The organism is Kitasatospora sp. NPDC088351 (assembly GCF_040685575.1).
Classification (GTDB): Bacteria; Actinomycetota; Actinomycetes; order Streptomycetales; family Streptomycetaceae; genus Kitasatospora.
Genome location: NZ_JBFBIL010000012.1, coordinates 1 through 55,594, shown reverse-complemented (window position 1 = coordinate 55,594; position 55,594 = coordinate 1). Strand labels below are relative to the sequence as shown.

The 55,594-nt window shown below is 71.7% G+C and carries 53 protein-coding genes, 1 tRNA gene and 2 pseudogenes (1 of these 56 cut by a window edge); 31 read left to right on the top strand and 25 right to left on the bottom strand.

What is annotated here, in order from left to right; genetic code table 11:
* On the top strand, positions 1-313 hold the 3' end of the coding sequence (locus tag AB0P06_RS12225; protein WP_363607106.1) for an HAD family hydrolase. 533 nt of this gene lie to the left of the window's left edge; 313 of the gene's 846 nt are visible here — the last part of the coding sequence; its start codon lies off the left edge, out of view; the stop codon is at positions 311-313.
* A 67-nt stretch (positions 314-380) separates the two neighbouring features.
* On the opposite strand, the gene AB0P06_RS12220 is transcribed toward AB0P06_RS12225, so the two are convergent.
* The gene (locus AB0P06_RS12220) at positions 381-602 is read right to left on the bottom strand and encodes a zinc ribbon domain-containing protein (protein WP_363607104.1); all 222 of its coding nucleotides are present in this window, start codon (positions 600-602) and stop codon (positions 381-383) included.
* 107 nt (positions 603-709) lie between these two features.
* Positions 710-2,071, bottom strand: coding sequence for a hypothetical protein (locus AB0P06_RS12215; RefSeq protein WP_363607247.1), 1,362 nt, complete (start codon positions 2,069-2,071; stop codon positions 710-712).
* Between the two features lie 166 nt (positions 2,072-2,237).
* On the opposite strand from AB0P06_RS12215, the gene AB0P06_RS12210 reads away from it, so the two are divergent.
* Positions 2,238-2,312 (top strand) — tRNA-Val (locus tag AB0P06_RS12210).
* Positions 2,313-2,435: 123 nt separating this feature from the next.
* Here AB0P06_RS12210 and AB0P06_RS12205 read toward each other — a convergent pair.
* On the bottom strand, positions 2,436-3,377 hold the full coding sequence (locus AB0P06_RS12205) for a nuclease-related domain-containing protein (protein ID WP_363607103.1): 942 nt from the start codon (positions 3,375-3,377) through the stop codon (positions 2,436-2,438).
* Positions 3,378-5,019: 1,642 nt separating this feature from the next.
* On the opposite strand from AB0P06_RS12205, the gene AB0P06_RS12200 reads away from it, so the two are divergent.
* Positions 5,020-5,721, top strand: a complete 702-nt coding sequence (locus tag AB0P06_RS12200) for a VIT family protein (protein ID WP_363607102.1) — start codon at positions 5,020-5,022, stop codon at positions 5,719-5,721.
* An 80-nt stretch (positions 5,722-5,801) separates the two neighbouring features.
* Positions 5,802-8,339, top strand: a complete 2,538-nt coding sequence (locus tag AB0P06_RS12195) for an AAA family ATPase (RefSeq protein ID WP_363607101.1) — start codon at positions 5,802-5,804, stop codon at positions 8,337-8,339.
* Positions 8,340-8,411: 72 nt separating this feature from the next.
* Here AB0P06_RS12195 and AB0P06_RS12190 read toward each other — a convergent pair whose 3' ends face one another.
* Positions 8,412-9,323 carry a metallophosphoesterase gene (locus AB0P06_RS12190; RefSeq protein WP_363607100.1) on the bottom strand — a complete coding sequence of 304 codons (912 nt, stop codon included), beginning with the start codon at positions 9,321-9,323 and terminating at the stop codon, positions 8,412-8,414.
* Between the two features lie 393 nt (positions 9,324-9,716).
* Here AB0P06_RS12190 and AB0P06_RS12185 point away from each other — a divergent pair, with 393 nt between their 5' ends.
* From AB0P06_RS12185 to AB0P06_RS12160, 6 genes are all read left to right on the top strand, one after another.
* On the top strand, positions 9,717-10,634 hold the full coding sequence (locus tag AB0P06_RS12185) for a serine protease (protein ID WP_363607099.1): 918 nt from the start codon (positions 9,717-9,719) through the stop codon (positions 10,632-10,634).
* Positions 10,635-10,758: 124 nt separating this feature from the next.
* Positions 10,759-12,258, top strand: coding sequence for a S28 family serine protease (locus AB0P06_RS12180; RefSeq protein ID WP_363607097.1), 1,500 nt, complete (start codon positions 10,759-10,761; stop codon positions 12,256-12,258).
* A gap of 141 nt (positions 12,259-12,399) precedes the next feature.
* Positions 12,400-13,068 (top strand): TetR/AcrR family transcriptional regulator, encoded by a 669-nt coding sequence (locus AB0P06_RS12175; protein ID WP_363607096.1) that lies wholly within the window; start codon positions 12,400-12,402, stop codon positions 13,066-13,068.
* On the top strand, positions 13,052-14,686 hold the full coding sequence (locus tag AB0P06_RS12170; RefSeq protein WP_363607094.1) for an acyl-CoA dehydrogenase family protein: 1,635 nt from the start codon (positions 13,052-13,054) through the stop codon (positions 14,684-14,686). Before AB0P06_RS12175 ends, AB0P06_RS12170 begins: the two co-directional genes overlap by 17 nt.
* A complete protein-coding gene (locus tag AB0P06_RS12165; protein WP_363607092.1) occupies positions 14,683-15,693 on the top strand; it encodes an amidohydrolase family protein in 1,011 nt (336 codons plus the stop codon). Before AB0P06_RS12170 ends, AB0P06_RS12165 begins: the two co-directional genes overlap by 4 nt.
* 146 nt (positions 15,694-15,839) lie before the next feature.
* Positions 15,840-16,277 (top strand): hypothetical protein, encoded by a 438-nt coding sequence (locus tag AB0P06_RS12160; protein ID WP_363607090.1) that lies wholly within the window; start codon positions 15,840-15,842, stop codon positions 16,275-16,277.
* A gap of 10 nt (positions 16,278-16,287) precedes the next feature.
* Here the strand turns inward: AB0P06_RS12160 and AB0P06_RS12155 are convergent, their stop codons facing one another.
* From AB0P06_RS12155 to AB0P06_RS12145, 3 genes are all read right to left on the bottom strand, one after another.
* Positions 16,288-17,124, bottom strand: a complete 837-nt coding sequence (locus AB0P06_RS12155) for a helix-turn-helix transcriptional regulator (protein ID WP_363607089.1) — start codon at positions 17,122-17,124, stop codon at positions 16,288-16,290.
* 53 nt (positions 17,125-17,177) lie between these two features.
* Positions 17,178-17,660, bottom strand: coding sequence for a DUF2269 family protein (locus AB0P06_RS12150; RefSeq protein WP_363607088.1), 483 nt, complete (start codon positions 17,658-17,660; stop codon positions 17,178-17,180).
* Between the two features lie 150 nt (positions 17,661-17,810).
* Positions 17,811-18,527 (bottom strand): 4'-phosphopantetheinyl transferase superfamily protein, encoded by a 717-nt coding sequence (locus tag AB0P06_RS12145; RefSeq protein ID WP_363607087.1) that lies wholly within the window; start codon positions 18,525-18,527, stop codon positions 17,811-17,813.
* A gap of 295 nt (positions 18,528-18,822) precedes the next feature.
* Here AB0P06_RS12145 and AB0P06_RS12140 point away from each other — a divergent pair, with 295 nt between their 5' ends.
* Positions 18,823-20,220, top strand: a complete 1,398-nt coding sequence (locus AB0P06_RS12140) for a choice-of-anchor A family protein (RefSeq protein ID WP_363607085.1) — start codon at positions 18,823-18,825, stop codon at positions 20,218-20,220.
* Positions 20,221-20,318: 98 nt separating this feature from the next.
* On the opposite strand, the gene AB0P06_RS12135 is transcribed toward AB0P06_RS12140, so the two are convergent.
* Positions 20,319-21,182 (bottom strand): helix-turn-helix transcriptional regulator, encoded by an 864-nt coding sequence (locus tag AB0P06_RS12135; protein WP_363607084.1) that lies wholly within the window; start codon positions 21,180-21,182, stop codon positions 20,319-20,321.
* 218 nt (positions 21,183-21,400) lie between these two features.
* Here AB0P06_RS12135 and AB0P06_RS12130 point away from each other — a divergent pair, with 218 nt between their 5' ends.
* Positions 21,401-21,574, top strand: a complete 174-nt coding sequence (locus tag AB0P06_RS12130; protein WP_363607083.1) for a hypothetical protein — start codon at positions 21,401-21,403, stop codon at positions 21,572-21,574.
* Between the two features lie 125 nt (positions 21,575-21,699).
* Here AB0P06_RS12130 and AB0P06_RS12125 read toward each other — a convergent pair whose 3' ends face one another.
* The 3 genes from AB0P06_RS12125 to AB0P06_RS12115 form a co-directional block, all read right to left on the bottom strand.
* Positions 21,700-22,197 (bottom strand): hypothetical protein, encoded by a 498-nt coding sequence (locus AB0P06_RS12125; protein ID WP_363607082.1) that lies wholly within the window; start codon positions 22,195-22,197, stop codon positions 21,700-21,702.
* Between the two features lie 155 nt (positions 22,198-22,352).
* Entirely contained in the window at positions 22,353-23,576 is a 1,224-nt protein-coding gene (gene kynU / locus AB0P06_RS12120; RefSeq protein ID WP_363607081.1) for a kynureninase, read from the bottom strand.
* Positions 23,577-23,632: 56 nt separating this feature from the next.
* A complete protein-coding gene (locus AB0P06_RS12115; RefSeq protein WP_363607080.1) occupies positions 23,633-24,472 on the bottom strand; it encodes a tryptophan 2,3-dioxygenase family protein in 840 nt (279 codons plus the stop codon).
* 189 nt (positions 24,473-24,661) lie between these two features.
* Here AB0P06_RS12115 and AB0P06_RS12110 point away from each other — a divergent pair, with 189 nt between their 5' ends.
* On the top strand, positions 24,662-25,096 hold the full coding sequence (locus AB0P06_RS12110) for an Lrp/AsnC family transcriptional regulator (protein ID WP_363607079.1): 435 nt from the start codon (positions 24,662-24,664) through the stop codon (positions 25,094-25,096).
* Between the two features lie 69 nt (positions 25,097-25,165).
* Complete coding sequence (locus AB0P06_RS12105; RefSeq protein WP_363607078.1) at positions 25,166-25,699, top strand: NADPH-dependent FMN reductase; 534 nt, start codon at positions 25,166-25,168, stop codon at positions 25,697-25,699.
* 31 nt (positions 25,700-25,730) lie between these two features.
* Here the strand turns inward: AB0P06_RS12105 and AB0P06_RS12100 are convergent, their stop codons facing one another.
* Both AB0P06_RS12100 and AB0P06_RS12095 read right to left on the bottom strand, forming a co-directional pair.
* Complete coding sequence (locus AB0P06_RS12100; protein ID WP_363607076.1) at positions 25,731-26,363, bottom strand: MarC family protein; 633 nt, start codon at positions 26,361-26,363, stop codon at positions 25,731-25,733.
* A gap of 23 nt (positions 26,364-26,386) precedes the next feature.
* The gene (locus tag AB0P06_RS12095) at positions 26,387-26,695 is read right to left on the bottom strand and encodes a barstar family protein (protein WP_363607074.1); all 309 of its coding nucleotides are present in this window, start codon (positions 26,693-26,695) and stop codon (positions 26,387-26,389) included.
* A gap of 118 nt (positions 26,696-26,813) precedes the next feature.
* On the opposite strand from AB0P06_RS12095, the gene AB0P06_RS12090 reads away from it, so the two are divergent.
* Positions 26,814-27,383 (top strand): DoxX family protein, encoded by a 570-nt coding sequence (locus AB0P06_RS12090; RefSeq protein WP_363607072.1) that lies wholly within the window; start codon positions 26,814-26,816, stop codon positions 27,381-27,383.
* An 82-nt stretch (positions 27,384-27,465) separates the two neighbouring features.
* On the opposite strand, the gene AB0P06_RS12085 is transcribed toward AB0P06_RS12090, so the two are convergent.
* On the bottom strand, positions 27,466-28,575 hold the full coding sequence (locus AB0P06_RS12085; protein WP_363607071.1) for an NlpC/P60 family protein: 1,110 nt from the start codon (positions 28,573-28,575) through the stop codon (positions 27,466-27,468).
* Positions 28,576-28,771: 196 nt separating this feature from the next.
* Here AB0P06_RS12085 and AB0P06_RS12080 point away from each other — a divergent pair, with 196 nt between their 5' ends.
* Complete coding sequence (locus AB0P06_RS12080; RefSeq protein ID WP_363607070.1) at positions 28,772-29,446, top strand: hypothetical protein; 675 nt, start codon at positions 28,772-28,774, stop codon at positions 29,444-29,446.
* Positions 29,447-29,773: 327 nt separating this feature from the next.
* On the top strand, positions 29,774-31,573 hold the full coding sequence (locus AB0P06_RS12075) for a glycosyl hydrolase family 18 protein (protein ID WP_363607068.1): 1,800 nt from the start codon (positions 29,774-29,776) through the stop codon (positions 31,571-31,573).
* 136 nt (positions 31,574-31,709) lie between these two features.
* Here AB0P06_RS12075 and AB0P06_RS12070 read toward each other — a convergent pair whose 3' ends face one another.
* The gene (locus AB0P06_RS12070; RefSeq protein WP_363607067.1) at positions 31,710-32,270 is read right to left on the bottom strand and encodes a MarR family transcriptional regulator; all 561 of its coding nucleotides are present in this window, start codon (positions 32,268-32,270) and stop codon (positions 31,710-31,712) included.
* Positions 32,271-32,402: 132 nt separating this feature from the next.
* Between AB0P06_RS12070 and AB0P06_RS12065 the strand changes: the two genes are divergently transcribed.
* The 4 genes from AB0P06_RS12065 (at position 32,403) to AB0P06_RS12050 (ending at position 37,038) form a co-directional block, all read left to right on the top strand.
* Positions 32,403-33,710: an MFS transporter gene (locus AB0P06_RS12065; protein ID WP_363607065.1), complete on the top strand. Its 1,308-nt coding sequence runs from the start codon at positions 32,403-32,405 to the stop codon at positions 33,708-33,710.
* Positions 33,711-33,854: 144 nt separating this feature from the next.
* Positions 33,855-35,459: a phospholipid carrier-dependent glycosyltransferase gene (locus tag AB0P06_RS12060; RefSeq protein ID WP_363607064.1), complete on the top strand. Its 1,605-nt coding sequence runs from the start codon at positions 33,855-33,857 to the stop codon at positions 35,457-35,459.
* A gap of 3 nt (positions 35,460-35,462) precedes the next feature.
* Entirely contained in the window at positions 35,463-36,242 is a 780-nt protein-coding gene (locus AB0P06_RS12055; protein ID WP_363607062.1) for an ABC transporter permease, read from the top strand.
* Between the two features lie 211 nt (positions 36,243-36,453).
* On the top strand, positions 36,454-37,038 hold the full coding sequence (locus AB0P06_RS12050; RefSeq protein WP_363607060.1) for a TMEM165/GDT1 family protein: 585 nt from the start codon (positions 36,454-36,456) through the stop codon (positions 37,036-37,038).
* An 8-nt stretch (positions 37,039-37,046) separates the two neighbouring features.
* Here the strand turns inward: AB0P06_RS12050 and AB0P06_RS12045 are convergent, their stop codons facing one another.
* Complete coding sequence (locus AB0P06_RS12045) at positions 37,047-38,168, bottom strand: peptidoglycan-binding protein (protein WP_363607058.1); 1,122 nt, start codon at positions 38,166-38,168, stop codon at positions 37,047-37,049.
* Positions 38,169-38,503: 335 nt separating this feature from the next.
* On the opposite strand from AB0P06_RS12045, the gene AB0P06_RS12040 reads away from it, so the two are divergent.
* Complete coding sequence (locus tag AB0P06_RS12040) at positions 38,504-40,576, top strand: MFS transporter (RefSeq protein ID WP_363607056.1); 2,073 nt, start codon at positions 38,504-38,506, stop codon at positions 40,574-40,576.
* An 86-nt stretch (positions 40,577-40,662) separates the two neighbouring features.
* Complete coding sequence (locus AB0P06_RS12035; protein ID WP_363607055.1) at positions 40,663-41,907, top strand: MFS transporter; 1,245 nt, start codon at positions 40,663-40,665, stop codon at positions 41,905-41,907.
* 57 nt (positions 41,908-41,964) lie between these two features.
* Here AB0P06_RS12035 and AB0P06_RS12030 read toward each other — a convergent pair whose 3' ends face one another.
* Entirely contained in the window at positions 41,965-42,870 is a 906-nt protein-coding gene (locus AB0P06_RS12030; RefSeq protein ID WP_363607054.1) for a LysR family transcriptional regulator, read from the bottom strand.
* 118 nt (positions 42,871-42,988) lie between these two features.
* Positions 42,989-43,488, bottom strand: a pseudogene (locus tag AB0P06_RS12025) (MarR family winged helix-turn-helix transcriptional regulator).
* Between the two features lie 37 nt (positions 43,489-43,525).
* On the opposite strand from AB0P06_RS12025, the gene AB0P06_RS12020 reads away from it, so the two are divergent.
* Positions 43,526-43,936 (top strand): cupin domain-containing protein, encoded by a 411-nt coding sequence (locus AB0P06_RS12020; RefSeq protein ID WP_363607052.1) that lies wholly within the window; start codon positions 43,526-43,528, stop codon positions 43,934-43,936.
* Positions 43,937-44,064: 128 nt separating this feature from the next.
* Here AB0P06_RS12020 and AB0P06_RS12015 read toward each other — a convergent pair whose 3' ends face one another.
* Entirely contained in the window at positions 44,065-45,000 is a 936-nt protein-coding gene (locus AB0P06_RS12015; protein WP_363607050.1) for a LysR family transcriptional regulator, read from the bottom strand.
* A 135-nt stretch (positions 45,001-45,135) separates the two neighbouring features.
* Between AB0P06_RS12015 and AB0P06_RS12010 the strand changes: the two genes are divergently transcribed.
* Positions 45,136-46,422 carry an MFS transporter gene (locus AB0P06_RS12010; RefSeq protein WP_363607049.1) on the top strand — a complete coding sequence of 429 codons (1,287 nt, stop codon included), beginning with the start codon at positions 45,136-45,138 and terminating at the stop codon, positions 46,420-46,422.
* Between the two features lie 62 nt (positions 46,423-46,484).
* Here AB0P06_RS12010 and AB0P06_RS12005 read toward each other — a convergent pair whose 3' ends face one another.
* The gene (locus AB0P06_RS12005; protein WP_363607048.1) at positions 46,485-47,420 is read right to left on the bottom strand and encodes a phosphotransferase; all 936 of its coding nucleotides are present in this window, start codon (positions 47,418-47,420) and stop codon (positions 46,485-46,487) included.
* Positions 47,421-47,948: 528 nt separating this feature from the next.
* Entirely contained in the window at positions 47,949-48,791 is an 843-nt protein-coding gene (locus AB0P06_RS12000; RefSeq protein ID WP_363607047.1) for a helix-turn-helix transcriptional regulator, read from the bottom strand.
* Positions 48,792-49,121: 330 nt separating this feature from the next.
* Here AB0P06_RS12000 and AB0P06_RS11995 point away from each other — a divergent pair, with 330 nt between their 5' ends.
* A complete protein-coding gene (locus AB0P06_RS11995) occupies positions 49,122-49,448 on the top strand; it encodes an antibiotic biosynthesis monooxygenase (RefSeq protein WP_363607045.1) in 327 nt (108 codons plus the stop codon).
* Between the two features lie 5 nt (positions 49,449-49,453).
* Here AB0P06_RS11995 and AB0P06_RS11990 read toward each other — a convergent pair whose 3' ends face one another.
* Positions 49,454-49,645: a hypothetical protein gene (locus tag AB0P06_RS11990; RefSeq protein ID WP_363607043.1), complete on the bottom strand. Its 192-nt coding sequence runs from the start codon at positions 49,643-49,645 to the stop codon at positions 49,454-49,456.
* Positions 49,642-50,661, bottom strand: coding sequence for a CocE/NonD family hydrolase (locus AB0P06_RS11985; RefSeq protein ID WP_363607041.1), 1,020 nt, complete (start codon positions 50,659-50,661; stop codon positions 49,642-49,644). Before AB0P06_RS11985 ends, AB0P06_RS11990 begins: the two co-directional genes overlap by 4 nt.
* Positions 50,662-50,729: 68 nt before the next feature.
* Here AB0P06_RS11985 and AB0P06_RS11980 point away from each other — a divergent pair, with 68 nt between their 5' ends.
* Both AB0P06_RS11980 and AB0P06_RS11975 read left to right on the top strand, forming a co-directional pair.
* Positions 50,730-51,575: a PaaX family transcriptional regulator C-terminal domain-containing protein gene (locus AB0P06_RS11980; RefSeq protein WP_363607039.1), complete on the top strand. Its 846-nt coding sequence runs from the start codon at positions 50,730-50,732 to the stop codon at positions 51,573-51,575.
* Positions 51,576-51,983: 408 nt separating this feature from the next.
* Positions 51,984-52,475 (top strand): annotated as a pseudogene (locus AB0P06_RS11975) (YrhB domain-containing protein); the annotation flags it as partial.
* Between the two features lie 285 nt (positions 52,476-52,760).
* On the opposite strand, the gene AB0P06_RS11970 reads toward AB0P06_RS11975, so the two are convergent.
* The gene (locus AB0P06_RS11970) at positions 52,761-53,114 is read right to left on the bottom strand and encodes a hypothetical protein (protein WP_363607038.1); all 354 of its coding nucleotides are present in this window, start codon (positions 53,112-53,114) and stop codon (positions 52,761-52,763) included.
* 187 nt (positions 53,115-53,301) lie between these two features.
* Here AB0P06_RS11970 and AB0P06_RS11965 point away from each other — a divergent pair, with 187 nt between their 5' ends.
* Both AB0P06_RS11965 and AB0P06_RS11960 read left to right on the top strand, forming a co-directional pair.
* Entirely contained in the window at positions 53,302-54,153 is an 852-nt protein-coding gene (locus AB0P06_RS11965; protein WP_363607036.1) for a helix-turn-helix transcriptional regulator, read from the top strand.
* 13 nt (positions 54,154-54,166) lie between these two features.
* A complete protein-coding gene (locus AB0P06_RS11960; RefSeq protein ID WP_363607034.1) occupies positions 54,167-54,364 on the top strand; it encodes a DUF397 domain-containing protein in 198 nt (65 codons plus the stop codon).
* 196 nt (positions 54,365-54,560) lie between these two features.
* Here the strand turns inward: AB0P06_RS11960 and AB0P06_RS11955 are convergent, their stop codons facing one another.
* Positions 54,561-54,869: a hypothetical protein gene (locus tag AB0P06_RS11955; RefSeq protein ID WP_363607032.1), complete on the bottom strand. Its 309-nt coding sequence runs from the start codon at positions 54,867-54,869 to the stop codon at positions 54,561-54,563.
* A gap of 438 nt (positions 54,870-55,307) precedes the next feature.
* Between AB0P06_RS11955 and AB0P06_RS11950 the strand changes: the two genes are divergently transcribed.
* Positions 55,308-55,594, top strand: a 287-nt coding sequence (locus AB0P06_RS11950) for a helix-turn-helix domain-containing protein (protein WP_363607030.1), incomplete at its 3' end; no start/stop codon positions are given.

The following is a 55,594-nucleotide window of genomic DNA, read 5'->3' as shown; positions in this document are numbered from 1 at the left end:
GACGGTCTCGCTCCAGGGCCGCAAGGTGTACGCCGTCCCGGCGCCGCTGAGCAAGAGCGCGGCGCTCGCGGAGGTCGAGCGGCGGCTCGGTGGGGCGGTCGTGCTGGCGGCCGGCGACTCGCTGCTCGACGCGGACCTGCTGCTCGCCGCCGACGCCGCCTGGCGCCCCGGGCACGGCGAGCTCGCCGACAGCGGCTGGACGGCCCCCGGCGTCACCGCGCTCGACCAGGTCGGGGTGGCCGCCGGGGAGGAGATCGTCCGTCAGTTCCTGGGCCGGGTGCGGGGCGAGGTCGAGGCGGTGGCGGTCGGGTAGGCGGGGCCGGCTGTTCGGTGCCGGCTGTTCGGTGCCGGATGCTCGTGGCTGGGGGTGCCCGGCGTGGCTAGCCGCAGCAGCCGCCGCCGCAGCAGCCGCCCCCGCCACCGGACGGCGCCTGCTGTGGGGCGCCGCCGGAGGCCGCGCCGGTGACGGCGACGGTCGACAGCAGTTTCACGGTGTCCTCGTGTCCCTGCGGGCAGACCGCCGGGTCGTTGGCCTGCGCCATCGCGCGGCGGAGTTCGAAGGTGGCGCCGCAGGAGCGGCAGCGGAAGTCGTAGCGTGGCATACCGGCAGCGTACCCAGCCCGCCGTCGGATGAGCCGTCCGAGGGGCGCGGATCCCGGCACGGCTCTCCGGCAGCCCCTCCGACGTCTTCTACGGTTCTCCGGTCGGGCTACCGCTGGCTGCCCAGGTCGCCCCGGATCAGCTCCACCACCCGCGCCGCCGACTCCCGCACCGCCGCGAGCTCGGTCAGGAAGTGCCAGTAGTCGGGGTGCCGCCCGGCCGCCTCCAGCGTGGCCACCGCCCGGTCCAGCCGCCCCACCGCGGCGTCCAGTGGACCGGCGTGCCGGGGGTCCGGAGCCTGCCGGCCCGCCATCGCGAGCCGCTGGGCGTCGCGGAGGGCGAACCTGGTCCGCTCGATCTCGCGGTTCGGGTCGTGCTGCACCTCGTTCAGCTGCCGCAGCCGCTCGTTGACGGCGACCACCGAGCCGTCCGCCGTGTCCAGCAGGGCGCGCACCGTACCGATCGCGCCCGTCGCGTCCGCCCAGCGCTGCTCATCGCGCGCCCGCGCCGCCTCCGCGAGCTTCTGCTCGGCCGCGCGCCCCGTCTCCGCCACCTGGTCCGGCACCCGCTGGAGGTCCTGCCAGCACGCCGTGCTGAACCGCCGGCGCAACTCGCTCAGCGCCGGCTCGACCGTGGCCGCCTTGGTCTCCAGCGCCTGGATCCGGGTCCGCAGACTGGCCACCCGCCGGTCGATCTCCCGTGCCCGCTCCGGCAACTGCCCCGCGTCCGCCGCGATCGCGTCCGCGCGCTCCTGCACGTTCTCGGCGCGCTGCAGCGTCGCCGCCACCCCGTGCCGGGCCGCGCCCTCGTTCAGCCGCCCCAGCTCCGGCGCCAGCTCCGCCAGCCGCGTCGCCAGATCGTCCGCCCGCAGCCCGGCCCCGCGCACCGCCTCCAGCGCGCTGGTCGCGGCGAGCAGTGAACGCTTCGCCTGCTCCACCGCCGGGGTCACCCGCATCAGCTGCGACTCGGCGTGCTGCAGCACCGGCTGCAGCCGCTCCAGGAAGGCGTTCAGCTCCGCCTGCGCCGAGCCCAGCTGCCCCTTCACGTCCTCCAGCTGGTGCCGCGCCCGGGCCGCCGCACCCGCCTCCAGCTCCTCCGCGTCCAGATCGTGCGCGTCCAGCGCCGCCAGGTAGTTCACGGTCACCTGGTCGATCCGGCCGGAGATCGCCTCGAAGTCCGCCGTCGCCCGTCGCGCCGTCGCACCGTCCTCCGCCGCGCGCACCGTCTCCACCGCCAGCCGCACGTCGCGCTGCGTCGAGTCCAGCTCGTAGAAAGCCTGTTGCGCCGCGTCCCGGGCCGCCTTGGCGTCCGCCCGCATGCTCTCGCCGCCGCGCCGCCCCCACCAGCCGCCGCCGGCCCCGAACGACGCCGCCCCGGCAGCCCCCAGCGCACCCGCGACCACCAACGGCAGCACCAGCGCCTCGACCGCCGCACTCCCCAGCCGCCGCCCTCGCCCGCTCCCGTCGGCCACTCTCACTGCGCGCTCCCTGCTCCGACCGCTGATCCGCCACCCATTCTTCCCGATCACCCCGCCCCACCGGCACCCCACCCGTCCCACTCCCCGACCACCTGCACGACACCACCCCCCGGACCAGGTACTCTAGGCAGTCGTCGTGCCCCCACCAGGCCGCGACAGGGGGCGCGTAGCTCAGTGGTAGAGCGCTGCTCTTACAAAGCAGATGTCGGCGGTTCGAAACCGTCCGCGCCCACCAGTCCTTGGGGCCAGTTCAAGAGGAATGATCCTCCCGAACTGGCCCTCTGCCGTTCCCGGGCGGCCTCGCACGTTCGGACGGACGGCGACCGGTTGCTGATCAACGCACCGCAGGTGAGCTGAGCTAACGGGACTTCCTGCCGCGCTTACCCACCTGGCCCCAGACGTAGCGGTGACGGGCCACGGCGAAGATTCGCTCCACTCGGTCGGGCGTCAGCGCCGCCGGCCGGGCGGGCAGGACCGAGGCGATCCGCTCGCCGTCTATGACGGTCACTGCGGATGCGGCGCCGTTGGTGATCCTACGGGCGCCCACCACGGCGATGACCGGGTGAACCGGCACGTCGAAGCCGCACCACTCGCCGAGCAGGGCAGCGGTCCGGGCCGCTTCGAACTCGGAGTTCTCCAGGTACGGGAAGCCGTTGCGGTTGACTCTCACGACCTTGTCGCCCACCCACACGGTCGCCCCGGCATGGTGTTTCGAGTTGACCGTGAAGACGCCCGGCGGGCCGATCACCACGTGGTCGATGTCCGATCCGGACGGCAGCGGGATCCCGTGCAGGACCTTCCAGCCCGCCGCTCTCAGCGAATCCAGGCGGGCGCCGACGATCTGCTCACCCTCAAGCCCCCGCAGAGTGCTCGCGTCGCCGAGGCGCTGCCGAGTCATCCTGGCGGCCAGGCGGACCAGCACGTTGTACCTCGCCTCACCTTGACGCACCAGGCTCTCCAGGCCGGCACCGGGTACGTTGCGCGCGAGGTCGTCCTCCTCTCGCAGGGGCGGCAGGAACGGCACACTCGTGCTCGGTCGCGGTACAGGGGGCTTCGCCGCTGGACGGGCCGTGTTCCCACGACTTCGCCGTACGGTGCGAGGAGGGATGGTACGCCCGGAGGACTGGCACCACTCCTCGATCTTGGCGAGGGCAGCAGCCTCGGACTCCGGGTCGTCGATCGTCACCACCCCGGTCAGACAGTCGAGCCACGCGACCGACGCGCTGCGGACACCGGGCTTGTTCACGTACAGCCGCTCCTTGCCCGGCACCCGCCACAGCTTGACCGCCAGTTCCCCCATCCCGCCCCCTCCAGCGCGTCCAACCTGACACGAGATCAGCATGCCCAGGCGCCCGCGGACAAGAACGCGACGAGCCAAGCAGCCGAGCCGGTCCGGCCAATGAGGGCGAAGGGGCGAGAGAGGAGAGAGAAGCGATGAAGCGTGAGAACCTTCTCTGCAGGTTCAGGTCTTACTTCGCTCACGGCGCCGGCCCGGCGCTCTCCTGTCTGCGTCCCGCTCTCGGCGGCTGGCAGTGCCGGGCGGAGGGGTAGGAGGTGGCCGCTGAGCAGGGTCGGGCACCGGGTCTGAAACCATGGGGAACTGCCCAAGCCCCGGCTCTCCTTGGAGGGAACCGGGGCCGGCGCACGGGTGCACCGTCGTTGTGGTGATCGTGGTGGGTCGCGGGACGGTCCCCTCCTCGACCGGACACCAAGAGGGCACCCGGAACCCCAGGGGTCGCGAAGGCCAAGCGCAAACGTCACGGACATGCGCCTTGGTCGCGAAGGCCAAGCGCAAACGTCACGGACATGCGCCTTGGTGGCCCATGGAGAACCCAGGGGTGGCGAAGCTGCCCGATCGACGATCGAACCACCCCGCTCAGCGGGGAGTACGTCGACGGCGCGAATCGCAGTAAATCTACAACATTCGATCATGTGAGGATGTAAACGAGACTGGAAACCGGCCAAAACCACTCCACCGCGCTCACGAGAGCGGGCCTTGGGGTGGGGCGCTTGACGCAGGTTGACCGAAAGGATAGTCACTATAAGGAAAGTCCCTGCGCTCGCGGGGATGGCCCCGAGGTGACCCAGGCTCTTGTGGGCGTTCTTTTGGTCGGCCCTGCGCTCGCGGGGGACTTGGCGCATGGTGGAGAAAAGTTCTCTTGTCTCCACCATGCGCCAAGTTGAGCGACCTGCAACTGTGTTGGTTCGGGCCTGTTAATGAGGTCACCCACGCTCAGCGTGGGCGTTCCACTTATTGAAGATAAATTGTGTGAAAACTTTCCCGGTGTTGCCTGTGGCTTACGGTTCAGGTAAAACTGCGCTACGGTTGCCGACAGTGAATACGCCAAAGGACGCCCCCTCCTGCCCTGAGAAGCGTATGGGGGCGCCCTTTCGCAATTAGGAGGATTAATGGATCTCCCAACTGCTATTGCCCATCATGTCGAGGGCAATGCTCCTCCAATCCTGGCACGACTCGGAGGTCGCTACAAGTACAAGAGGCTGGCAGTCCTGTTGGCGGTGACGGTAGTAGCCGGCGCGATCACCGTTGGTGCTGGAGTCAGGGCCTCCGAGACGAGGCATGGACGGAAGTATTCTCGGCCCGCCCCTCGGCATGCGCGGGGTCGGGCCACAATTCGTTAGGGAGACCTTACGGACCTGCCGCCGGTAGTTCGCATCAAGAGGCGCGACCGTGCCACAACCGTGCAGGATCGAGCGGTGCGTGACGGTCAATCACGGTGCCCGATGGCGTCGAGCCAGGTGAGCGAGCAGTGTGGGCCATTCCGATGGGGGAGCCCTGGGCCGTTTGGTCCAGGGCTCTCTGACGTTCTTGGGGGGATGCAGGGCCGCGGGTGAACGGGGTGTCGCGGGCGGGTGGTGGAGGTGCGGGGGGTGGTGGGGTGGGTGATCATCGGGTGGGGGAGGTGGTCGAGGGAGTGGCGCCGATGGGTGAGCAGGAGGCGAGTCGGGCGGAGCTGTCCGCGCGGCTCAACTGGCTGCGGGCGGCGGTGCTCGGGGCGAACGACGGGGTGGTCTCCACGGCGGGCATCGTGACGGGTGTCGCGGGTGCGGCGGAGTCGCGGACGGCGTTGCTGGCGGCGGGTGTGGCGGGGCTGCTGGCGGGGGCGATGTCGATGGCGGCCGGGGAGTACGTCTCGGTCAGCACCCAACGGGACACCGAGCAGGCCGCGTTGGCGCAGGAGCGGCGCGAGCTGGCGGAGGACCCGCAGGGCGAGCTGGACGAGCTGACCGACTTCTTCCGCGGCGCCGGCCTGGCGGACGGCCTGGCCAGGGAGGTGGCCGTGGCGCTCACCGAGCGGGACGCGCTGGCCGCGCACGCGCACACCGAGCTGGGCATCGATCCGAAGGCGCTCACCAACCCCTGGCAGGCGGCGGTCGCCAGTGCCGCCGCGTTCACCCTCGGCGCGCTGGTGCCGCTGCTCGCGGTGCTGCTGCCGCCGGATTCCCTGCGGCTGGTGGTGACGGTGGCGGCCGTCCTGGTGGCGCTGACGCTGTCGGGCTGGGTGAGCGCCCGCCTCGGTGGGGCCGGGCCCGGGCGGGCGGTGCTGCGGAACATCGTGGGCGGCGTGCTGGCGATGGTGGTCACGTACAGCGGCGGTGTGCTGCTCGACCACTTCACCGGGTAACCGGGCGGGTTGTCCCGACAGGCGGGGGCTCGCCGCCTGTGTTTGTGTGGGGCCAAACCGCTTGGGAGAGGTGATCCACCGTGACGATGCCCCCGTTCGGATCGAACGATCCGTTCTCCGATCTGCTCAGCCGGTTCTTCGGAATGAGCCCGATGGCGTCCCCGCCCGCCGTGCAACGGGTGCCGATCGGCCGGCTGCTGAGCGAGTCCTCACAGGAACTGCTGGCGCTGGCCGCGCAGCGTGCGGTGGAGGACGGTGGTAGCGACCTCGACACCGCGCACCTGGCCTGGGCCGCCACCCGGGTGGACCCGTCGCGCCGGATGCTGGAGCGGGCCGGGATCGACCCGGACCGGCTCGCGGGCGACCTGGCCAAGGCGCTGCCCTCCGGGGACACGACGGCCGCGCCGGAAGGGCGGCCCTCGCTGACCCCGGCCGCCAAGCGCGCGCTGCTGGCCGCGCACGCCCGTTCGCAGGCGGCCGGTGCCTCCTACATCGGGCCGGAGCACATTCTCGGCGCGCTGCTGGGAGAGGAGCGCTCGGGCGCCGGTGCGGCCCTGCGCAACGCCGCGCCCTCGCAGGAGGCGCTGCGCACGGTCCTGGACGGGCGTGGCGTGGGCGGTGAGCGCAGCAGCACGGGCGCGCACCCCAGCCAGACGCCCACCCTGGACGAGTACGGCCGTGATCTGACCGAGGAGGCCCGTGCCGGCCGGCTGGACCCGGTGGTCGGGCGGGCCGAGGAGATCGAGCAGACCGTCGAGATCCTCTCCCGCCGGACCAAGAACAACCCGGTGCTGATCGGTGAGCCGGGCGTCGGCAAGACCGCGATCGTCGAGGGCCTGGCGCAGCGGATCGTCTCCGGGGACGTGCCGCAGAACCTCGAGGAGAAGCGGGTGGTCGCCCTGGACCTGACCGCGCTGGTGGCCGGCTCCAAGTACCGCGGCGAGTTCGAGGAACGGCTGAAGGCCGTGATCGACGAGGTCACGGAGGCCGAGAAGAGCGTGATCCTCTTCCTGGACGAGCTGCACACGGTGGTCGGCGCGGGCGCCGGCGGCGAGGGTTCGATGGACGCCGGCAACATCCTCAAACCGGCCCTGGCCCGGGGCGAGTTGAGCGTGGTCGGCGCCACCACCCTGGACGAGTACCGCAAGCACGTGGAGAAGGACGCCGCGCTGGAGCGCCGCTTCCAGCCGGTGCTGGTGCCCGAGCCGAGTGTCGAGGAGACGATCGAGATCCTGCACGGGCTGCGCGACGCGTACGAGGCGCACCACCAGGTGCGGTTCACCGACGAGGCGCTGGACGCGGCCGCCGCCCTCTCCGACCGGTACGTCAGCGACCGCTTCCTGCCCGACAAGGCCATCGACCTGCTCGACCAGGCCGGCGCCCGGGTCCGGCTGCGCAGCCTGAGCGGCGCGACGGAGGCGGCGCCGGTGCAGGACCGGATCACCAAGCTCCGGCGGGAGCTGGAGGAGGCCATCGCGGACGAGGAGTTCGTGCGGGCCGCCAACCTCAAGACCGAGCTGCGCCAGACCGAGGACGAGCTGGCCGCGATGGCGGAGTCGCGCGAGGAGGTCGTCGAGGTCACCGCGGACGACATCGCGCAGGTGCTCTCCCGGCGGACCGGCATCCCGGTCGCCGAGCTGAACGCCACCGAGCGGGAGCGGCTGCTGAAGCTTGAGGAGCACCTGCACCAGAAGGTGATCGGCCAGGACCAGGCGGTGACCGCGGTCTCCCAGGCGGTCCGGCGCGGCCGGGCCGGGATGGGCGACCCGGAGCGGCCGACCGGCAGCTTCCTCTTCCTCGGGCCGACCGGTGTGGGCAAGACCGAGCTGGCGAAGGCACTGGCCGAGCTGCTGTTCGGCGACCCGGACCGGATGGTCCGTTTCGACATGAGCGAGTTCCAGGAGAAGCACACCGTCTCCCGGCTGGTCGGCTCCCCGCCCGGGTACGTCGGCTACGAGGAGGCGGGGCAGCTCACCGAGGCGGTCCGCCGCAAGCCGTACTGCGTGCTGCTCTTCGACGAGGTGGAGAAGGCCCACCCGGACGTCTTCAACCTGCTGCTCCAGGTGCTGGACGACGGACGGCTGACGGACGCCCAGGGGCGTACGGTCGACTTCCGCAACACCGTGGTCATCATGACCAGCAACATCGGCTCGCAGCGGATCCTCGACCACTCGGGCAACGTCGACGAGATCAGGGACGAGCTGATGCGCGACCTGCGCTCGCAGTTCCGCCCGGAGTTCCTCAACCGGATCGACGAGGTGATCGTCTTCCATGCGCTCACCCGGAAGGACCTGCTCTCCGTGGTCGACCTGCTGCTGGAGCGCAGCCGGCGCCGGCTGAAGGCGCAGGACGTGCGGCTGGAGGTCACCGAGCAGGCCAAGGAGTGGCTGGTGAACCGGGGTTACCAGCCGGAGTTCGGGGCGCGGCCGCTGCGCCGGACCATCCAGTCGGAGCTGGACAACCGGGTCTCCAACCTGCTGCTGGAGGGCACCGTGCAGGAGGGCGACACGCTGATCGCCGAGGTGAGCGACGGCGAGCTGGTGGTCACGCTGGCCCGGCCGGAGGCCTCGGCGACCTTCGAGGAGGCGGAGGCCAAGGCGCAGGCCGGGCCGGAGTGACCCACACCTGATTCCGCGCCCGCCGCGCCCGCCGCGCCCGCCGCGCCCGCACCGGGCGCGGCGGGAAGCGGCTCAGTCGGCCTCGGGGAACACCTGGCGCAGCAGCGGGTCCGGCAGACCGCGGCGGCGCCACTCCCGCGGGTAGCCGAGCGACACCTCCTCGAAGCGGACGCCGTCGTAGCTGGTCACCCGCGGGATGTGCAGATGGCCGTAGATCATCGCGGCGGTGTTGAAGCGGCGGTGCCAGTCGGCCGTCAGCTCGGTGCCGCACCACTGGGCGAACTCCGGGTACCAGAGGATCTCGGTGGGGTGGCGGACCAGCGGGTAGTGGTTGACCAGCACCAGCGGCAGCTCCGGATCGCAGGCCGCCAGCCGCTGCTCGGTGAGCCGGACGCGCTCGCGGCACCAGGAGTCGCGGTCGGGGAACGGGTCGGGGTGGAGCATCCGCTCGTCCGCGCAGACCACACCGCTGGTGTAGGCGGCCTCCAGGGACTCCTCCTTGGTGGTCGTGCCGGGCGCGCGGAAGGAGTAGTCGTACAGCAGGAACAGGGGGGCGACGGTGACCGGCCCGCCGGCGCCCCGCCAGACCGGGTACGGGTCCTCGGGGGTCACCACGCCCAGGCCGCGGCAGAGTTCCACCAGGTGCTCGTAGCGGGCCACACCGCGCAGCTGCACCGGGTCGTCGGGGTGGGTCCACAGTTCGTGGTTGCCGGGGGCCCACACCACGCGGGCGAAGCGTTCGGCGAGCAGGCCCAGGGTCCACTCGATCGAGGTGGTGAGCTCGGCGACATCGCCGGCGACGATCAGCCAGTCGTCGGGGGAGGAGGGTTGCAGCTTCTCCACCAGGTCGTGGTTCTCCTGGTAGGAGACGTGCAGATCGCTCACGGCGAGCAGGCGGCCGGCGCCGGCCGCGCCCTGCCGCGCTCCTCCCGTCGGCTCCGACTGTGCGTCACTTCGGTACTCGGTCGTCACTCCAGCCCCCATACGGTCACCCGGCCGATCCCGCCACAGTACGGTGGCCGACCGGCTTTGCGTGGCAGGTTGGCTGGATCAGTCGTTCGATCGGCTTGACCGGTTCGACGTCTCTTCGGCGCTTCTTCAGCCGTTCTCCAGTGACCGTCGCGCGAGCGGGCCGGGGCGGTGCGGCGGGTGCGCGGGGTGGGCCACCGGTGCGGCGCAGCGCGGTCACCGGCCTGAGGTAGGACTCGATCGCCTTTGCTGGAGCGGAAGTTGACGGACGGGACGGCTGGCGGGGGCGGGCGTGCGCGGCGCCGGTCGGACCCCGCCCTTCCCCTGGCCTCGGCGTTGTGGCGGGACTCTTGACAACACGTCATGTCCGCGCCAGCTTTGGTGCACCCCCACAACGAGAGGTCTCTCATGAAGAAGCCGCTCACTGGCATACTCACCGCACTCCTGTTCGCCGGGGCCACCGCCCTCGCCGGAGCGCCCCCCGCCGCCGCGAGCGCCCCGGCCCCGGTCGGCGCCACGGCCGCCACCGTCACCGAAGCCGCGGTCGAGGCCGTGGCCGTGGCCGCGCAGGGGCAGCAGGCGCAGGCCGCCGCCGCCGTCAACTTCGCCGGGACGGTGGCGCTCAGCAACTGTTCCGGTTCCCTGGTCCGGCTGCCCGGCTCGGCCGCGAACGACCCGGCGCTCGTCCTGTCCAACGGCCACTGCCTGGAGTCCGGTATGCCCGGCCCCGGCCAGGTCGTCGTGAACAAGGCCTCCAGCCGCACCTTCTCGCTGCTCAGCTCCACCGGCGGCAGCCTCGCCACGCTCCGCGCGACCAAGGTGGTCTACGGCACCATGACCGACACCGATGTGTCGATCTACCAGCTGAACACCACCTATGCGTCGATCCAGTCGCAGTACGGGATCGCCCCGCTGACCATCTCCGCCGGCCACCCCGCGCAGGGCGCCTCGATCAAGGTCGTCTCCGGGTACTGGAAGAAGATCTACTCCTGCTCGATCGACGGCTTCGCCTACCGGTTGAAGGAGGGCGGCTGGACCTTCAAGGACTCGGTCCGTTACACCTCCAGCTGCAACACCATCGGCGGCACCTCCGGCTCGCCCGTGGTCGACGCCGGCACCGGCCAGGTCGTGGCCGTCAACAACACGGGCAACGAGGACGGTCAGTACTGCACCGTCAACAACCCGTGCGAGGTGGACCAGAACGGTTCGGTGACGGTCCGGCAGGGAATCAACTACGCCCAGCAGACCTACGGCATCCCGGCCTGCTTCGCGTCCGGCAACCGCCTCGACCTCACCCTCCCCGGCTGCACCCTGCCGCGCCCCTGACCAGGACTCCCTTCCCGATGGGCCATCCGCTACCGGCGGATGGCCCATTCGGCCGTCTACCGGACGGCCATCGCTCGACCTGCCGAAGAGTGACGAACAGTTCCGTTGACCCAATGGAGAGTTGATGTCCACCACGCTCAGAAGGCTGCTGGTCGCCGTTCTGCTGATACCCCTGCTCGCCCTCGGTCTGGCGTCGCCCGCGCTCGCGCGGAGCACGGGAGCCCCGGACGTCCCCGCCGTGGACGCCCCCGCGGCGGACGCCGTCGGCTCGGCCACCGCCGACAACCCCTCCGCCGACATCAAGGACCGCCTGGCGGCGATCCCCGGGATGACCGTCACGGAGGAGAAGCCCACCACCACCGGCCACCGCTACTTCCTGCTCACCTACACCCAGCCGATCGACCACTTCCGGCCCTGGCTGGGCACCTTCCAGCAGCGGCTCAGCGTGCTGCACCGCGGTGACGACCGCCCGACCGTCTTCTACACCAACGGGTACACCCTCGGGACCAACCCCTCGCGCACCGAGCCGACCCGGCTGACCGACGGCAACCAGGTCTCCATCGAGTACCGCTACTTCACGCCGTCCCGCCCGGAGCCCGCCGACTGGACCAAGGCCGGGATCCGGCAGGCCGCGGCCGACTCGCACCGGATCATCACCGCGCTGAAGCGGATCTACCACCGCGACTGGCTCTCCACCGGGGCCAGCAAGGGCGGCATGTCCTCCGTCTACCACCGCCGCTTCTACCCGGACGACGTGACGGCCACGATCGCGTACGTCGCCCCGAACGACGTCGACAACCGCGAGGACTCCGCCTACTCCGCGTTCTTCCGCAACGTCGGGACCCCGGAGTGCCGCGCCGCGCTCAACGCCGCCCAGCGCGAACTCCTGGTCCGCCGCGACCGGCTGGAGGCCCGCTACGTGGCCGACAACGCCGCCGCCGGCTCCACCTTCACCACCGTCGGCAGCGCCGACCGGGCCTACGAGGCGGGCGTGCTCGACGTCGTCTGGGCGTTCTGGCAGTACAGCACCGAGGCGGACTGCGCGACCGTCCCGGCGGCGGCCACCGCGACCGACGACCAGCTGTACGCCTGGTTCGACGCCCAGTCCGGCATCACCGGCAACAGCGACCAGTCGCTCGCCAAGTACACCGCGTACTACTACCAGGCGGGCACCGAGCTGGGCTCGCCCGGCTTCGACGTCCCGCACCTCAAGGGCGTGCAGCACTACGACTTCAAGGAGCTGTACTCGCCGCGCAGTTACGTGCCGAAGAACATCCCGATGCGCTTCGACCCGTCCGCGATGTCTGACATCGACCGCTGGGTGAAGCGCTCCGCCGAGCGGATCATCTTCGTCTACGGGCAGAACGACCCGTGGGGCGCCGAGCCGTTCCACCTCGGCCGGGGCAGCGAGGACAGTTACGTCTACACCGTGCCCGGCGGCAACCACGGCTCCAACATCGGCAAGCTGACGGCCGACGACTCGGCGGCGGCCACCGCCAAGGTGCTGGAGTGGGCCGGGCTGGCCGACCCGGCCACCGCCCGCTCCCTCGCCCAGAGCCACCGGATCCCGCCGTTCGGTGAGCTGGACGCGGAGGGTCTGAAGCTGGAGCGTCACCGCCCGTAGCGGGACGGCGCACACGAAGGGGTCACCCGTCGGCACCGGGCCGGCGGGCGGCCCCTTCCCGTGGGCGCGCGGGGTGGAGCGTACGCGGGCGCACAGGGCGCACCCCTCCCCGAAGCGGTGAATCAGTGCTTCAATACTTCTATGGCCTACCGTCGCACGCCCGCCGTACAAGCCCGCCTGGACGCCCAGCGCGAGGCCGTACTGCAGGCCGCCGTCGGGCTGCTCGCCGAGCGCGGCTACGGCGGCTGCTCGATGGCCGCCGTGGCGGACCGCACCGGGATCGCCACCGGGAGCCTGTACCAGCACTTCGCCGGCAAGGCCGAGCTGTCCGTCGAACTGTTCCGTCGGGTGGTCACCCGCGAGATCGCCGCCGTCACCGCCGCCGTCGCCTGCCGGGAGACCCCGCGACAGCGGATCGCCGCCGTGGTCGAGACCTTCGCGACCCGCGCCCTGCGCGCGCCCGTACTCGCCTACGCGCTGCTGGTCGAGCCGGCCGACGCCGTCGTGGACGCCGAACGGCTGGTGTTCCGGCGGGCCTTCCGCGACGTGATCGCCACCGAGATCGCCGCCGCCGTGGCGGCCGGCCAACTGCCCCGCCAGGAGCCGGAGCTGACCGCCGCCGCGCTGGTCGGCGCGGTCGCCGAGGCACTGGCCGGCCCACTCGCGGCAGCCCCTGAAGCCGCTGCCCCCGCAGCCGCTGAAGCCGCCACCCCCGAAGCCGCCACCTCCGGCACCGTGCCCGAGGTGGTCCCGGCCCTGGTCTCCTTCACCCTGCGTGCCCTGGGAGGACGCGATGACAGCGACGCATGAGGTCACCAACCAGGTGCCCCTGCCGTACGGACACGACACCGCCGCCGACCCGTCCCTGCTCGCCGCCCTGCACCGGGCCGGCGCCGGCTGGGCCGAACCCGAACTGCGCGAACTCGGCCGCCTGGCCGGCTCCGAGCAGGCCGCCGAGTGGGGCCGGCTGGCCAACGAGAATCCGCCCGTGCTGCGTACCCACGACCGCTTCGGCCACCGGATCGACGAGGTCGAGTTCCACCCGGCCTGGCACGAACTGATGCGCACCGCCGTCGGCCACGGCCTGCACGCCGCCCCCTGGCGCGACGAACGGCCGGGCGCGCACACCGCCCGGGCCGCCAAGTTCTTCGTCTGGAGCCAGGTCGAGGCCGGCCACACCTGCCCGATCTCGATGACCTACGCCTCGGTGCCGGCCCTGCGCGCGAACCCGGCCCTGGCGGGCGAGTTGGAGCCGCTGCTGGCCGCCACCGAGTACGACTTCGGGCTGCGCGAGCCGCACGGCAAGCGCGGCCTGATCGCCGGCATGTCGATGACGGAGAAGCAGGGCGGCTCGGACGTCCGCACCAACACCACCACCGCCACCCCGCACGCCGACGGCACCTACCGGCTCACCGGCCACAAGTGGTTCACCTCCGCCCCGATGTCGGACCTCTTCCTGACGCTGGCCCAGGCGCCGGGCGGTCTCAGCTGCTTCATGCTGCCGCGGGTGCTCCCGGACGGCGGACGCAACCGCCTGCTCCTCCAGCGGCTCAAGGACAAGCTGGGCAACAAGTCCAACGCCTCCGCCGAGATCGAGTACGACGGCGCGGTCGGCCTGCTGGTCGGTGAGGAGGGCCGGGGTGTGCGGACCATCATCGAGATGGTCAACATGACCAGGCTCGACTGCACCATCGGCGCCGCTTCCGGCATGCGCCTCGGCGCCACCCGGGCGGTCCAGCACGCCCTCCACCGGCGGGCGTTCGGCAAGGAGCTGATCGACCAGCCGCTGATGCGCAATGTGCTCGCCGACCTGGTCGTCGAGTCCGAGGCGGCCACCACCGTCGCGATGCGCCTTGCCCGGTCCACCGACCGGGCCCTCGCCGGGGACGAAACCGAGGAGCTGGTAAGGCGGTTGGGGCTGGCCGTCGCCAAGTACTGGGTCTGCAAACGCGGTCCGGCGCACGCCGCCGAGGCGCTGGAGTGCCTCGGCGGCAACGGCTACGTCGAGGAGTCCGGTATGCCCCGGCTCTACCGGGAGGCGCCGCTGGTCTCGATCTGGGAGGGCTCCGGCAACGTCGCCGCCCTGGACGCGCTGCGGGCCATGGCCAAGCACCCGGAGACGGTCGAGGCCTTCTTCGGCGAACTGGACGCGGCCGCCGGTGCGGACCGCCGGCTCGACGCGGCCGTCGCCGGACTCCGCAAGCAGCTCGGGGACACGGCGGACCTGGAGTACCGGACGCGCCGGCTGGTCGAGTCGATGGCGCTGGCCTTCCAGGGCGCGCTGCTGGTCCGCCACGGCAGTCCGGAGGTGGCCGACGCGTTCTGCGCCTCCCGCCTCGGCGGTGACCACGGCGCCGCCTTCGGCACCCTGCCCGCCGGCCTCGCGGTCGGGACGATCATCGACCGCGCCCGTCCGGTACCCGCGTGAGCGCCGCCACCGCCGGGCGGCCGGAAGGCCCCGGCGGGCGGCGCGCGGAGGCGGCCGAGGTCCGCGCCTTCTGGCAGGGCCTCGGCCTGCCCGGCCTGATCGACGTCCACACCCACTTCATGCCGAAGAACGTCCTCGACAAGGTCTGGGCGTACTTCGATCGGGCCGGCCCGCTGGTGGACCGGCCCTGGCCGATCACCTACCGCGAGGACGAGGCCGAACGCGTCCAGCGGCTGCGGGACTTCGGCGTCCGGGCGTTCACCTCGATGCTCTACCCGCACAAGCCGGGCATGGCCGGCTGGCTCAACGCCTGGGCCGCCGACTTCGCCGCCCGCACCCCGGACTGCCTGCACACCGCGACCTTCTTCCCCGAGCCCGGCGCGCCCGGCTATGTGGCACGGGCCCTGGCGGACGGGGCCCGGGTGTTCAAGGCGCACCTCCAGGTCGGCGGGTACGACCCGGCGGACCGGCTGCTCGACGAGGTCTGGGGCCTGCTCGCCGAGACCGGCACCCCCGTGGTCACCCACTGCGGCTCCGGTCCCGTCCCCGGCAAGTACACCGGCCCCGGTCCGGTCGGCCGGGTGCTCGCCCGCCACCCCCGGCTCAACCTGGTGGTCGCCCACCTGGGCATGCCCGAGTACACCGACTTCCTCGACCTCGTCGAGCGCCACCCCGGCGCCCGCCTCGACACCACCATCGCGTTCACCGACTTCGCCGAGCGCGACACCCCGTTCCCGGTCGCCGAACTGCCGCGCCTGCGGGGCCTGCGGGAGCAGGTCCTGCTCGGCAGCGACTTCCCCAACATTCCGTACCGGTACGTTCACCAGCTGGACGCGCTGGCCCGGCCGGGCCTGGGGGAGGAGTGGCTGCGGGCCGTCTGCCACGACAACGCCGCCCGGCTGTTCGGCCTGGCGGACGCCGGAGGCCCGGCCCACCCGGCCCGCCCCGGGGGCCGGGCGGCGCCCGAGGGGGGCGTACCGCTTCGGCGCACCGGGCCGTACGCCTGACCCGGTGGGCCATGACCTCGGAGGTGCATGACCTCGGAGGTAATCGACGGCCGGCGGCCGGCCGGGCAGGGTGGGGAGCACCCGGTGCCGAACGCGGCGCCGGGCCCCGGCCCCCTGCCCCGACTCCTCCCGGAGGTTGATCCGCCATGTCCGCGAACACCCTGCCCGGCGGCCGTACCGCCCTCACCCCCGTCGACGCCCCGTGGAAGGCCCTGCGCGGCTTCCTGGCCCTGGACGCGGTGGTCAGCGGCGGCAACGGCCTCGCCTATCTGGCCTTTCCCGGACAGCTCGGTGACCTGCTCGGCGCAGGCCGCGCCACCCTGCTCGGCCTCGGCGCCGTCCTGGCGGTGTTCGGTGCCGCGGTCGGCGTCCTGGCCGCCCGCCGGCGACCGCCGCGGCTCGGTGTGCTGGCGGTGATCGACATCAACCTGGCCTGGGTGGTGCTCAGCCTGGTGGCGATGGCGGCCTGGCTGGAGCCGACCACCACCGGGCTGGTCTGGATCCCGCTGCAGGCCGCCGTCGTGGCCCTGTTCGGAGCCCTGCAGTTCACCGCCCTGCGCCGGACCGGTGCGCTCTCCCGCTGACCAGGCCGCGCTACGCCCGGGGCACCGCTTCCGGGGGCGCCGCCTCCCGGAGCACCGCCGCGGTCTGCGCGTCGGCCGGCAGGAAGGTCTCCATGGCCAGCTCGGAGACGGTCACGTCCATCGGGGTGTTGAAGGTCGCGACGGTGGAGAGGAACGACAGCACCCGCCCCCGGTACGCCACCCGCAGCGGCAGCGCGAACGGGAAGAGCTCGGCGATGTCCTCGTCGGTGTCGTCCAGCAGCCGGTTCGCGGGCTCGGGGTAGGCGCTGACCTCCTCGTACAGCGCCCGCAGCGGCGCCGAGCGGACCAGCTCGATCTGGCGCTCCATCCGTTCCAGCAGGTGCCGCCGCCACTGCCGCAGGTTGGCGATCCGCGGTGCCAGCCCCTCGGGGTGCAGGGTGATCCGCATCGCGTTGAGCGGCGGTGCCAGCAGCCGGGGGGCGACCCCGTCGAGCAGGACGCCGAGCGAGCGGTTGACCGCCAGCACCCGGAAGACGCCGTCGACGACCAGGGCGGGGTACGGGTCGTGTGCGGCCAGCAGCCGCTCCATGCCGCCGCGCAGGGCGTCCATCGCCGGGTCGTCGAGCGGGGTCTCCGGGTAGTGCGGGGCGTAACCGGCCGCCAGCAGCAGCGTGTTGCGTTCCCGTACCGGGACGTCCAGGTGCTCGGCGAGCCGCAGCACCATCTCCTGGCTGGGCCGGGACCGGCCGGTCTCGATGAAGCTGATGTGCCGGGCCGAGGAGTCGGCCCGCAGGGCCAGTCGCAGCTGGCTGAGCTGCCGCCGCTCGCGCCAGCCGCGCAGCAGCGCCCCCACGCCCGTACCGGTTCCGGTCTCCGCCGTCGTCATGCCAGGACGGTACTACCGGGAGACCGGACCGCAGTGGCCGAACCGTGGCGTTCTCAGACGCCCGTGGTCGAGCCCGGCCGGATGATCATCAGGACCACGACCACCGCCCAGAGCAGGTTGAACACCCCGGCCGTCATCGGCAGCAGGCGCAGCCCCTGCACGGCCTTGCCGTGTTCCGGGTCTTCGGCGCCGAGGTCGAGCGCGTCCACCGCCGCCTGCTGTGCGGGCAGCACGAACAGCAGCAGCGAGAGCGCGGCGAGGGCCGTGAGCACCATCGAGACGATCATCCAGGACTGCCCGAGCACGTCCATCACCTGGGCGACGCCGATGCCCATCACCGGGACGGCGATCCCCAGCAGCGCGTAGACCTGGGTGATCCGGTGCAGTACCCGCAGCACGCCCGCGTCGGCCGCCCCGTCGGGCCCGCCGGCGAGCGCGGCCCTGGCCCGGCGGGGGAACATGCTGACGGCCACCGCGACCGGGCCTATGAACAGCACCGAGGCGAGGACGTGCAGGCTCAGCAGGAACTTGGCCATGGCGGGGACACCCTTAATCCGACGTCGGGCTGCGCGACGGGCACACCCGGCGCGGGCAGCCGGGGCGTCCGGTTCCGAAGCCCTGAGCACGCACGCTAACACCGCTTATCCGGGGCCCCGCCGGTCGGGTGGCCGTCCTTCGCGGGCTGTTCAGCGGGCCGTCGGCGGCGTCAGCGCGACCACCCGCGGCGCGACGGTGCTCACGGCCGAGACGGCCGCGCCGCCCAGGTCCTCGTCGGCCCAGTCGAGCAGGTGGAGGTCCTGGTAGCGGCTGCGCAGCGGCGCACCCGGAGGGACGTCGAGCGGCAGGGCGGAGAGGTCGACGGCGGCGAGGGTGTCCAGGCTGGTCCGGCCGAGTTTGATCAGCGACTCCTTCCGTACCCAGAGCCGCAGGAACGCCCGATCCGGCTCCGGGTGCGCCTCGACCAGGCGCAACTCTGCCGGGGCGAGTACCCGTTGGGCGACCGGGAGAAGCGATCCGCCGCGCGTCGACAGCTCGACGTCGACGCCGACCGGCTGATGTCCGGCGGCGGCCGCGACCACGCCCTTGGTGTGCGAGAGGCTCACCTCCACGCCCGGGTGGTCCGGCAGGTACGGCTTGCCGTGGTCGCCCTTCCCGCAGTCCGGGCAGTTCTGGGCCAGGGTCAGCCCGGCGGCCGGGACGCCGAGCAGCCGGGCGGCGCAGAGCCGGACGAGGATGTGCGCGGCGGTGAAGTCCACCCGTCCCGACTCGTGCCGGAAGCGCGCGGCGCGCTCGAGCTCGACGGCGGTGAGCAGGTGCTCGCCGGCCTCGGGGTGCCGCAGGACGTCGGCGCTGGCCGCGACGGCGGCGAGCGGGGCGTTCTGGTCCAGGTCCTCGGAAGTCATGCTTCCCAACCTAGCGGGGTCGGCGAAAGGACGGGGCCGCTGCGCCGGCCGGATGATTTCCATATCACGCCTGATGGTCTGTAGGGTATAGATAGTCCGATTTGGGGTTGGATGTCCCGGATCGGCCGGGATTACCCGGTGATCGGACGAAAACGTGGCAGGAGTTGTGAGGCCTGCCCTTTTCCATGTGCGGAGGAATGTGTCGATGGGTCAGGGCACCGGTACGCCGGATCACAGAACGACCGCCGTGAAAAGTCCGCCGACGGCCCGCAGGCGTCGGGCCGTTCGGGTGGCGGTGGCCACCACGCTCGCCGTGCTGCCGATGGCCGCGGTGCTGACGGTCGGTTCGGCCGCCCCGCTGGCGCCGCCGCTGGGCGCCTGCACCGGGCCCGACTGCCCGGCCACCTGGCCGCCGCCGAACAACGGCGACTTCACCGGCCGGGACTCCACGATCAACATCTTCACCGGTGGCAACTACACCGTGAACGGCCGCGCCGCCGAGGCCGAGGGCAAGATCGTCACCCTGGGGAACCTGACCGTCGACAAGAGCCAGGGCGGCGGCGCCTTCAACATGGGCGTCGTGGGCGTCGGCTCGCGCGTCGTGCCGCCCAACGGCAGCGACTTCGTCACCGTCGGCGGCAACGTCGACGTGGTCACCGGCAACCAGATCCTGATCGGCGGCAGCGACTCCACCGGCCCGGCGTTCGGCAACCTCCGCTACGCCGGCACGCTCTCCGGGATCGTCAACATCGACCCCACCGGTCAGGCGATCAAGGACCCGAACGCCGCCGCGCCCTACCAGGCGGTGCTCTCCCAGATCGAGGAGGCCTCCACCTGCGCGGGCCAGGCCACCGCGACCGGCACGGTCGCGGTCACCAACAGCGAGGCGACCTTCACCGGTGACGGGACCAGCATGCGGCAGGTCTTCAACGTCACCGGAAACCTGGGCACGGCCACCCAGCAGATCGGGCTGGTCTTCAACAACATCCCGGCCGGCGCCACCGTCGTCGTCAACATGCTGTCGGACAACGCCATCATCAACACCTACACCGGTACCGGTCTGCCGGGCGACCCGACCACCGACATGCGCTCCAAGCTGATGTGGAACTTCCCCACCTCCACCAACGCGCAGATCCTGGGGAGCGCGCAGTTCCAGGGCTCGGTCATGGCGGGCAACGTGGGCGGCACGACCACGATCGCCACCCCCGGTCTCAACGGGCGGGTGTACCTGGCGGGCAACCTGATCCAGACCGGCAGCGGCGGCTACGAGATCCACAGCTACCCGTTCGACGGGGACCTGCCGGACTGCACCACGTCGCCGAGCGCGTCGCCGACCTCGCCGTCGTCCTCCCCGACGTCGCCGAGCGCGTCCCCCACCTCGCCGTCGTCCTCCCCGACGTCGCCCAGTTCGTCGCCGACCTCGCCGTCGTCCTCCCCGACCTCGCCGAGCGCGTCCCACAGCCCGTCTCACAGCGCGTCCCACAGCGCGTCCCCGACCTCGTCGAGCCCCGCGCCGACCAGCCACCACCCGAGCGGCCACCACTCGAACAGCCACCACCCCGGTGGTGGCGGTGAGCTTCCGTCGACCGGAGCGGGCAACGCGCCGGTCGTCTTCGGCCTGGCCGGTGTCGGCCTGCTGGGCCTCGGCGGTCTGGCCGTCCTGGCCGCCCGTCGCCGCGGACGCCACAGCTAGGGCTTGTCCGGCGGCTCGACAGTACTGAACGACGGTCAGGCGGCCCGGTTCCCGAACCGGGCCGCCTGACCGTCGTCGTATCCGGCCGGGCCCGGCGCTCAGCATCCCCGCGGGCGCCGGTCGGCCGGTGCCGGGGTGATGCCGGCGGCGCGGGACAGTGTGCGCAGCGCCTCGGCGGAGGGGGATCCGGGGGCGGCCGTGTAGACGAGTACGACCTCGTCGGGGCTGTCGGTCAGCCGGAGGGTCTCCCAGGAGAGCTCCAGCCGGCCGAACGGCGGGCAGATCAGACGGACGGTCGAGTGCGTGGTTTCGAGGACGAGCTGTTCGGACCAGAGCCGGCGGAAGTCCTCGCTCCGGGCGGTCAGCTGCCGGATCTCGTCGGCGAGGGCCGGGTCATGCGGCCGCTTTCCGGTCTCGGTCCGCAGGTAGGAGACGGCTTCGCGGGCCTTCGCCTCCCAGTCGGCGTAGAGGCGCCGGGCGCGGGGGTGGGTGAAGACCAGCCGCCCGACGGTCCGCTGCCCGGCGGGGATCCGGGAGAAGTCGGCGAAGACCGCGGACGCCAGCCGGTTCCAGGCCAGTACGGTGCCGCCCGGGCCGACCAGGTAGGCGGGTGTGTCGATCATCGAGTCGAGGACGTGCTGCACACTGGGCCGGACGCCGGCGCGGCTCGTCTTCTCGTGTCCGGCGGGCGGCCGCGCGAGGCTGTGCAGGTACCGGCGTTCGCCCGGACTCAGCCGGAGGGCGTCGGCGACGGCGTCGAGGACGGCGTCCGACACCTGTGAGGCGTGGCCGCGTTCGAGCCGGATGTAGTGCTCCAGGCTGACGGCCGCCAGTTCGGCTACCTCCTCGCGGCGCAGCCCGGCGACTCTCCTCGGCCCGTGGCCGGACAACCCGACGTCGTCGGGCCGCAGCCGGGCCCGGCGGGAGAGCAGGAAGTCACGGAGAGCGCCGGAGGGGTCCACGTCAACGATTGTTCATCGTGGTGTCGCGCGATCACCAGGGGTCGGTCGAGCCTGTCGGCCCCGCGGCATGGATTCGCCGGGTCGGCAAGGGCGCGGCATGACCTCCCGCTCTCGGTCCGGACGGGTGATCCTCGGTCCGTCGCCCCTCACCGGAGGGGCCGCTTCACCGCTTGTCGGCGCCGATCGATCCGGCGCCGGCCCATGGAGAGGGACCGTCTGTGGCTCGTACCACCACCCGCACCCGCAAGCACCGGGCGGCCGTCGCGGCCGGCGTCCTCGTCGCGCTGATCGGGATCGGCGCCGGCACGGCGGGCAGCGCCGCCGCCTACTACAACCCGAAGGCGGTGTGCGACATGCAGAGCATGCCGTCGAGGCCCAAGCCCGTGTGTTGACGGACCGCTGAGTTCCCTGCGCCCCGCCAGAGCCGCCTTCTGCCCGGCGGGGCGAGGACCCGTACCCCGCGACGACGGGACGCCGGTCCTCGCGGCAGGTACCCGAGGGGCGCCGAGGCTCCGGCTCAGCGCTCGTCGAAGAACCGCTCCACGGTGCCGCGCCGGGCGGCGACGGCGGCCAGCGGCTCGCCGACCACCCGTCCGGCCAGCTCGACCGCCAGCTCGCCGACCTCCGCCTGGAGCGAGACCGCCGCGAGCGCCTGGTCCACGGAGATCCGGGCGCCCGCCTCCGCGACCAGCCGGTCGCGCTCGCGGATGCCCTCCTCGCGGGCCGCCGCGATGATCGCCGCACCTTGCCCGGTGGCCTCCTGGCGGATCCGCGCGGCCTCGTGCCGGGCGTCCGCCAGCTCCTGCCGGCAGGTGTCCAGGGTCCGCTCGGCCTCGGCCCGGATGGCCTCGGCCCGCTCCGTGCGCCCCTCGATGGCATCCCGCCGCTCGGCCAGCACCCGTTCCGCCCGCGGTAGCAGCAGCCTGCCCAGCAGCCAGAACAGCAGGAAGAAGCAGACCAGACCGACGATCAGCTCGGCAGGTCCGGGCATCAGCGGGCCGAGTTCCAGGTCCATGCGTCCCCTCCTGCAGTATGATGACCAGTCAAATATCAGCCTGCCCAGGTTCACCGCCGCCGAACCCCGGCCGGAGTCGCACCAGCCCCGCCCACGCGCGGCAGGCCACCGGCCCGGCCGGGCCCAGGGTGCGGGCGGCGAGGGTGATCCCGCCCTCAGGTGACCTCGCCGCGCCGGCCGAACCGCTCCTGCCGCCACTCGCCGGACTCCAGTACCCCGGCCAGGTGCCGGGCCGCGTCCCAGACGTCCGTGTACGTGAGATAGAGCGGGGTGAAGCCGAAGCGCATCAGGTCCGGGGCGCGGAAGTCCCCGATCACCCCGCGTGCGATCAGCGCCTGCACCACCGGGTAGCCGTCGGCGTGCCGGAGGGCGATCTGGCTGCCGCGCCGGGCGTGCTCGCGCGGGGTGGCCACCTCGATCCCGTCCAGCCCCTCCACCAGGGCGACGAACAGATCGGTCAGCGCCAGGCTCTTCGCCCGCACCGCGCCCAGGTCGGCGCGCTCCCAGACGTCCAGGCTCGCCTCCAGCGCGGCCTGGCCGAGCAGCGAGGGCGAGCTGGTCAGGAACCGCCCGATGCCCGCCCTGGCGTCGTACCCGGGCTCGAAGGCGAACGGGCGGGCGTGCCCGAACCAGCCGCTCAACGGCTGGGCGGCGGCGGCCTGGTGCCGCCGCGCCACGTACAGGAAGGCGGGCGAGCCGGGGCCGCCGTTCAGGTACTTGTAGGTGCAGCCGACCGCGAAGTCCGCGCCGCCGGCGCCGAGTTCGACCGGCAGTGCGCCCACCGAGTGGCAGACGTCCCAGATCATCAGGGCGCCCGCGGCCCGCACCCGGGCGGTGATCCCGGGCAGGTCCAGCAACTCGCCGGTCCGGTAGTCCACATGGGAGAGGACGACGGCGGCGACCTCGCCGTCCAGGTGCCGGTCCAGTTCCTCCGGCGCGACCAGCACGCTGCGGGCGCCCTCGACCAGGCCGGTCACGCCCTCGGCGATGTACAGGTCGGTCGGGAAGGCCGCGCCGTCGCCGAGCACGGTGCGGCGGCCGGGGCGCAGCCGCAGCGCCGCCGCGAGCACCTTGAACAGGTTCACCGAGGTGGTGTCGCAGACCACCACCTCGTCCGGTTCGGCCCCGACCAGCGGCGCGATCCGTCGGCCCAGCCGGTACGGCTGCTCGAACCAGCCCGCGTCGTTCCAGCTGCGGATCAGCTCCCGGCCCCACTCCTGCTCGACCACCCGCCGCACCCGCTCGGGGGTGCCGGCCGGCAGCGCGCCGAGCGAGTTGCCGTCCAGGTAGACGACGCCCTCGGGCAGGGCGAACTCCCGGCGGAAGTCCGCCAGCGGGTCGGCGGCGTCCAGCGCCGCGCACTCCTCGCGCGTGATCACGGCGGGTCCCTTTCTCTCCGGCTCCGTCAGCCCCGGCAGCACCGTCGGTTCCGTCGTCACAGCTCGTCCCGGACGGTCCACAGCTCCGGGAACACGTCCTGCTCGGCGGACCTGCGCAGCCAGGCGAGGCCGCTGGAGCCGCCCGAGCCCGGCTTGGCGCCCATCGAGCGCTTCACCGCCGCCAGGTGGCGCCGGCGCCAGCGGGTCACCCGCTCGGCGACGTCCAGCAGCGCCTCGGCGAGCGCCTTCAGGTCGGCGAACCCGGGCTCGGTGTAGACCCGCCGCCAGGCCGCCTCCACCGCAGGCTCGGCCCGGTACCGCTGCTCGGACGGTTCGGCGGGCCCGACCGGCAGCGCCAGGCCGCGCCGGGCGAGCAGCGCCAGCGCGTCGTCGTAGAGGCCGGGGGAGCGCAGCGCCGCGGTCAGTTCGGCGTGCGTCCCCGGCGCCTCGTCGTACATCCGCAGCAGGGCGGCGTTCTTGTTGCCCAGCAGGAACTCCAGGTGCAGGAAGGCCGAGGACTGGAAGCCCGAGGCCTCGCCGAACACCGGGCGGAAGGCGTTGAACTCCTGCGGGGTCATGGTCGCCAGCAGGTCCCAGGACTCCACCAGCACGTCCTGGACGTGGGTGCCGCGCCGCAGCGCGGCCAGCGCGGCCGGCAGGTCGTCCTCGCGCAGCGCCCGCTGGGCGAGCGTCCACTCGTGCCGCAGCAGGTCGAAGAGCAGTTCCATCACCTGGGTGGTGACGATGAACGACAGCTCGGCCGGCACCTCGCTGCGCGGGTGCTGCAGGCTGTGCAGCTCCTCCAGCCGTACGTAGCGGGCGTACGGGGTGCCTCGACCCGGCTCCCCGTCCCGACCGAACGACAGGTTGGGTGTTTCCACCGTGTCGTGCCCCATCGTGATCCCTCCTGGTGACCCGGACGCCGCCGGGGGCCCCATTGTGCGGCGGTCCCTGCCCGTTCTTGAATGGGCTTCGGGCACGGCAACCGCATCCGTGCTTATCGTTCAAGAGGTCTTTCCGTCGGTCCTCCTTACGATCGCAAAACAGCGGGATCCAGCCACTCGACCCACCCGCCGGGAGCCGCCATGGACGCCGTCGACCGCCGCCTGCTCGCCGAGCTGCAGGCCGATGCCCGGCTCTCCTACAACGAACTCTCCCGCCGGGTGAGCCTGTCCGCACCCGCCGTCGCCGAGCGGGTGCGCCGGCTGGAGGCCGACGGGGTGATCACCGGGTACCACGCCCACGTCGACCTCGCCCGGGCCGGGCTGCCGATCACCGCGCTGGTCCAGCTCCAGTGCTACGGCCCCCGCTGCGTGCTGCGCGATCCGGCGGTGGCCCGCTGGCCCGAGGTGCTCCAACTGCACCGGGTCACCGGCGGGGCCTGCTGCGTGCTGCTGGTCGCGGTGCCCGCGATGGCCGATTTCGAGGCGCTGATCGACCGCCTCGGCGGCTACGGCCAGCCGGCCAGCTCGATGATCCTCTCCAGCCCGGTGCCCTGGCGGCCGGTGGTCGCGCCGTAGAGTGCCGGGCCCGGACCGGGCACGCACGTGGTGGGACACGCTCCGGCAGCGGCCGGTAGGTTCATCGCCATGCCGATCAACCGTCACGTCCTCCTGATCCCCGGCAGCCTGCGCGCGGGCTCCACCAACGAGACCGTGCTGCGCACCGCCGCCGCAGTGGCGCCGGAGTCCGTCACCACGACGTACTACACCGGGCTGGCCGGACTGCCGCACTTCAACCCCGACCACGACACCGACCCGCTGCCGGAGCCGGTCGTCGAGCTGCGGGCCGCCATCGAGGCCGCCGACGCGCTGCTGATCTGTACCCCCGAGTACGCCGGCACGCTGCCGGGCTCGTTCAAGAACCTGCTGGACTGGACGGTCGGCGGGATCGAGATCTCGGACAAGCCGGTCGGCTGGATCAACGCCGCCGCACCGGGCCGGGGCCAGGGTGCCGAGGCCGCGCTGGGCACCGTGCTCCGCTACACCGGCGCCGCCCTCGTGGCGGACGCCTGCGTCCGGGTCCCGCTGGACCGCAAGGACGTCGGCCCGGACGGCCTGGCCGCCGACCCGCTGGTCCGGGCGCGGATCGGCGAGGTCCTGGAGCTGCTGGCCGCCGGCTGAGCCGGACCGCCGCGGCGCCCGCCGGGCGGGCTCAGTGCCCGTCGGGCAGGTGCAGGCCCAGGCCCGCCAGGCCGGTCAGGAACAGCTCCACGCCGACCGCCGCCAGCAGCAGGCCGAGCAGCCGGGAGAGCACCTCCAGCGAGGTGCGGTGGGTGCGCTGCATCAGCGGGGCGAGCAGCGCCACACAGACGTAGTTGATCACCACGACGGCGATGTACGCCCCGGCGACGGTGACGCGCCAGCCCCAGTCGTTCTTGGCGAGCGAGCCCACCAGCACCGCCGTCACCGCGAGCGGGCTCGCGATGTAGGGCAGCAGCAGCTCGCGGATGCCGTCCACCAGCGGGTTGGGCAGGTGCTCGGTGTCCTCGTCGCCGCCGCCGAGGTGGATGCCCAGGACCAGCGCGAGGGCGTAGATGAAGAAGATCGCGCCGCCGGCCAGTTGCAGGGACTGGTCGGAGATGTGGAACAGCGAGGTGACGAAGTCCGCGCTGAAGGCGAGCAGCAGGCCGACGACGGCGGAGATGATCGTGCTCCAGGCGGCCAGCCTGCGCAGCTCCCCGGTGGTGCGGGTGGAGGCGAGCCGGGCGAAGGACAGCAGGACCTTGGGCGGACCGACGACGGCGAAGAAGGCGATGAAAGCGCTGCTCAGGTTGAAGACGAACATGGGGCAAGCATGACCGGGGCGATTTACCGCAGATCGACCGCCACGCCTCCGGCGCGGAGTGTGTCGAGGATCGCGTCGAAGTAGCTCAGGGCGCGTTCGCCGAGGAAGACCGTGCCGGTCAGGTGGCTGCGGGCGATGCCGGCGTCCCGCCAGACCAGGGTGAACGGGGGCGTGGGGCCGAAGCCGCCGCGCAGGCAGTCGGCGAGCGCGTCGAGGTTCCCGCCGTAGTAGCCGCCGGGGCCGTTCAGGGCCGCCCCCAGGGCGGTGTAGAAGGCCTCGCGGTCGGTGATCGTGCCGCCGCCCAGCCGGTACTCGGGTTGCCGCCGGGTCATCGGGACTCCACTCCTCACTGCTTCGATATTCGCCCGGATGGCGGTCCCGAGTCGAGCCGGCTCGCCCTTTCGGCTGGGATGGAAGCCGGACCACCCTCCGCTGGAACGAGGATTCGACATGTGTCTGAACCGCAAGGATCTCGGTCTGCTGGCCCTGCGCGGCGCTGTGGGCGGGGTGCTGATCGCGCACGGCACCCAGAAACTGTTCGGCTGGTTCGGCGGCGCCGGCCTGGAGGGCACCGCCAAGGCGATGGAGCACATGGGCTTCCACCCGGGGCGGCAGAACGCCCTGGCGGCGGGCCTCGGCGAAGCGGGTGGCGGCGCGCTGCTGGTGGCCGGGCTGGCGACGCCGGCGGCCGGTGCGGTGGTGGCCGGCACCATGGCGGGGGCGGTGGCGGTGCACGCCCCGGCGGGCTTCTTCATGACGTCCGGCGGCTACGAGTACCCGGCGTTCCTCGGCGCGACCGGGCTGGCGCTGGGCGTGTCCGGTGCGGGGCGGTACTCGCTGGACCATCTGGCCGGGCACGTCCTCGACCGGCCGTGGATCGGCGCGGTGTCGTTCGTGGCGAGCGCGGCCTCGGCGTACTGCGTGGTGGCCCGCCGCCGGCACGTGGTGCGGCTGCGCGAGGAGCGGTCCGCCGTGGAGGCGGAGGAGGTGGCGCGCGAGGAGGGTTCGGGGCTGTCCTGAGGACCGGTCCCGCCTCCGTACGGCCACCCGGCCGGAGCGGGACGTCGGACCGGCCGACGTCCCGCTCCGGCCGGGGCCCGGGTCAGACCCGGACCGCGCCCGCGTACGGCATGCTGTCGAGCGGGACGACCTCGACGTTCTTGCCGGTACGGGGGGCGTGCAGCAGCTTGCCGTCGCCCGCGTAGATGCCCACGTGGTGGATGTCCGGGTAGTAGAACACCAGGTCACCGGGTTGCAGCTGGTCCCGGGAGATCTTGGTGCCGATCCGGTACTGGTCCTGTGAGGTGCGCGGGATCTTGATATTGGCCGCCGCGTACGCGGTGACGGTCAGTCCGGAGCAGTCGAAGCCGCTCGGGCCGACGCCACCCCGGACGTACGGCTTGCCGAGCTGGGCGTAGCCGAACGCCAGGATGTCCTTGGCCCGGCCGGCGGACGGGGCCGCCGGGGCGGACTGCGGGGTGCCGGAGGCGCCCTCGCCGTTGCTGCCCGGGGCGTCGGAACGGTTGGTGCCGCGGGAGGCGGCCTGCTGTGCGGCGGCGGCAGCCTGCTGGTTCTCGCGCAGGACCTTGGCCCGCTCGTCCGCCTTGAGGCCGTTCAGGATGCCCTGCACCTTGGCGAGCTTGGCCTGCACCTCGGTCTTCTTGGCCGCCAACTGGGCCCGGTTGCCGTCGAGTTCGGCGAGCCGGGCGGCGGTCTCGGTGCGCAGCTGGTCGATCTTGCGCTGGTCGGCCTGGAGCCGGACCAGGGTGGCGGACTGGTCGGCGGTGGCGGCCTCCTGGAGGCCGGCCCGGCCGAGGTAGTCCTCGGGGCTGGAGCTGAGCATCAGCTTGACCGTGGGGTCGATGCCGCCGGTGCGGTACTGCTCCCCGGCCACCGTGGCGAGCGACTCGTGCACGGTGTTGATCTTCGCCTGCTGGTCGGCCAGTTGCTGCTGGAAGGTGCCGGCCTGGGCCTCCAGCTGCTGCTGGCGCTCCTGGAGTCCGTTCTGCTGCTCGGTGGCGACCTCCACCTCTTCGTACAGGGCGTCGACCTCGCGCTGTACCTGTTCCAGGGACGGTTTGGCCCCGGGGGCCGGGGTGGAGGGCGCCGCGTGGGCGACGGTGCCGGAGAGCAGTAAGGCACCCCCGGCGGTCAGGGTGAGGGCGGAAATGCGTTGCCGGTTGCGGGTTTTCGGGAGGCGGTGCTGGCCCATACGCTGAGGCTCCTGGGGGGCTGGGAGAGATCAACAAGTCCGATAATCCAGAAAATTAATAGTTCTACCGCTATGTCAGCAAGCCGTCGGGCCCTCACCCGTACGTATCAGCCCTGCTGGCGGACCCGGTCCGGGGCTCGGAGGGTGGGCGTGGAGTGTGCCGGGCAGCCCGGCGCCGGGCAGAATCGAGGACCCCATGGATCGCCAGCCGCCCACCAGGACGACCACCACCGGCCGGCCGACCGCCCCGGTGCGGGTGACCGCGCAGGACGTCACCGCCCCCGCGGTCCGGCACCGGAGCCGGGCCGTGGCCGCCGCCCTGGCCGCGGCCGTGCTCGGCGCGGCGGCACTGGCCGGCTGCTCGTCCAGGGGCAAGCCGAACGGTGCCATCGCCTCCGCGGTGGAGAAGGGTGCCTCCGCCGCGGCCTCCGCCGCCGCCTCCGCCATCTCCGCCGCCGCCTCCGCCGCGGCCTCCGCGGTCGGCTCGGCCGCGGGTGGGCTCTCCTCGGCGGCCGGCGCCGCGGCCGGCGGGCTCTCCTCGGCCGTGGCCTCCGCGGAGGCGGCGGCCTCCTCGGCGATCGCGGGCGTCAAGGGCGGCCTGGACGCCAAGGCGGACGTCGCCGCGGGGGCGGTGACCACGACCCCGGACGGCAAGGCGGAGGTGCCGCTCACCGTCACCAACCCCGAGCAGCAGGCCAACCGGTACGTCATCCAGATCAACTTCACGGACGCCTCCGGCAACGTGCTGGACGCGACGGCGGTCACCGTGTCGGATGTCGCCGCCGGGCAGAGCGCCCAGGCCACCGCGCGCAGCAACCGGGACCTCACCGGCACGGTCAAGGCGGTCGTGTCCAACGCCGTCCGGTACTGACCCGCGTCACCCGGTCCCGCGCCGCCGCTCACCCGCAGGTCAGCGGCGGTGCGGCCGGGGCGGGTGAACCTTAACGGCGGCTCAAGCGTCAACATCACCCCTTGACGGGGGAGTTGGTCTAGTCCATTTTAATCCCCAGGTGCAGGGAGCCCCTGAACCGGCGTCAGCGGTCCGTACCGCTGGCGCCGGTTCGGCATATCCCGGCGTCCGTCAGGCATGTTTCCGCTCGATTCCCTCCCCCGTTCTGTCATGCCCTGGTCGTACGGCCCCACCCCGTACGGGTTCGCCAGGGCGGCGGAATCCCCCACAACAAGGAGTCACGCACCCATGCTCCGTTCACGTATCGAAAGGGCCGGGGCACCGGCCCAGCAGGGCGGCCGTCGACGCCGCCCGAAGAGCCTGGCCGCCCTCGCGGCCGGCACGACCGCCTCGCTGCTGCTCGGCACGGGCCTCGCGCTCAGCGGTGGCGCCGCGGCCAACGCCGCCGTCACCAACAGCACCGGCGCGCCCGCCACCAGCGGCGGCCTCAAGGTGGCCTACTTCGACCAGTGGTCGATCTACGGCAACGCGTACTACCCCAAGACGATCCAGGACACCGGCGTGGCCGGGAACCTGGACTACCTGATCTACTCGTTCGCCAACATCAGCCCGACCGACCTGGGCTGTTTCCAGGCGACCAAGGCCGCCAGCCAGGACGACAACAACCCGAACGCGGGTGACGGCGCGGCCGACGCGTTCGCCGACTACCAGAAGAGCTTCGGCCCGGACATCTCGGTCGACGGCGTCGGCGACGCCTGGGGCCAGCCGATCGCGGGCAACTTCAACCAGCTGAAGAAGCTGAAGGCGAAGAACCCCAACCTCAAGATCCTGCTCTCGATCGGTGGCTGGACCTACTCCAAGTACTTCTCGGCGGCGTCCGCCACCGACGCCTCGCGCAAGCACCTGGTCTCGTCCTGCATCGACATGTTCATCAAGGGCAACCTGCCGGTCGACGCCGGCTACGGCGGCCCGGGCTCGGCGGCCGGCATCTTCGACGGCATCGACATCGACTGGGAGTACCCGGGCGGCGGCGGCCACACCGGCAACGGTTCCAGCCCGGCCGACAAGCAGAACTTCACCCTGCTGCTGAAGGAGCTGCGCACGCAGCTCGACGCGCAGGGCAAGGCCGACGGCAGGACCTACGCCACGGCGGCGGCGGTCGGCGCCGGCCAGGACAAGATCATGAACATCGAGACGGACAAGATCGCTCCGTACCTCACCTTCCTCGATGTCATGACCTACGACATGCACGGTGGCTGGGACGCCAAGGGCCCGACCAACCACCAGGCCCCGCTGTACTCCGGTCCGAACGACCCGAGCACCCCCGTCAAGCCGGGCAGCGGCAAGTACTCGATCGACAGCGCCATCAAGGCGTACACGGTCGGTGACAAGGAGTACGGCATCCCCGGCGGCTTCCCCGCCAACAAGATCAACATGGGTGTGCCGTTCTACTACCGCGGCTGGACCGGCGTCGCGAACAACGGCCAGAACGGCCTGTTCCAGCCCGCCGCCGCGCCCGCCACCGGCGCCGCGATGTCCGGCAACATGCCCGGCATCCAGATGTACAAGGAGCTCACGGGCTTCGTCGACAACCCGTCCAAGACCTTCTGGGACGACACGGCGAAGGCCACGTACTTCTACGACGGCAACACCTTCTGGTCCGGCGAGGACGCCAAGTCGATCCAGGCCAAGGTGGACTACGCCCACTGCAACGGCCTCGGCGGCTCCTTCGCCTTCTCGCTGTACGACCTGGGCACCAAGACCGCGCTGTTCGACAAGATGGTCCAGGCCACCAACGGCTCGTCCGCGTCCTGCCCGGCCCCGCCGACCACGACGCCGCCGACCACCCCGCCGACCACGCCGCCCACCACTCCGCCCACGACCCCGCCGACCACGCCGCCCACCACGCCGCCGACCACCCCGGCCGGCTGCTCGGGCGCCCCGAGCTGGGACGCGGCCGCCACCTACGCCACCTCGACCAAGGTGTCCTGGAAGGGCCACTTCTACACCAACAAGTGGTGGACCAAGGGCGACGACCCGGCCGCCAGCGGTGCGTGGGGCGTCTGGACCGACAACGGCCCCTGCTGAGGCCGGTACCACCGGGCGGCTGACCCGCCCGTACATCTGAGGGCCTGACGGACCCTCGCACCACGAGTCCGGCCCGCCGGGGGAGCTCCCCCGGCGGGCCGGACTTCCGCGTGTGCGGGCAGGTGTGCGGGCCGGGTCAGGCCAGGTCGTCGGTGCGCCCCAGCGCGTCGGGCTGGGTCTCCTCGATCCGCCGCAGCATCCGGGCCAGCAGCGCGGACAGCTCGGTGCGCTCCTCCCCGGCGAGGTCCTGGAGCAGCTCCTCCTCGAAGCCGGCGGCCATCCGCATCGACTCCAGCCACTTGTCGCGGCCGTTCTCGGTCAGCTCGATGATCACCCGGACCCGGTTGGCCTCGTCCCGTTCCCGGGTGACCAGGTCCTCGGCGACCATCCGGTCGATCCGGTGGGTCATCGCGGCCGGGGTGAGTCCGAGCCGCTTGGCCAGCTCGCCCGGGCCGAGCCGGTACGGGCTGCCCGCGACCACCAGGGCCTTGAGCACCTCCCACTCGGCGGAGGTGATCCCGAGCACATTCAGCTGCCGGCCGTACGCCACGCCCATCCGCCGGGCGACCCGCGAGAGGGTCTGCACGATGGTCTCCACCTGTGGGTCCACGGTGGGGAATTCCCGCTGGTAGACGGCCACCTGCTCGGCGACTCCCAGCTCGTTGGCGGTGGCCGGGGCGGGCTTCTCTGCAGTCATGCGGACCAGTGTCGCATGAAGCGGTGCACTCCTTAAGCCTTTGACTCCACACTCTTCCGGATGCTAAGACTTTAGCTCTGAAATCTTCTGGGCTTAAGAGTATCCAGCGAAACTAGTGAAGGGGTGTGCACGGTGACCGGCACGGTGAAGCAGCAGAGGCAGCGGCGTCATGGGGCGGGCGGCCCGCTGCGCCGCGTCCAGATCGGCAACGCGCTCAGCGCGTTCGGCAGCGGATTCACGATGCCGTACATGTTCGTGTACGTGGACCAGGTGCGGGGCCTGGGCTCGCTGGCCGCCGGGATGGTGTTCACCGTCTTCGCGCTGGCCGCGCTCGCCGTGCTCCCGTTCACCGGCCGCGGCATCGACAGGTACGGCCCGCGCCCGGTGCTGCTGGCCGGCGCGACGCTCGCCGCCACCGGCGCGTTCGCCTTCGGCCACGCCACCGGCACCCCGGCCCTGCTGGTCTCGTCCTTCCTGTTCGGCGCGGGTGTCACCACCTGCCAGCCGGCGCTCGCCACGATGATCGTCCGCTGCTCGACCACCGCGACCAGGTCGCACGCGTTCGCGCTGCAGTTCACCCTGATCAACCTGGGCATGGGCATCGGCGCGCTGGTCGGCGGCCAGATCGTCGACGTCGCCGACCCGGCCAGCCTGACCCGGCTGTTCACCATCGAGGCCGTGACCTTCCTCGGCCTGGCCCTGGTCACCGGCTCCGCCCGGATCCCGGCGCCGGCCCCGGTGTCGGTCCAGGAGCGGACGGACGGCCCCCAGGGCCTGCGCGCCCTGGTCACCGACAAGGCGATGCTGCGGCTCTGCGTGCTCGCCGGGCTGATCTTCTTCGCCTGCTACGGCCAGTTCGAGTCCGGCGTCGCGGCCTTCGCCACCGACACCGTCGGCACCGCGCCCTCCACCCTGGGCCTGGCGATCGGCGCCAACGCCGTCACCATCGTGGTGCTGCAGATGTTCGTGGTGCGGATCACCGCCCGCCGCCGCCGCACCACCGCGATGGCCGCGGCCGGTGTGGTCTGGCTCGGCGCCTGGGCGATGGCCCTGGTCGCCGGCCTGATCCGGACCGAGACCATGGCCGCCACGGTCGCGATCGTCTCGATCTACGCCCTGTTCGGTGTCGGCGAGTCGCTGCTCGCCCCCACCATGGGCCCGATGGTCGCCGAGCTCGCCCCGGCCCGGCTGCTCGGCACCTACAACGCCGGGTACGCCCTGGTGAAGCAGATCGCGATCGCGGTCGGCCCGGCCGTCGGCGTGCTGCTGGTCGGCTCCGGCACCTGGCCGCTCTACCTCGCGGCGATGGCCGGCTCCACCCTGCTGATCGTCGTCATGTCGATCCGGCTGCGCCCGCACCTCACCGCGGCCCAGGACAACGCCGCCCCGGTCGTGGTCCGCACCCCCGTCCCCGTCCGGGAGCTGCAGACCGCCGCCTGACGACACCGCCCGACGGGCGCCGCCAGGGTCACCTGGTCGGCGCCCGTCGCGCTTGGATTCACGACCACCGGCACATAGTGTCAGTGGCTGTTGAACGCCCGGCCCAGGCCCGGCACAGGCGAGACAGGCGAAATCGGCGAGGCTATGACGCAAGCGGCGCTCACGCACCCACCGGCAGCACCCCCGGCCCCCGCAGCCCCCGCACCGGCTCCGCGGGGGCCGCTGCGCTGGGCGGCCGACCGGGCCGGCTGGCTCGGGCCGATCGGTGTGGCGGTCTTCGCCGGCCTGCTCCGGTTCTGGAACCTCGGCTATCCCGACTCCTTCGTCTTCGACGAGACGTACTACCCCAAGGACGCCTGGTCGCTGCTCCAGCAGGGCTACGAGGGCACCTGGCCGGAGAGCGCCAACGCCGACATCCTGGCCGTCCCGCAGCACGTCCCGCTGACCTCCGCGCCCGAGTTCATCGCCCACCCGCCGCTCGGCAAGTGGGTGATCGCGATCGGCGAGTACGCCTTCGGGCTTCACCCCTTCGGCTGGCGCTTCATGACGGCCCTGCTCGGCACCGTCACCGTGCTGATGCTGGCCCGGATCGGCCGCCGGCTCTTCGGCTCGACCCTGATCGGCTGCACCGCCGCCCTGCTGATGTCCGTGGACGGCCTCCAGCTGGTGATGAGCCGGGTCGGCCTGCTGGACGGCGTCCAGATGTTCTTCGTCCTCGCCGCCTTCGGCAGCCTGCTGATCGACCGCGACCGCACCCGCGCCCGGCTCGCCGCCGCCTACCCCGACGGCGACCTGGTCCGCCTCGGCCCGCGCCCCTGGCGGATCGCCGCCGGCGTGGCCCTCGGCGCCGCCTGCGCGGTCAAGTGGAACGGCATCATGGTGCTCGCCGCCTTCGGCCTGCTCACCGTGCTCTGGGACCAGTCCGGCCGCCGCTGGGCCGGTGCCCGCCGCCCCTGGCGCTCGATGCTGCGCCGGGACGCGCTGCCCGCCTTCCTCGCCACCGTCGGCTCCGCCCTGGTGGTGTACGTCGGTGCCTGGGGCGGCTGGCTCGCCACCGGCGGCGGGTACGACCGGCACTGGGCGGACGGCCGGGCCGGGCTCTCCCCGGACAGCCTCCTCGGCATCGGCCTGCCGCAGGTCTCGATGAGCTGGGTGCCCGCGCCGCTGCGCAGCCTCTGGCACTACCACTCGCAGATGTACGACTTCAATACCGGGCTGAGCACCCCGCACACCTACCAGTCCAACCCGTTCAGCTGGCTGGTCCAGGGCCGCCCGGTCTCCATGTACTGGGAGCAGGTGCCCAACGGGCAGCAGGGCTGCACGGCCTCCGGCGGCTGCGCCGCGCAGATCCTCGGCCTCGGCACCCCGCTGCTCTGGTGGACGGCCTGCGTCGCCCTGGTCTACCTGCTGTGGCGCTGGTTCTTCCGCCGGGACTGGCGCTCGGGCGCGGTGCTCTGCGGCGTCGCCGGCGTCTACCTGCCGTGGTTCCAGTACCAGGAGCGGACGGTCTTCTCCTTCTACATGGTCGTGCTGGTGCCGTTCCTCTGCCTGGCCGTCGCCCAGATGCTCGGAGCCATGGTCGGTCCGGCGGGCTGCTCGCCCGAGCGGCGCCGGATCGGCGCGGCCGGGGCCGGGCTGATCGTGCTGGCCATCGTGGCCTGCTTCGCCTTCTTCTACCCGCTCTACACGGCGGAGGTGATCCCGATGACGTCCTGGCAGGACCGGATGTGGTTCACCAGCTGGATCTGACGGATGACGGTTCTGGCGGCCGGGCAGTCCCAGCTGCTCCCCGTCACCCCCGTGCTCGGGGTGGTCACCGCGGTGCTGCTGGCCGCCGCCGTGGCGGTGGCCGGGTGGGGCCTGCTCGGGCACGGGCACGCGGTGCTGCGGGCCGGACTGCGCGCGGTGGTGCAGCTGGCCGCCGTCGCGCTGGTGATCACCTGGGTGGTCTCCTCGCTCTGGTGGTCGGCGCTGTTCGTCCTGCTGATGTTCGCGGTCGCCGTCCGCACCGCGGGACGGCGGATGACCCCGGGCCCGGACTGGGTCTGGGCGGCCGCCCCGATCGGCGCCGGGGTGCTGCCCGTCCTCGGGCTGCTGTTGGCCGTCGGGCTGCTGCCGCCGAAGGGCCTGTCCGTCATCCCGGTGGCCGGCATCCTGATCGGCGGCGGGCTCAGCGCGACCTCGCTGGCCGGCCGGCGGGCCCTGGACGAGCTGCGGCAGCGGCACGGGGAGGTGGAGGCGGCGCTCGCCCTGGGCTTCGAGGAGCGCGACGCCCGGCTGGAGATCTGCCGCACCGCGGCAGCCACCTCGCTCGTCCCCGCCCTCGACCAGACCCGGACGGTCGGCCTGGTGACGCTGCCCGGCGCGTTCGTCGGCATGCTGCTCGGCGGGGCGTCGCCGGTTCAGGCGGGCGCGGTGCAGCTGTTCGTCCTGGTCGGCCTGCTGGCGGTGGAGACGGTGGCGATCGTGGTGGTGCTGGAGCTCGTCGCCCGCGGGCTGGTGGGCCCGGGGGAGCCCCGCGTCATCGGGTAGGCTTGGGCGCGTTGAAGGGGAGTAGCCCTCCACCGGACCGTCGACATACTGGCCCCCAGGGGCCCGGCGCCCGGGGCACCGCGATCCGTTCCGGTGCCGGCGAGACCTTCGGCCGCAGTGCTGTGAACCATGACCAGCGCTGTCGGGCCGAAGCCTCCCCCGCCGGAGCCGCCGAGGCCGGGCAGCCCGACCGAGGGAATCCAGACCCCCGATGAGCCTGACCGTAGCCGCAATCACCTTCGGCATCGTCTTCCTGGCCGAACTGCCGGACAAGACCGCCCTGGCAAGCCTGATGCTCGGCGCCCGCTACCGCGCGAGTCACGTCTTCGCCGGCATCGCCGCCGCCTTCGCCCTCCAGGTCGGTATCGCCCTGGTCGCCGGGCACCTGCTCTCCCTGCTGCCGCACCGCTGGGTGGAGGGCGTCACCGGCGCGCTCTTCCTGGCCGGGGCCGCGATGCTGCTCTTCCACGGCGGTGACGACGAGGACGGCCACGCCGCCAAGGAACCGTCCGCGAACAGCTTCTGGAAGGTCGCCGGGGCCAGCTTCGTGGTCGTCGCGATCGCCGAGTTCGGCGACCTGACCCAGATCATGACCGCCAACCTGGCCGCCAAGTACGCCGATCCGCTGGCCGTGGGCCTGGGCGCCTGGCTGGCGCTCTGCGCCGTCGCGGGGATCGCGATCGTGGGCGGGCAGAAGCTGCTGAAGCACGTGCCGATGAAGATGATCGTCCGGGTGGCGGCCGGTGTGATGGTGCTGATGGCCGGGTTCAGCATCTTCCAGGCGATCACCGGCTGACGCCGGGGTCAGCAGCTCGGGGGGCTCTGCTCCAAGGCCGCGCGGGTCTTGGGGCCGTACTCCCCGTTCTCGCCCTTGATCTTGTTCGCCTGCTGGAAGTTCAGCACCGTATTGCGGGTCCACCAGTCGAAGAAGCCGGTGGCCAGCGACTTGTCGACGGTGCCGCAGGAGGCGGCCACCAGCCGCAGTTGCATGTCCTTCACACTCGCGCCCGTCATACCGAACGTGAGGGTCTGCGGGGTGGTCGTCGGGCTCGCGCTCGTCGTCGGTGTCGGCGTCGGGGTGGTCGTCGGGCTCGGCGGGGCGGGGGGCGGGTCGGCCGGGGCCGGGGGAGCGGCCGGGGGCGGAGTGGGGGCCATCGGGGGCGGGGTGGCCGCCTTGGTGGGGCTCGCCTTGGCCGTCGTCCGGCTGGGGGACGGGCTCGGGGCCTCCGCCTCCGTGGTGGACGGCGGAGCGCTCGGGCTCGGGTCCGCCGGGGTGGTCGGGTCCACCGGTGCGGGCGCCAGGGTGGTGGAGGGGGCGGGCCGCGCCTGGTGGTCCGGCTCCTTGGAGGGCGTCACCGCGTACGCCAGACCGATGGTGACCGCCAGCAGCCCGGCGCCGGCCGCCACCAGCAGCCCCTTGCGGCGGGCGAGCGGGCCCTGTTCGGCCTGTTCCGCGGCCCGGCGGGCGGCCCGGCCACCACCGGCCGGCTCGGGTGCGCCGGGTGCCGAGTGGGCGAACGGGAAGAAGCCGATCTCGTCGTCGGCCGGCTCCGGCTGCTCCTGCGGGTGCTGCGGGTGCTGCGGGTGCTGCGGGTGCTGGGAGTGCTGGGGGTGCCGGGGCGGGGCCGGCGGGGGTACCGACATCACCGGCGGCAGCACGGTCGTCGCGTAGGCGTCCGCGTCGGGCCCGGGCGGCGGGGCCACCGGGGGGAGCACGGTGGTGGCGAACGGATCGGCGGGCGCGTCCGCCGACGGGCCGTCCACGATCTGGCCGACCGCCTGCGGCACGTACGGGCGCACCAGCGGCGGGCCCTCCAGATGCGGCAGGACGGCGGTCTCGGCGAGGCTCGGATCCGGGAGATCCGGGAGGCACCTGCACCCGGCGGAGCGCGCGGTGCCGCACGTCGGGCAGTGCTGGTCCGGCATCGACCGGCCCTCCTCGGTTCTCGCTCGGTACTCGGATGTTTCTCGGGTTGGCGAACGCGCCCGGGCACTCCCGTACGCGCCTGATTATGCAGGACCGTCCCCAAGGGGGGACAGGGGCGTCCGGCCCGCCGTGGGGGTGTTGTGCCGGTTGGTGGCGGTTGGGGAGCCGGTGAACGGGGCGGGGCTCGGGGCCGGGCCCGCGACCGGCCGTCGTTCTTGCGTTCGGCTCAATCGAATGCCGCATATCCGGGCATTTCTGACAGCATGGTGAGCCGGGAGTGATCATTCGCACGGCCCCCGGCCCGGCCGGGGGCCGCGACCCCTACGGAGACGCCATGACGGATCCGACCGCGGCGTCCGACCGCGGCCCGGCGCACCAGCCGGGGCCGCCGGAGGTCACCGCCCCCAACCTCTGGGTCCCGATCGGGGCCCTGCTGCTGGCGATGCTGCTCGCGGCGCTCGACCAGACCATCGTCTCCACGGCGCTGCCGACCATCGTCAGCGACCTCGGAGGTCTGGAACACCTCTCCTGGGTCGTCACCGCCTATCTGCTGGCCTCGACGGCGGCCACCCCGCTCTGGGGCAAGCTCGGCGACATGTACGGCCGGAAGCGCTTCTTCCAGGCCTCGATCGTGATCTTCCTGCTGGGCTCGGTGCTCTGCGGCATCGCCCAGAGCATGGGCGAGCTGATCGCCTTCCGCGCCCTCCAGGGCCTCGGTGGCGGCGGGCTGATGGTGCTCTCCCAGGCCATCGTCGGCGACCTGGTCTCACCCCGGGACCGCGGCAAGTACCAGGGCCTCTTCGGGGCCGTCTTCGGCGTCACCAGCGTGCTCGGGCCGCTGCTCGGCGGCGTCTTCGTGGACAACCTCAGCTGGCGCTGGGTCTTCTACATCAACCTGCCGGTCGGGGCGGTCGCCCTGGTGGTGATCGCCTCGGTGCTGCACGGGCAGGAGGTGAAGCGGAAGCACCGGATCGACTACCTGGGGACCGTGCTGATCGCCTCGGTGGCCACCTGCCTGGTCCTGATGACCTCACTCGGCGGCACCACCTGGCCCTGGCGCTCCTGGCAGATCATCGGGCTGGGCGTGCTCGGCGTGGTCCTGCTGGTCGCCTTCGTCGCGGTCGAGCGGGCGGCCGCCGAGCCGGTGCTGCCGCTACGGCTGTTCCGCTCGCGGACGTTCAGCCTGGTCGCCGTCATCTCCTTCGTGGTCGGCTTCGCGATGTTCGGCGCGCTCACCTATCTGCCGACCTTCCTCCAGGTGGTCATGCAGGTCTCGCCGACCTTCTCCGGCATCCACATGCTGCCGATGGTGCTCGGCATGCTGGTCACCTCGATCGGCGCCGGCCAGATCGTCGCCCGCACCGGCCGCTACCGGGTCTTCCCGATCGCCGGGACGGCCGTCACCACCGTCGGCCTGCTGCTGCTGTCCCGGATGGACGAGCACAGCAGCACCACCGAGATGAGCTTCTACTTCCTGGTCTTCGGCCTCGGGCTGGGCCTGGTGATGCAGGTCCTGGTGCTGATCGTGCAGAACTCCGTCGGCTACCAGGACCTCGGGGTGGCCACCGCCGGGGCCACCTTCTTCCGTTCCATCGGGGCGTCGTTCGGCGTCTCCGTCTTCGGCACGATCTTCGCCAGCGGGCTGGGCAGCCGGCTGGCCGACGCCCTGGCGGGGGTGGCGCTGCCGCCCGGCTTCAACCCCGCTGTCGTCACCGCCGATCCCCGCGTGGTCGGTACCCTGCCGCCGGCCGTGCAGGCCGCGGTCCACCACGCGTACGCCGAGTCGATCACCCGGGTCTTCCTCTACGCGGTGCCGGTCGCGCTGGTCGCCTTCGTGCTCTCGCTCTTCCTGCGCGAACAGAAGCTGCGCTCCACCGTCACCGCGCCCGACCTCGGCGAGTCGATCGGCGTCAACCCGGTGGAGCGGTCCTCGCTGGACGAGATCGCCCGCGCGCTCTCGGTGCTGAACACCCGGGAGGCCCGGCGCGACCTGTTCCGGCGGATCACCGCGACCGCCGGGCTCGACCTCGGACCGGCCTCCAGCTGGCTGCTGCTGCAGATGCACCACCAGGGTTCGGTCGAGCCCGCCGAACTCGCCGAGCGCCGGATCGTCCCGATCTCGGTGATCGAGGAGGCCGTGCGGGAGGTGGAGAGCCGGGGCCTGGCGGCCCGCACCGGCGGTCTGCCGCTGCGGCTGACCGAGCCGGGCGAGGAGACGGCGCTCCGGCTGGTCGCGGCCCGCCGGACCCAGCTCTGCGAACTCCTCGGCGACTGGGACGACAAGCAGCACGCCGACCTCGCCGACCTGCTCACCCGGCTCAGCTCCGCGCTCTGCGCCGACCAACGGGACCGGCCCGACCGCAGCGGCCCGGAGCACCCGTACCACGGGGAGGGGCGGTCGTTCTAGGGCTTGCCGTCATTGATTAGCGGGGCTAATCGCCTGTTGAGGAGATCGATCTTGTTCCGCCCCGAAAGGGGTGGTGAGCTGGCTTTATGAGAAATGCGAAAACTCCGGCATACGGGACGGCGGACGGCGTCGAGTACCACTGGTCGCCGGTCATCGCCGTGGCGCTGAGCACATTCACGGTGGTGTCTTCCGAAATGATGCCGGTAGGCCTGCTGACCCCCATCTCGGACACGCTTTCCGTGTCCGACGGTGTTACCGGCCTTTCCCTCACGATCACCGGGCTCATCGCCGCGGCCGTGTCTCCCTTCGTGCCGGCGCTCATCGGACGCCGTGACCGCAAGAGGGTGCTCGTGGCCTTCATGACTCTGCTGTCCCTGGCGAACGCGCTGACCGCGGTCGCGCCCGGTTTCCCGGTGCTGGCCTTCGCCCGGACGGTCCTCGGCATTTCGATGGGGGTGGTCTGGGGGCTTGCCGCGGGGCTGGGCCCGAGACTTGCCGACGGGCCCCGAACGGCGCCGGCCACCACGATCATTTTCTCGGGCGTCTCGATCGCCTCGGTTCTCGGCGTTCCCCTGGGGACGTACATCGCGGCGTTCCTGGGCTGGCGTGCCGCGTTCTGGGCACTCGCGCTCCTCGGCACGGTCGTCGTCGCCGTCCTCGTCCGTACGCTTCCGGCGCTTCCGGTTCACGAGCGGAGCAGGCTCGACGGAATCGTCGACGCGCTGAGGAACCGCGGTGTCGCCGCGGGGCTCGCGATCACGGCACTGGTGGTGTTCGGCCACTTCACCGGCTACACGTACGTCCGCCCGGTTCTCGAGACGGACGCGGGCCTGAGCGCCGGCCTGATCGCGGTCTGCCTGCTGGTCTACGGCCTGGCCGGCGTCGTCGGCAACTTCACTCTCGGCCCCTTGGCGGGCCGGTACCCGAAGGGGGCCGTGGCGAGCGCGCTGGCCGGCGTGGTGACGGCCGCGCTGCTGCTGCCGTTCGCGGTCGCGGGCGCCGTCACGGTGCTGTTGGTGCTGGTCGTCTGGGGCGTTTCGTACGGTGGGGTCTCGGTGTCGACGCAGACCTGGGTCCGCACGGCCGACCCGGCGCGCATCGAGGCGTCGGCCGCGCTGTGGGCCGGGGTGTTCAACGCGAGCATCGCTCTTGGCGCGTTCGCGGGCGGGCTCGTCATCGACAATGCGGGAGACCGGGCCGTCATGTTCTCGACGGGGTCGATCACGCTGGTCGGGCTGATCGTCGCGGTCGCGTCACGGCCGCGACCGACGGCGCCGTGCCCTTCGCGCTCCCGGAGGGAGAGGCCGGCTGCCGCCGACTGCGCGGGCTGAGCCCGCGATGCCCTCCGGGTGCGGGCGAGCCGCAACCCGGAGGCTCCACCGCCTTTCTCAGCCCACGCTCTTTCCCAGAAGCTCCGCGAACCTGTCGGCCAGGCCGTGCTGCTTCCGTTCGTTTCGCAGCACGAGCAGCGTCGTCGGCTCCAGGTCGGGAGCCGGCAGGTAGCGGATGTCCGGCCGCGGGACGTACCTCGTGCTCGCTTCGCACAGCAGAAGACCGAGACGTGTGCTGGCCACGGTCGAGAGCCCCTCCTGGATCGTCCCCGCGGTCGCCGGGTAGGTCAGCTCATGCCCGCTTCGCGTCTTCCTCGGCGCGTTCACCTGGCGCCAGTAGTCGGGCGCGGGGCCGAGCGGCTCGATCAGGCCCAGCTCGGACAGCTCGTGGGCGGAGACCTGTGACCCGCGAGCCAGCCGGTGTGTGCTGGAGAGGGCGACGTACATCGGCTGCCGCGAGAACTCCAGCATGCTGCGGAGGCCTTTCTCGAGGCAGGGTGAAAGAACGATGGCCACATCGATCTCTCCCCGGAGCAGGTGTGTGAACGGGTCTCCCCAGGCGAGCTCGACGAGTTGCGCGGCGCCCTCGGGGAGGTTCGCGATCACCTTGGCGACCGGCTCGTACACCGCGCACTGGAAACCCACCCGGATGGGGCGGTCCGCCGCGACGGCGCTGGCGCGGGCGGCGTCGAAACCCTCGCGAAGCCGGTCGAAGGCCGGGACGACCTGATCCGCCAATTCCCGCCCCAGGGTGGTCGGCTCGACGCGACGGCTGGTGCGTTCGAACAGCGGGGCGCCCACCCGGCTTTCCAGGCGCTTTATCAGCTGGGAGACCCGCCCCTGGGAAATGCCGAGCGTTTCGGCGGTGCGGCCGAAATGAAGATGGTGGACCAGGACGGAAAAGCACTCAAGTTCCCGTAGCGGAAGCTCCGGGATCGGTAGCGATGGGTTTATGTGATCCACCTCCACAGTCTACGTCGACGCCTTACCGCGCTCTGCTCGCATGCGTCCCGGGTCCGCTCCGGTGTTACAGCCGATCTCTCTCATGTTCTTCCCTTTGCGGGTGAACTCCGGTCTTTCCTCAAGGGCCGCCGAACCAGCGCGGGGTGTCGAGCCGGAACGGGTTGCCGGGGGCGAGCGTGCGCAGACCGGACTCCAGGGCGCGCAGTTGCTCCTCGCCGAGCATGTCGGCCCACTCGGCGCGCAGTTCGTCGAAGATCCGCGCCGAACGGACCAGGCAGTCGACGCCGCGCGCGGTCAGCCGGACCACCTTGCGCCGGGCGTCGCCGGGGTCGGAGCCGCGCTCGACGTAGCCGAGCTGTTCGAGCTGTTCGACGGTCTTTCCGGCGGCCTGCTTGGAGACGCCGAGCCGGCGGCCGAGTTCGACGGCGGTGGTGCCGTCCGGGCCGATCGCCTGGAAGACGAAGCCGTGCATCGGCCGCAGGTCGGGGTGGCCCTCGCGGGCGATCCGCTCGTGCAGCTCATCGATGATCATCCGGAACGCGAGCAGCAGGCGCAGTGGCAGCTCGAAGCCCGGGGGAGCGGGTTCGCTTGACATTGATAGACAACCTCATTGACCATATAGACAACTCGATTGTCCATCTTAGGGGGCACCCGCATGTCTGTCGTCCGCCGCACCGAAACCCGCCGCACCGAGACCCCCAACGGGGTGATGACCACCTTCGCCTCGCCCACCCAGGGCGGCACCGGCCTGTCGATGTGGCACGTCGAGATGGCCCCGGGCCGCCAGGGCCCGCCGCACGCCGCCGACGCCGAGCAGATCTGGACCTTCCTGACCGGCGGCGCCACCGTCGACCTCGCCGGTGACGTGCTCACCGTCGGCCCCGGCGACACCCTCGTCCTGCCCGCCGGTCTGGCCCGCCGGGTGGCCACCGACACCGGCTTCACCGCCGTCGCGGTCGCCCCGGCGCCGTGCCGCGTCTACAACCCGGACCAGGTGACCCCGGAGCACGCCTGCGAGCTGGCGCCGAAGGCCGCCGAGCGGATCGTTCCGCCGTGGATGGCCTGAACCGTCGTGGCCGGACGGGCGGTTCGCCCAGCCGGTCGCGACGGTCCGGGCGGCGGTTCAGATCGCTGGTCGGCCGCCGGTGTCGATGACCGTCGTGCCGGCCGCGATGCTCGAAGGTGCGGCGGCGTTCAGCGTGGAATCACCCAGCCCGGTGTCCAGGTCCCGGCGGCGTCGTGGCCGGCCGCTGCGGCGGCGAGGTGGGCGCGGAGGGTGGCCAGCGCCGGGTGGGGGTTGTCGCGGTGCCAGAGGAGCGAGTGGGGGTAGACGGGCGTCGGGTCGGTCACCGGGATGCGGCGCAGGCCGTGGTCGGCGGGCCAGATGAGGCGGGTGTGCTCGCCCATGAACGTGGCCAGGGCCGGGGTGTCGGCGATGGTGTCCAGGAGTGCGTCGGAGCCGAAGTTGGGGCCGGTCGCCTCGATGGTGAGGCCGAACTCGGCGACGAGGTCGTCGTAGTAGGCGGTCCACTCGGTACCGGGGACGATGCCGGGCATCCAGATCCGGTGCCCGGCGAGCTGGGCGAGGGGCACCGACCGGGCGCCCGCCAGCGCGTGGGCCGGGCCGGTGAGGAGCTGGAGCGGTTCGTCGAGGACCCGGACGGACTCGATGTCCGGGGGAAGGGGCCGGCCGGGTGCGGCGACGGCGCGGAAGGACGCGTCGATCGCACCGGACCGGATGGCGGCGACGGCCGTCTCGATGTCGAACAGCATCACCACGTCGAGCTCGATGTCGGGGTGCGCGCGGTGGAAGCCGCGCATCAGGCCCGACTGCGCGCTGCGCGAGGCGATCACGTCGACGCGCAGTGGACGGTGGCCGGTGCGTACGGACGTGGCCGCGCGCTCGGCGACGCGTAGCAGCTCGCGCGCGTGGGGCAGGAACGCCTGCCCGTCGATGGTGAGTTCGGCGCCGCGCGCGGTGCGGGTGAACAGCCGAACGCCGAGGTTGCGCTCCAGCGCGGCGATGCGCTTGGAGACGGCCTGCTGGGTGACCGCCAGCTCGGCGGCGGCCTCCTGGAACTGCCCCGCGTCGGCGGCGGCGACGAAGGTCCGGACGGTGTCGAGGTCCATGCTGACACCCTATGGGTACAACCGCTGGTTGTGGCCAGGCGGTCCTGCGGTTGTTTGATCCCCGGGTGTGGTGCTCGCTTTGATGCTTCCGATCGCGGATCGGTTGTGCGGGTGAGTGGCGAGAGGGCGGCAGGCATGAGGAGCGGGCACCGGCTGGGACATCTGTGGGGACATCTGCTCGGACACCGGCTGGGGCGGCGGTTCGGGTGGCTCTGGGGAGCGTACGGGACCAGCGCGCTCGGCACGTGGCTCGCCTTCGGCGCGTTCCCGCTGATCGCCATCCAGGTGCTGCACGCCGGACCGGCCGAGGTCGCCGCGCTCTCCTCCGTGGGGGCCGCGGCGGGCGCGGCCGTGGCGGTGCCGCTCGGCCCGTGGGTGGAGTTCCGCCGCAAACGGCCGGTGCTGATCGCGATGGACCTGGTGCGGTTCGCGGCGCTGCTGACGATCCCCGCCGCGTTCGCGCTCGGCGCGCTCACCTTCCTTCAGCTCCTGCTGGTCTCGGTCGTCGTCGCGGCGGCCGACATCGCCTTCCGCGCCGCCTCCGGCGCGTACCTGAAGACGCTGCTGCCGGCCGAGGACCTGCTCGTCGCCAACGCCCGATTCGAGTCCACGGCCTGGACGACCACGATCATCGGACCACCACTGGGCGGCGCCGCGATCGGGCTCCTCGGTCCGGTGGCGACGGTGGTGGCCGACGCGGCCAGCTACCTGCTCTCGGCCCTGGGCATCCGCGCGATGGGCGGGCACGAGCCCCGGCCCGAGCGCCGGGAGGCCGCGCGCATGCGGGCCGGGGACCTGCTCGACGGCTGGCGGTACATCCTCGCCGACGCGACGCTGCGCCCGCTGTTCTTCAACACCGCCCTGTTCAACGGCCTGGTGATGGCCACCCAGCCGCTGCTGGCCGTCCTGATGCTCGACCGACTCGACTTCGCACCGTGGCAGTACGGCCTGGCCTTCGCCGCGCCCTCGATCGGCGGGCTGCTCGGCTCACGGCTGGCCCGGCCGCTCGTCACCCGGTTCGGGCAGCACCAGGTCCTGGTCGTGGTCGGGACGCTGCGCGCGATCTGGCCCGTCGGCCTGGCCTTCATCGGGCCGGGCACCGGAGGGCTGCTGCTGGTGATGGGCGTCGAGCTCGGGCTCATCTTCTGCTGCGGGGTCTTCAACCCCGTCCACGCCACCTACCGTCTCCAGCGCACCGCGACCGACCGGGTCGCCCGCACGCTGTCCGCCTGGGCGGTGACGGCCAAGGCCTCGACCGCGCTCCTGACGGTCCTCTGGGGCGTGCTGGGCGCCCTGCTCGGCCTTCGTACGGCCATCGGCCTGGCCGGCGTGCTCCTGCTGGCGACTCCGCTGCTGCTTCCTCGCCGCGCGGCAGCGGATCTCTCCGAGCCGGAGCCGGCGCCGGCGCCGAGCCGCGCCTGACGGGCCGCCGGGGCGCAGTAGCAGACTGCTTGCCGGAAGACCTCGGGGCCGGTCCGGGGTGGCTACCTGAGCCGGTGGCGCAGCCAGGCAAGCCCGTGGCCGCTCAGCGCGTCCCACTGCCGGCCGGGGGCCTCGACGGCGCGCAGGGTCCGCATTCCGGTGAGGATCGTGCCGAAGGCGGTCACGGCCCAGGGGGAGGCCTCATGCCACATGGGCACGCCGTCGGCCCATTGCTCGGCTTCCTCGGGCGTGTGTCCGGCCTCGATCAGCCGGATGACCATGTACGCCGTGTCGACCCAGGCGGCGCCGGGGGCGGGGAACGCCCAGTCGACGACGTGTACGGAGTCGCCGTCCACCAGGAGGTTGGGGCCGGTCAGGTCGGTGTGCACCAGGGTCCTGCCGTCGACCAGACCGGGTGCTTCCCGTTCGGCCAGGATCAGCCTCTCCAGCCGTTCCATGGTCCACGGGTCGAGCCGGTCGCGGTGCCGGCCGCCGAGCTTGTGCCAGAAGTCCTGATCGGACCACCTCTTGGCCAGGCTGAACGTCCGCAGGGGAGGGGCCGGGGTCAGCGTCTCGGCGAGCGTTTCCAGCGTCCGGGCGACCATCGGCAGGTCGGCCGACCCCGGTGAGAGGTCTGCGTGCCTGCCGGGAACGCACTCGAATCCGAGGGCCAGCCATCCGCCGGCCTCGACCTTCCACAGCATGCGGGGGGCGATGCCCGGGGGGAGGGCGGTGTTCACGACCGACTCACGCCGGTGCATCCATGCCAGGGGGTTGTCGTCCCGGACGGCCTTGCAGAACACCTGCCCGCCGGTCGTCTCCAGTGTGGCGGCGAAGTCGGACACGGTTCCGGCTGTTGGCGGTACGGCGCAAGTCACCGTGCCGGTCTGCCCTTCGATGCTCGCGCGCAACTCGTCCGGCAGGTCGTTCCAGGTGTAACCCATCGTCGGGTCCTTCGGGGTCGGGCCGGTGATCCGTTCCGTGCTGATCGAAGTCACGCGGACTCTCCTAGCTCTTGTTCGGTCCCAACCAGCATGTGTGAGAGGGGATTTCACAACCGCGCATCTGTGGCCGGCTCGCCGCAGGCGGGAACCTGTGGGCGGTCCCGAATGTCACTCATTCGGCACCGTCCGGGTTCAGGCACTTCCCCGACTCGGCATGGCGTCGGCGCAGTACCCGTACGTCCGTCAGCGCCGAGTGATTGCACCCTTCCGGGTCCTGAAGGGCTTCCTGCGCCATGTCGTCCAGCCGCAGGCACGTTGGGCACACGTCGGCGTCCGGGGCGGGCTGCCTCAGCCCGATCTCACGAAGCGGCATGACCGACCGCCTTCCGGCTCTGCTTCCGGTCGGCAGTGCTGACCCTTCCGGGGTACGGACCAGCCGCCCACTGCTGTGAATTGGTGGTCATGGCTCAACTCCCGCGCCGATCGACGTCATCGGTCAGCACGTTAAGCGCACGAGAATTGCTGACGGGGCGCGTGATTCTCGAATATTCCAGTGCTCACGGTCGAGGCGCGTGAGGATTCTCAGCAGGCTCCGAGTGCCCTACGGCACCGGGTAATGACCTTGTGGGCATCCGCGCCGTAGACGGCTGCGCCGGCCAACGTCTCCCACACCCGCAGGTACAGCGCCACGTTGTCCTGTTGGTCCAACCACAGCTCTGCGTGCCAGTCCTCGACAATGACGAGCCGTTCGTCATGAATCCAAAATCCGTTGGCAGGAGGCAACTTGAGCGAAGCTTCGAACGGCACAATGCCCAGGGAGACGGTGTCCAGCCCGATCACGCCGCTGAGCCGGTCAAGTTGCGCGACCATCACGGCCGGTGGGCAGACCAGAGCGCGCAGCGCGGACTCCCACATGATGATGCGGTACTGCTTGCCCGGCTGGTACAAGCTCTCCTGCCGTCGGACCCGGGCCCGTACGGCGTCCTCGACATCGCGCGGCGACTGGTGGAGGTCGACGTACGCGCTGAAGATGTGCCGGGCGTAGTCGGGTGTCTGGAGCATGCCGACGATCATGGAACTTTGCCACGCGCGCAGGACAGCCGAACGGTCGTTCTCGGCGGTCAGCGTGTCCTGCACCGGCTTGTGCCCGGCGGCCAACTGCCGCCGCCAGGAGCGGGACCCTGACTCGAAGGCCCGCAGCCTGGCAGCCAACTCGGCTGCCACGTGGGGTTGTCCGACGCCCTCGGCCCAGGCCTTGAGGTCGTCGTGGGTGGCCGTCTGCCGACCGGTCTCCAGCTTGCTGACCTTGGACTGCGTCCAGTCCAGACGCTCGGCCAGTTGCCGACCTGTGAGATCGCCCTCGGCACGCAGCTCGCGGAGCCGCAGACCGAGGGCGATTCTGGCTTGCTGGAAGTCGGTGCTCACATGCCGGACGGTACCTCAGCGCCGAACTCGCGGTGCGGAGTGGCGAAGTGCCAGGCAGCGTCCCGCATATTCTCCCGGCACAACCGAAAGTCCCCGCCCGGCCCGGTGAAGGGCCAGACGGGGCAGAGGGCGCCACAACCGGGGAGCTCACAGGTCGACGGTCACCACCGGCGGGCCGTCCTCGTTGCGGAGGCGACGCCGGGAGCACCGCGGGCGATGGTTTCGAGTGGTTCGAGCTGCTGCGTCCGCGACAGATTCGTTGATGCACCTCTGAGGTGTCGGAACCGCCGGGTCCGCACCGGGCGTTGACCTTTGAGGCAGGATAGGGCCATGAGCGTAGTCAAGATCAATGTACTGGCCGTCCCCGCCGAGCAGCGCGAGGTGCTGGAGAAGCGGTTCGCCTCGCGGGCCGGTGCGGTGGAGAGCTCCGACGGCTTCGAGTGGTTCGAGCTCCTCCGCCCGGTTGAAGGCACTGACAACTACCTCGTCTACACGCGGTGGCGCGACGAGGAGTCGTTCCAGGCCTGGATGGAGGGCCCGATGAAGGCGGCGCACCAGGGCACCGGGGAGGGGGGCGAGCGGCCCAAGCCCGCAGCCTCCGGCTCTACCGTCTGGTCCTTCGATGTCGTCCAGCAGGCTGGGCCCAAGAGCGCCTAGCCGGCTCATGAAGATCTTGTCGAGGGGCTGTCCGGCGGTAGGCCGGGCGGCCCCTTCGGCTGTGCGGTGGCCGGGGTGAGGTGCCGGGCGTCGCTGGTGCGGGTGAGTTCGGGATCGATCGGCGTTCGCGGGTTGAGGGCGGCGGCCCGGCCCATCGTGCCCGGTCCGCCGCCCTTCACCTCCGGCTGTCCTTTCACCGGCCGATCGCGGCCACGAAGTGCCGCTGTTCGTCGAGGTAACCCGGGCTGAAGAGCGAGCGCGGTGCGGCGATCGCGAGGAAGGTGCTTCTGAGCTCCGAGTCCTCGATCGCCTCGGGGACGATGTTGTGGGTCGCGTCGGGGTGGCGCTTGACCTGGAGCTGGCCGGGGGTGGTGAGGATCCGGCGGTAGTGGGCCTCGGTGTCGTCGCTGTCGACGTTGACGTCGCGCCCGCCGAGGATCAGGAGGACCGGTACCCGGACCGCGGAGAGGTCCTCGGTGACGTCCGAGGTGTGGTTGCGGCGGTTGAACTCCCACCGGTCGGGGGTGAGGCCGGTGACGTCGCCGCCGGCGGCCTGGTACTGCTCGAAGGTCCGGCCGGTTCGCAGCGCGTCGAGGGTCCGGTCGCTCCTGGCGATCGCCGCCTCGGTCTCGGCCGGGGTGGCGTGTCGCTTCTTGAGCTCGGCGAGCAGGTTGTAGCGGCCTTGCTGAAGCCAGTTGACGGCGGGTGCGACGGCGATGACGAACTTGACGTCGGCGGACTGCCGCGCGGCCTTGGGCATCACCCAGCCGGCCTGGCTGGCGCCCCAGAGGCCGATCCTGGCGGGGTCGATGCCGGGCTGGGTCTTGGCCCAGCCGATGGCCGCGACGGTCTCGTCGGCCCGGTCCTGCATGCTCTGGTCCAGCCAGTTGCCGGGGGCGCCGTTGACGCCGGGCTTGTCCCAGGACAGCGAGGCGTAGCCGGCCTTGGCCATCGCCTCCCACATCGGTCGGTAGAAGGTGTCGTGGGTGGCGTTCTGCGCACCGTCGCCGTGCACGAAGACGACCAGGCCGACCGGGCCGTGGCCGCCGGTCGGGCGGGCGAGGACGCCGTTCAGCGGCTGCCTGCCGCCGGTGATCGTCACCCGCTCCTCCTTCAGGTCGTACTCGTTCTGGTACACGACCCAGCCGCCCGCGCCGAGCAGCAGGACCACCACGGTCAGCAGCGAACCCCAGAGCCACCAGCGTCTGCGCATCCTGCCGGCCACCAATCTATCAATCTCTGAACGACCGTATTCGATTCGATCGTACTATGATGATGACCATGCTGGAGATTCCGACCCGGGTGCTGGTGGAGGCGATGGTCCGCGCGGACGGGACCGTGGACTGCGGTGAGCTGTACGCCGTCGCGGGCCTGCTCGGCATGACCGATCAGCAGGTCCGCCTGACGATCAAGCGGCTCGCCGCCGACGGACGGTTCGTCCAGGAGGGGCGCGGGCGGCGGGCCGTCCTGCGGGCCACGGCCGAAACCCGGCGCACGATCGAGCCGACCGCCGGATACATCGCGCTGATGTACGCGCAGGACCGCGGCGAGGCCCCCTGGGACGGGATCTGGCACCTGGCCGGCTTCGCCGTCCCCGAACACGCCCGCCCCGCCCGGGACGCACTGCGCGAGGCGATCACCGGGCTGGGCGGCGCCCCGGTCCAGAACGGGCTGTACGTGTCGCCGCACGCCTGGGAGGAGCCGCTCAGGGCCGAGGCCGCCGCCCTTGGCGTCCTCGGCAACCTCACCCTCCTCACCAGCCGGGACCTGCACACCGGTGACGCCGACGACCCGCGCGCGCTCGCCCGGCGGTGGTGGCCGCTGGCGGAACTCGCCGAGGGGCACGAGCGGCTCGGCGCCCTGGCCGCCGACCGGCTCGCCAGGCTGGCCGCCCACCCGTCCGACACCGAGCAGCTCACCATCGCCATCGAACTCGCCGCCGCGTTCACCGAGGCCCTGGAACCGGACCCGCTCCTGCCCCCCGAACTCCTGCCGCAGCCCTGGCCGGGCACCGCGGCCCGTGCCCTCGTCGCCCGCTGCTGGGCGCTGCTGCTGGCCGACCGCCGGCCGGGCGCACCGCGCCTGTTCGACGTCTACGCCGACGTCGTCGAGGCGGTCACGGCCTGAGGCAAAACCAGCCCGCATGCGGCCTTCCGCCGCAGGTCGCGGTGCATCTGGCGGGGTGGGGCCCGAAGTGTTTCCGGAGCGGCCGTTCTCAGCCAGGCAGTTCGCGCGCTGCATCTCGATGTAGGTCGGGGTGCAGTAGGCCATGCCGAGCGCGTCATCGCCGTGTTCGTCGTCCGGTGTTGTGGCAAACTCGTGGGCCTCGTCGAACTTGGCCCGGCGGCCAGGGCCCGGATAGGCGGGGTAGCGCTGGGTGACCGTTGGGCGGCGCGGGCAAGTCCGACAGCCTGTTGTGTCTTGCGGCGGGCCGCAGTCTGATTGCCGAAACCCAATTGCGTCCGGGTGAATGATGAGTGGCATGGTCACCGAGGAACGTGCCGTCAAGCTGGTTGAGGCCCTGCTGTCGAAAAGCGCCAGGAGGCGCTGGCCAAGTACGGGAAGTCGCCGGAAGTTGTCGTCCTCAGCGTGGAGGAACACGCCCTGGGATGGCTGGTCGGCTGGCAGTCGGTGGAGTACATCCGTAGCCGCGACCCATTGAACATGCTGATAGGGAATGGCCCCTACCTGGTGGACCGGCAGGACGGGAGCATCCACCACATCCCCGTCGTCACGTTCGTGGTCGAGGACTGGGAGGAGCTCTACCTCTGGCAGGTCAAGGGCGTCAGGCCACCAGACCCTTTGATGGCCACCGTCCGGGCACTTCTGCAGGCTGACGGAACCGTGACCGCAATGCGCCACCTGCGTAAGCACGCCCCGGCCCTTGGACTGTCGGAGGCAAAGGAGTACGGCATGGTGATGCTCGATGGAGGAGACCCTCCGGAGGAACTGATGGACCTCACTCGCACCCCTGACGTGTGCTCGCCGCTGCGCATCGAGACACTTGCCGGACCACCGCAGCAGTAGCCCACCTACCGTGGCGCGGCCCTGGATTCGTTCGGGGGCGCGCTGTTTTGTGTTGCGCCAGGGAGTTGTTCGCGCGCCGTCTGTTCGGGTGATCCGGAGAGGGGATTATCTGGTTCCGGCGCTGGTGTTCGTCCGCCGCGTCTACGGTGATTCTTGCGGCCAATGGTGGTGTCACGCTGACCTGTTGGCGCAATCAATCTGATGAGCGGCGCCAAAAGATGGTCCTCGGCGGTGCGCCGATACCTCGGGGCCCGGCATCGACAGGTACGCCAGCAGGGCGAGGGGTCAAGCGGCTTGGGTCCGGTCCAGGGTGGCAGCGCCCGGTTGCGCGAGCCACACCAGTCTCGCGGTGATGCCCGGCTGCCCGGTGAACAGGTGCACGGCACGTTCGGGCGACGCGAGGGTCAACCGCGTTCGCCCGTCGACGCCGACCACGTACGTCGGCCCGTCACCGTTGGCGAGCCCCCAGGCCACGACCCATCCGTCGGTGCCCTCGCGGCCGTCGCCGTACACCTGGACGACGGCGAACAGTTGGGGCGCGGTGTCGAGCACGAGCCCGCACAGCTCCTGGTCGAAGGGCGCAGGCGTCGCCCACAGGCGGGTGGCCGGGCGGGGGTTTTGCGAGGGCGCGGCGGTCATGGAAGTCTCCTACGTGAAAGGGAGTTGGGCGCCGCGCCGCCGCTACTGCGGGCAGCGACAAGCCCTGACGCAGTATCAAAGTAGCCAGTAGGTAGCATGCAGTCCACCTTCTTTGGGGAATTCATAGCACCACCACTCCAAAGGGTGAACGGCGCCGGCCATGGCGAGCGAGGGAAGGAAACAGCGGATGCCGCCCAGCAAGGTTCCGCCGAGTATCCGGCAGCGGCGACTCGGCGCGGAGTTGCGCCGGCTGCGCGAGCGGGCAGGCCTGTCGGTCACGCGCGCCGGGGAGTTGCACGGCGCCACGCAGTCCCGGATCAGCAACATCGAGTCAGGGGGATACCCGGTGAGCGCGGACCGGGTACGGACCCTGTCACGCCTCTACGGCTGCTCGGACAACGCCCTGATCGACGAGCTGACCCATATGACCGGCGGCCGCACCCGGGGCTGGTGGGAGGAGTACCGCGAGATTCTCCCGTCCGGAGCACTTGACCTGGCCGAACTCGAACACCATGCACAATCGCTGAGGATCGCCTCCGCGATTCACATCCCTGGACTCCTCCAGACCCCGGAACACGCTCGCGCGCTCTTCCGGGACGGGGTTCCACCCCTTTCACCACCCGAGGTGGAGCATCTCGTCTCCCATCGCATCAAGCGACAGGCGGTGCTCTACGGTGACCGGCCCGTTCAGCTATCGGCCATCGTCCACGAGGCCGCCTTGCGAATGGAATTCGGCGGTCCAGAGGTCGCCCGTGGTCAGCTGGAACACCTCCTGACCATGAGCGAGAATCCTCACATCGACCTGCGGGTGATGCCGTTCGGCACCGGCAGCTATCCGGGCTCCGGCGCCGGCATTGTGTACTTCAGCGCCGCGATCCCACGGCTGGACACCGTTCAGCTCGATACGGACAGATCGGAGTTCATCGACACCGAGCCACAGCTGATCAAGTATCGGGCTGTGATGGATCGGATGGAGATGACTACGCTCAAGCCGGACGCCTCCCGCGACCTCATCCGCCGTATCGCCCAGAGCATCTGAGACAGGAACACCCATGGCCGTTCACGACTGGCAGAAATCCAGCTACAGTGCCGATGCCGCGAACTGCATCTACGTTGCAGCGACCCCCGATGGCACCATCAAGCTCCGCGAGAGCGACGACCCCGACACCGTCATCACCACCACCCCTGACAACCTCCGCGCCTTCGTGCTCGGCGTCAAGGCGGGCGAGTTCGACCACCTGGCAAGGTAATGCGGGCTCTTCTGCCGGACCTGGGGGTGTGATCAGGCGAGTGTGGTGGCGGGGCAGAAGATGATCAGCTCGCTGCTCAGCTCCTCGACGATCGCGTTCGGGACGGCGTCGTAGCGGCGCTGTTTTGTGTTGCGCCAGGATGTTTGCCGGTCCCGCGAGGCACCCCAGGCCGTTGGCTGCTCACCCGGATCGGGTATCAGGCCGCCTGCGGGCGCTTCCGCTGCTGGGGGCTCATGTACTCGACCGTGTCGAGTGTCTCGCCGTCCCCGGGTGTTGATGCCCGGTTGTGCCGCTTCTTCGGTACCGGTCCCTGCCGAGGGAGACGTACCCAGTGCACCCAGTCCGTGGGTGACGCGCCCACCACGTGGTTGTACTGCTTGCCCTCCGCAGGGAACACGGAGATCAACTCGGAGGGATGGGCCCAACCGGCTGCCACGGCGCGTTCGGCGTCGATGTGCTGGAGCAGCCACTGGGGAGCATCCAGCGGGATGGTCGTCTCGTCCATGGCCGCCAGCATGCCAGCTGAGCACAACCTACTGGTATCGATCGCTAGTTGGGGCCGGTGTTCGAGCAGTCGAACCCGCAACCGGCCAGCTGGCAGCGGCTCCGCTCTGTGGCCCTTCGGGGTGGTGCAGTTGGCCGGTCTGAAGGTTTGACCGGTTGCGGTGCCTGTGACGGCGCGCCCTCGGATTCGTCCGGGGGCGCGCTGTTTTGTGTTGCGCCAGGGGGGTTGTTCGCGCGCCGTCTGTTCGGGTGATCCGGAGAGGGGATTATCTGGTTCCGGCGCTGGTGTCCGTCCGCCGCGTCTACGGTGATCCTTGCGGCCAACGGTGGTGTCACGCCGACCTGTTGGCGCAATTAATCTGATGAGCAGTGCCAAAAGATGGTCCCCGGCGGTGCGCCAACACCCCGGGGCTCGGCACCAGGAGAAGTAGGGCTCCCTATGCAGATTCATCGTATCCCGAAGCATGCGCCCGGGTACACGATCCTCGACAACGGCCACGTCGTCCGGAAGCACTCGCTCAGCTGGGCGGCCCGAGGGCTGCTGAGTTACCTTCTCAGCCTTCCCGACGGGGCCCGGGAGGACGTGCGGACCCTGGCGGCGAAGAGTGTCGAGGGCCGAACGACCGTAGGCCGTGCGCTCCGTGAGCTGGAGCAGGCCGGCCACTACATCCGGCGGACCGAGCGGGACCCGCTGACGGGACAGGTGCGGACCACGGTGTCCGTCCA

Coding starts and splice junctions, on each gene's coding strand:
- AB0P06_RS12220 (WP_363607104.1), bottom strand. CDS start 602: ATGCCACGCTACGACTTCCGCTGCCGCTCCTGCGGCGCCACCTTCGAA.
- AB0P06_RS12205 (WP_363607103.1), bottom strand. CDS start 3,377: ATGGGGGAACTGGCGGTCAAGCTGTGGCGGGTGCCGGGCAAGGAGCGG.
- AB0P06_RS12200 (WP_363607102.1), top strand. CDS start 5,020: ATGGGTGAGCAGGAGGCGAGTCGGGCGGAGCTGTCCGCGCGGCTCAAC.
- AB0P06_RS12190 (WP_363607100.1), bottom strand. CDS start 9,323: ATGGGGGCTGGAGTGACGACCGAGTACCGAAGTGACGCACAGTCGGAG.
- AB0P06_RS12185 (WP_363607099.1), top strand. CDS start 9,717: ATGAAGAAGCCGCTCACTGGCATACTCACCGCACTCCTGTTCGCCGGG.
- AB0P06_RS12180 (WP_363607097.1), top strand. CDS start 10,759: ATGTCCACCACGCTCAGAAGGCTGCTGGTCGCCGTTCTGCTGATACCC.
- AB0P06_RS12175 (WP_363607096.1), top strand. CDS start 12,400: ATGGCCTACCGTCGCACGCCCGCCGTACAAGCCCGCCTGGACGCCCAG.
- AB0P06_RS12170 (WP_363607094.1), top strand. CDS start 13,052: ATGACAGCGACGCATGAGGTCACCAACCAGGTGCCCCTGCCGTACGGA.
- AB0P06_RS12160 (WP_363607090.1), top strand. CDS start 15,840: ATGTCCGCGAACACCCTGCCCGGCGGCCGTACCGCCCTCACCCCCGTC.
- AB0P06_RS12155 (WP_363607089.1), bottom strand. CDS start 17,124: ATGACGACGGCGGAGACCGGAACCGGTACGGGCGTGGGGGCGCTGCTG.
- AB0P06_RS12150 (WP_363607088.1), bottom strand. CDS start 17,660: ATGGCCAAGTTCCTGCTGAGCCTGCACGTCCTCGCCTCGGTGCTGTTC.
- AB0P06_RS12145 (WP_363607087.1), bottom strand. CDS start 18,527: ATGACTTCCGAGGACCTGGACCAGAACGCCCCGCTCGCCGCCGTCGCG.
- AB0P06_RS12125 (WP_363607082.1), bottom strand. CDS start 22,197: ATGGACCTGGAACTCGGCCCGCTGATGCCCGGACCTGCCGAGCTGATC.
- AB0P06_RS12115 (WP_363607080.1), bottom strand. CDS start 24,472: ATGGGGCACGACACGGTGGAAACACCCAACCTGTCGTTCGGTCGGGAC.
- AB0P06_RS12110 (WP_363607079.1), top strand. CDS start 24,662: ATGGACGCCGTCGACCGCCGCCTGCTCGCCGAGCTGCAGGCCGATGCC.
- AB0P06_RS12105 (WP_363607078.1), top strand. CDS start 25,166: ATGCCGATCAACCGTCACGTCCTCCTGATCCCCGGCAGCCTGCGCGCG.
- AB0P06_RS12100 (WP_363607076.1), bottom strand. CDS start 26,363: ATGTTCGTCTTCAACCTGAGCAGCGCTTTCATCGCCTTCTTCGCCGTC.
- AB0P06_RS12095 (WP_363607074.1), bottom strand. CDS start 26,695: ATGACCCGGCGGCAACCCGAGTACCGGCTGGGCGGCGGCACGATCACC.
- AB0P06_RS12090 (WP_363607072.1), top strand. CDS start 26,814: ATGTGTCTGAACCGCAAGGATCTCGGTCTGCTGGCCCTGCGCGGCGCT.
- AB0P06_RS12085 (WP_363607071.1), bottom strand. CDS start 28,575: ATGGGCCAGCACCGCCTCCCGAAAACCCGCAACCGGCAACGCATTTCC.
- AB0P06_RS12080 (WP_363607070.1), top strand. CDS start 28,772: ATGGATCGCCAGCCGCCCACCAGGACGACCACCACCGGCCGGCCGACC.
- AB0P06_RS12075 (WP_363607068.1), top strand. CDS start 29,774: ATGCTCCGTTCACGTATCGAAAGGGCCGGGGCACCGGCCCAGCAGGGC.
- AB0P06_RS12070 (WP_363607067.1), bottom strand. CDS start 32,270: ATGACTGCAGAGAAGCCCGCCCCGGCCACCGCCAACGAGCTGGGAGTC.
- AB0P06_RS12060 (WP_363607064.1), top strand. CDS start 33,855: ATGACGCAAGCGGCGCTCACGCACCCACCGGCAGCACCCCCGGCCCCC.
- AB0P06_RS12055 (WP_363607062.1), top strand. CDS start 35,463: ATGACGGTTCTGGCGGCCGGGCAGTCCCAGCTGCTCCCCGTCACCCCC.
- AB0P06_RS12050 (WP_363607060.1), top strand. CDS start 36,454: ATGAGCCTGACCGTAGCCGCAATCACCTTCGGCATCGTCTTCCTGGCC.
- AB0P06_RS12045 (WP_363607058.1), bottom strand. CDS start 38,168: ATGCCGGACCAGCACTGCCCGACGTGCGGCACCGCGCGCTCCGCCGGG.
- AB0P06_RS12040 (WP_363607056.1), top strand. CDS start 38,504: ATGACGGATCCGACCGCGGCGTCCGACCGCGGCCCGGCGCACCAGCCG.
- AB0P06_RS12035 (WP_363607055.1), top strand. CDS start 40,663: ATGAGAAATGCGAAAACTCCGGCATACGGGACGGCGGACGGCGTCGAG.
- AB0P06_RS12020 (WP_363607052.1), top strand. CDS start 43,526: ATGTCTGTCGTCCGCCGCACCGAAACCCGCCGCACCGAGACCCCCAAC.
- AB0P06_RS12015 (WP_363607050.1), bottom strand. CDS start 45,000: ATGGACCTCGACACCGTCCGGACCTTCGTCGCCGCCGCCGACGCGGGG.
- AB0P06_RS12010 (WP_363607049.1), top strand. CDS start 45,136: ATGAGGAGCGGGCACCGGCTGGGACATCTGTGGGGACATCTGCTCGGA.
- AB0P06_RS11995 (WP_363607045.1), top strand. CDS start 49,122: ATGAGCGTAGTCAAGATCAATGTACTGGCCGTCCCCGCCGAGCAGCGC.
- AB0P06_RS11985 (WP_363607041.1), bottom strand. CDS start 50,661: ATGCGCAGACGCTGGTGGCTCTGGGGTTCGCTGCTGACCGTGGTGGTC.
- AB0P06_RS11980 (WP_363607039.1), top strand. CDS start 50,730: ATGCTGGAGATTCCGACCCGGGTGCTGGTGGAGGCGATGGTCCGCGCG.
- AB0P06_RS11970 (WP_363607038.1), bottom strand. CDS start 53,114: ATGACCGCCGCGCCCTCGCAAAACCCCCGCCCGGCCACCCGCCTGTGG.
- AB0P06_RS11965 (WP_363607036.1), top strand. CDS start 53,302: ATGCCGCCCAGCAAGGTTCCGCCGAGTATCCGGCAGCGGCGACTCGGC.
- AB0P06_RS11960 (WP_363607034.1), top strand. CDS start 54,167: ATGGCCGTTCACGACTGGCAGAAATCCAGCTACAGTGCCGATGCCGCG.
- AB0P06_RS11955 (WP_363607032.1), bottom strand. CDS start 54,869: ATGGACGAGACGACCATCCCGCTGGATGCTCCCCAGTGGCTGCTCCAG.